Origin of the sequence: Actinoplanes oryzae (genome assembly GCF_030757795.1) — a bacterium.
Classification (GTDB): Bacteria; Actinomycetota; Actinomycetes; order Mycobacteriales; family Micromonosporaceae; genus Actinoplanes.
Genome location: NZ_JAUQWH010000050.1, coordinates 1 through 50962 on the forward strand (window position 1 = coordinate 1; position 50962 = coordinate 50962).

Genomic DNA, 50962 nt, shown 5'->3' on the forward strand with positions numbered 1-50962 from the left:
CGCAGCCACCCGCCGGTCCGGTCCCGTCGCCGTCGGTGCCGGCGTCCCCGAGCCCGAGCCACGCCCCGCAGGTCAGCCCGCAGCCGAAGAGCGGGAGGGCCGGCCCCGGCACCGATGCTCCCGGCGCGACGCCGGACGGGCCCGCCGGGACGAAGGCGGTCACGACCGGCACCGATGATCCGGTACCGCCCTCACCCGCGCCCGGGGGAAACGACCCGGGAGAGACCCCGTCGCCGTCGCCCCGGTGACAGGATGGCCCGGTGAACTGGACACTCGAGGTAGTGGTGGTGCCCGTCGCCGACATCGATCGGGCCAAGGAGTTCTACGCCGGAAAGCTCGGCTTCCACGTCGACCATGACACCGCGTTCGGCGACGACGTCCGCATCGTGCAGCTGACCCCGCCCGGTTCCGGCTGCTCGGTCGTCATCGGCAAGGGCGCGGTGCCCGCCATGCCGCCAGGCTCGATCAAAGGCCTGCAGCTCGTCGTCCCGGACATCACCAAGGCGCACGCCGAGCTGGTCGAGCGCGGGGTCGAGGTCAGCGACGTGCAGGTGCTGGGGGAGAACCCGAAGCCGATGCCGCATCCGCTGGACAACGTCGGCTTCGTGTTCTTCGACGACCCCGACGGGAACAGCTGGGCCGTGCAGCAGATCTCCGCGCGCGCCTGACCGTCCCGGCCGCCCTGCCGGCGAGGCCGGGGCTCAGGTCGGGGCTGCCGTGCCGCGTGGCCGTGCCGCGTGGTCGGGGCTGCCGTGCCGCGTGGCCGTGCCGCGTGGTCGGGGCTGCCGTGCCGCGTGGCCGGGGCTCAGGTCGGGGCTGCCGTGCCGGCGTGGCCGGGGTTCAAATCGGGGCCGCCATGCCGGCGTGGCCGGCGCGCCGCAGGGCGTGGACCTCGTCGTGGCGGCCGGCGACCTCGCAGCGGCCGATCGCCACGGACGTCTCGACCAGCCGGCGGGCCCGCTCGTGGCGGCGCTCGTCGTAGGCGGCGAAGGCCACGGCCAGATCCTCGTGCCGGGTGACCTCCTCGGCCAGCACGACCGCGTCCTCGATCGCCAGGGCGGCACCCGACACGAGCTGCGGCGACGGGGAGTGGGCGGCGTCACCGAGCAGGACGCCGCGGCCCGCGTGCCACGGTCCGTCGACGAGAAGGGCGTGCACGGGGCGGCGTACCACCTGGGCCGGGTCTTTGATCGTGTCCCGCACGGCGGCGAACGGGCCGGTGAAGGGGGCCAGCAGGGCCCGCATGCCGTCCGCGAGCTCCGCGGCCGGCAGCTCCGTCGGCTGGGCGAGGCTCTGCGTCAGGAAGACGTAGGCCTTGGCGGCGGAGATGGGGATCAGCCCGGTGGTGAAGGTCGGCCCGGCGTACGTGTGGATCGCGCTCGCCCACTCCGGCCGGTCGACGAGGGCGCGCCACACCATCTGGCCCGTGTACCAGGGCTTGCCGGGCAGGCCGAGCTGCTCGCGGGTGCGCGACCGGACCCCGTCGGCGCCGGCCACGTAGTCCGGGGTGCGGGTGGTGCCGTCGCTGAGGCGTACGGTGCCGGTGCGGGGGTCGAGCTCGTCCACCGCCAGGCCCGTGCGCAGCACCGTGCCCAGCGCCTCCGCCCGCTCCCGCAGGATCCTGTGCAACGCGGGCCGGCCCATGCCCACCTCGGCCGGCTGCCCGGGACCGAGCACGCTGGGCAGATCCATCGTGGCGCGCACGGTGCCGGCGGCGTCGCAGTGCAGCGTCCGGAAGATCGGGCAGCCGGCCGCCGTGCACTCGTCGGCGAGTTCCACCGCCCGCAGCGCCCGCACCGCCGGGCCGGTGAGGCTGAGCCCCCAGCCGGCCACCGCCCAGTCCGGCCGCACCTCCACGACCTCGACCTCGTGCCCCGCCCGCCGCGCGGCCACCGCGTGCGTGAGCCCCGCGATCCCGCCCCCGACGATGAGCACCGACCGCCCCACGACACCACGCTCCCCGGCTCGTCCCACCGGTCCAGTGTGGACCGCCGGCGCCGGTCGTCACCACCCCGCACGGGTGACTGACACGGTGCCCGCCCGCGTTGTTTGATGACATCTCCGCTGGTGTCCGGACATGGGGGAGAAATCATGGTCGTGTCGCGTGTACTGGCTGCTGCTGTCGTGGCCGCGGGGCTGGGCGTTGCCGCCCCCGCGAGTGCCGCGCCGGGCGGGTGCCGGGTCAACGTCCTCTGCCTGTACGGCACCAGTGGCCGGGTGAGCCAGTACTCCGAGCTGACCGACTACTTCCAGCAGCTGTCCCGGTCCGACGTCACGTACGCCTGGAATCGCACGCCGGGGGCTGTCTACTTCAACTACTCCACCGGCGTGACCAGCTGCATGCTCGGCAATCGGGAGGCGAGCGTGCAGCACGCCGGCTACGGGACGGTGACGGGGGTGCGCCTGGTGGCCGCCAACCGGTGCTACTGAGACGCGCAGCGCCGGCCACCGCGCGGGTGACCGGCGCTGCGCCGTCCTGCCGGCGATCGCGCTGCTGTCAGCGCCAGCGGCGATCGCGGTGCTGTCAGCGTTTGCCGGCGGCCGTGGTGCTGTCAGCGTTTGCCGGCGATCGCGGTGCTGTCAGCGCTTGCTGGCGGCCGCGGTGTCGAGCAGCCAGAGGGTGCGGGACGTGCCGGCGACGCGGGCGGCGGGCAGGGCCTGGTCGCCGCCCAGGGCCGCGGCGACCGACACGGCCTTGTCCGGGCCCGCCGCGACCAGCCACACCTCGGTCGCCGAGCGGATGGCCTCCAGCGTGAGCGAGATGCGGGTGGGCGGCGGCTTCGGGCTGTTGTGGACGGCGATCGCCGTGCCGGTGCCCGTGGCGTCGGGGTGCTCCGGGAAGAGCGACGCGACGTGGCCGTCCTCGCCCACGCCGAGCATGAGCACGTCGAAGGCCGGCACCGCGCCCCCGTCGGCGGCCGCGGCGAGCGCCGAAGCGTACCGGGCCGCGGCGGCGGGGGCGTCGTCGCCGTCCGGGCCGTCGGAGGGCGGCATCGCGTGCACCCGGGCCGGGTCGAGCGGGAGCGCGTCGAGCAGGGCCTCGCGGGCCTGGGTCTCGTTGCGGTCCGGGTCGCCGGCGGGCAGGAAGCGCTCGTCGCCCCACCACAGGTCCACCCGGGCCCAGTCGATGGCGGCCGAGGCGGGCAGCTCCCGGACGGCGCGCAGCACCTTCGCCGCGACGCGGCCGCCGGTCAGCACCACGTGGGCGTGACCCCGCACCGCCTGCGCGTCGATGATCGTGGTGACCAGGCGGGCCGCCACGGACGACGCCAGCACGTCGGCGTCGGGAACCACCACCACAACGGTCTCGCTCATGGGACCCCTCGTCTTCCGCGAAATGGCAACAGGGCCGCCCGCCCGGGCAGGCGGAACGGCCCCGTCGATCTTAATCCGGGCCTGATCAGGCCGCCGAGCCGCCCGGACCGGCCATGGCGCCCTCGCCGCCGGCCTGGCGGGCCAGCGCCGGGTCCTTCCAGACGTGCACCCGCGCGGGCGGCTTGCGGTCCAGGTCCTTGATGCCGGCCATCGCGCCGAGCGCCTCGCCGTAGATCTGGTCCGGGTCGAGGCGGCGCAGCTCCTCGGCCAGCTCGTCGCCGACCGGGCGCTTGGGGAGCGGCATGTAGCGGGGCTCCTGGCCCGTCCGCGAGAACAGCGCCGTGCCCTCCTCGCGGGTGACCGTCACGCAGTCGCCGTTGGCGCACTCCAGCTGCACCGAGTGCATGCGCGGCGCGCGGTCGGTGTGCTCCCAGACCGGATCGATGCCCAGGCGCGACTTGAGCCAGCCGACCATCAGGGCGGCGGTCGGGTCGGTGCGCGGCGCCACCACGGTGGCGCCGGTGACCCGCTCCTCGGTGGAGTCGAACGCGCCCGCGACCAGGGTGCGCCACAGGGTGATGCGGGTCCAGGTCAGGTCGGTGTCGCCGGGGGCGTAGTCGACGGCGCGCTGCTTGAGCGCCGCCACCGGGTCGGCCGCGAGCTTGCTGTCGGTGATGCGCCGGTCGGCGACCACGCCGAGGAAGTCGTTGGCGATCATGTCCGGCGGCGAGCTGTGCCACCAGGTGACCACCGGGACGTCCGGGGCGAGCAGCGGCATGACGACCGACTCGGCGTGCAGGGCCAGGCGGCCGTACATGCGCATGACGACGGCCTCGGCGGGGCCCAGCCGGCCGCCCACGACGATCTCGGCGTCGAGGCGGCTGCGGCCCTCCAGGTCGGAGCGGACCACGATGAGCAGCCGGCACGGGTGCGCCGACGCGGCGATGGTCGCGGCGGCCTCGGCCTCGCGGACCTGCTTCTCCTCGACGACCGCGACCAGCGTCAGGGCGAGGCCGGAGGCCACACCGCCGGCGCTGCGCCGTTCGGCAGCGAGGGCCTTGACGACCTCGTTGCCGGTCGTGTCCCACAGACCGATCATGCCCGCCTCCAAGCACGGCCCTCGCGGGCCAGCATCTCGTCCGCCGCACGCGGACCCCACTCACCCGACCGGTACGGCTCGGGCTTGGTGCCCGCCCACGCCGCCTCCATCGGGTCGATGACCGCCCAGCTCTGCTCGATCTCGGCGGCGTCCGGGAACAGCGTCCGGTCGCCGATGAGCACGTCGAGGATCAGCCGCTCGTACGCCTCGGGGCTGGACTCGGTGAACGCCTCGCCGTACTGGAAGTCCATCGCGATGTCGCGGATCTCCATGGTGGAGCCCGGCACCTTGGACCCGAACTTCAGCACCACGCCCTCGTCCGGCTGGACCCGGATGACCAGCTGGTTGTTGCCCAGCATCTCCACGTCGGCCGGGTCGAACGGCAGGTGCGGCGCGCGCTTGAAGAGGATCGCGATCTCGGTCACGCGCCGCGGCAGGCGCTTGCCCACGCGCACGTAGAACGGCACGCCCGCCCAGCGCCTGTTCTGGATGCCGAGGCGCACCGCCACGTAGGTCTCCGTGGTGGAGTCCTCGGGGATGCCCTTCTCCTCCAGATAGCCCACGGCGCGCTCGCCGGCCACCCAGCCGGGAAGATACTGCCCGCGCACGGTGCCCTCGGCGATGTCCTTGGGCAGGGCGATGGCCTTGAGCACCTTGAGCCGCTCGGCGCGGATGTCGTGCGGGTCGAAGCTGGTGGGCTCCTCCATGCTGACCAGGGCCAGCAGCTGGAGCAGGTGGTTCTGCAGGACGTCGCGGGCCGCGCCGGACGCGTCGTAGAACGCCGCCCGGGTGCCGATGCCGACGTCCTCGGCCATGGTGATCTGCACCGAGTCGACGTACTTGGAGTTCCACACCGGCTCGAACAGGCTGTTCGCGAAGCGCAGGGCCAGGATGTTCTGGACCGTCTCCTTGCCGAGGTAGTGGTCGATGCGGAAGACGTCCGCCGGGTTGAACACCTCGTCGACCAGCTGGTTGAGCTCGACGGCGCTCTGCAGGTCGTTGCCGAAGGGCTTCTCCACGACGACCCGGCGCCAGCCGCCGGACTTGGCGTTGTCCGCCATGCCGGTGCGGTTGAGCTGGTTGAGCACCATCGGGAAGGCGACCGGCGGGATCGAGAAGTAGAACGCGGCGTTGCCGGTGATGCCGTTGCGCTCGCGCAGGTCGTCGAGGGTCTCGGCCAGCGTGTCGAACGCGGCGTCGTCGTCGAACGAGCCGGGCACGAAGTGGAACTGGCTGGCGAGACGCTGCCAGACGTCCTCGCGCCAGGGCGTGCGGGCACCCTTCTTGGCCGCCGCGTAGGCCAGCGCCTCGAAGTCGCCGTCGCCCCAGTCGGCCCGGGCGAAGCCGAGGACCACGAAGCCCGGTGGCAGCAGACCCCGGTTCGCGAGGTCGTACACGGCCGGAATCAGTTTCTTTCGCGACAGGTCACCGGTGACGCCGAAGATCACCAGAGCACACGGCTCCGGGATCCTGGGCAGCCGTCGGTCCTGTGCTGTGCGCAGCGGATTACCCACGTGTCCCATCCTGCCAGCTTTTTGTCGTCCCGAAGGGTTACAGCGAAGGGTCAGGCCCGCAACATCCGGGCAGCCGCGAGCAGACGGGCGACCCCGTCGGCGCGATCGGCGAGGTGCAGCCGCAGCAGCGGACGTCCGTGCCGGGTCACGGCCCGGCGGGCGGCGGCGGCCCGGGCGGCCCGCAGCTCACCCAGCGTGTACGCCGTCCCGGGCACCGCCACGTCCGCGGCGTCCGCCCCGGTGACCTGCAGGAACGAGCCGTTGCGCAGGTCAGCGGCCGTTTCCGGGGCGGTGTCCAGGGTGACCGGACGCCCGGCGGCGGCGGCCAGCAGCGGGCGCAGCCCGGCCAGCTCGGCCTCCGACGCGGGGTCGAGCAGCACCACGACGGACAGATGATCATGGACGCCGGCCGTCAGCTCGCGCAGCGCGCCCGCGGTGTCCCGCACCTTCGCAGTGGTGAAGATCTCTATACCGCCGTCGGTGCATGCGAGTGTCACGTCGTCGCCGGCGTCCCCGGCGGGGTCGTGCGGACGGGCGCCGCGCAGCCGGGCGGCGATCTCGGCGGCCCGGTGCCACACCACGAACTGCGCGCCCAGCGGCCCGTTGACGGCGATGTCGGGCGCCGTGCCCCGGCCGCCCGGCATGGTCCCGGCGGCGAGGCTGCCCCCGTACGCGATGGTGGTGACGTCCTCGCCCCGCGCCCCGGGGCTGTCCGGGCCCTCCGCGGCGACCGGCACGAGGCCGGCGGCGGTGAGCCGGGGCGCGATCCACTCGGCGAGGCCCTCGAGCCCGGTGCCGTCGTTGACGAGCGCCACCGCGTCCGCGCCGGCGAGGGCTAGCCCCAGCGACAGCGCGGGATTGTCCGTCTCCGCCTCGAGCGACGGCACGACGCGATCGGCCTGGTCGAGCAGGTCGGTCACGTCGGCGCCCGCGAGCGAGACGGCGACGACCGCGGCCAGCCCCTCGGCGCCGGTCAGCAGGGGCTCCGGCCCGCTCGTGGCGACGAAGTGCCGGGCGGCCTCGGCCTCGGTCAGGCCGATCTCCAGGTAGCCGGCGAGCAGCACCCGCCGCAGGTCCTCGGAGCCGGCGCCCAGCACCGTGACGGTGCGGCGCAGCAACTCCTCGTCCTCCAGCAGCCCGCAGACCCGGGCCGGGTCGGGCCCGTCGAGGACGGTCAGGTCCAGCCCGAGCGTCCGGGCGACCGCCTCGGCGGCGCGTCCCGGGCCCGTCAGGACCACGTGGTCGAGATCACCGAGCTCGTCGTGCAGCTCCGCGAGCTGGGGGAGCAGCTCGCGGCCGCGCGTCAGGGCGTGCCGGACCGGCTCGGTGCCCAGCCCGGCGAGACGTGCCACGACCGGCTCGCGGCGGGAAGCCGCCGCGGGCGCACCGAAGACGGCGAGCCCGGCGGCGGCCTCCACGGCCGCGAGCAGGTCGGTGGTCACTTCGCGGCGTCGCTCGGGTTGCCGGCGCCCTGCTTGGCCGCCTCGAGGGACTTGCGCACGTCCTCGAGCAGCTCGGCCCAGCTGGCCTCGAACTTCTCGACGCCCTCGTCCTCGAGCACCTTGAACACGTCGGTCAGGTCGACACCGGCCGCGGCCACGTCGTCCATGACCTTCTGCGCGGTGGCGTAGGACCCGGTCACCGTGTCGCCGCGGGTGTCGCCGTGGTCCTCGTACGCCTTGATGACCGACTCCGGCATGGTGTTGACCGTGCCGGGGGCGATGAGCTCCTCGACGTAGATGGTGTCCTTGTAGTCGGGGTTCTTGGTCCCCGTGGACGCCCACAGCGGCCGCTGCGGCTTGGCGCCCGCGGCCTCGAGGGCCTTCCAGCGGTCGGAGGAGAACTTCTCCTCGTACGCCTGGTAGGCGAGCTGCGCGTTCGCGACGGCGGCCTTGCCCTTGAGCGCCTTGGCCTCGTCCGAGCCGATCTTGTCGAGCCGCTTGTCGATCTCGGTGTCCACGCGGGAGACGAAGAACGACGCGACCGAGCCGATCTTGGACAGGTCGTGACCGTTGGCCTTGGCCTGCTCGATGCCCGCGAAGAACGCGTCCATGACGGCCTTGTAGCGCTCGAGCGAGAAGATCAGCGTCACGTTGACGCTGATGCCGTGCGCCAGCGTCTCGGTGATCGCCGGCAGGCCCGCCTCGGTGGCCGGGATCTTGATGTAGAGGTTCTCGCGGTTGACGAGCCACCACAGCGTGCGGGCCTCGGCGGCGGTCTTCGCCGTCAGGTGCGCGCTGCGCGGGTCGACCTCGATGGAGACCCGGCCGTCGACGCCGCCGGTCGCGTCGTACTGCGGCTTGAGGACGTCGGCCGCCCAGCGCACGTCGTACGAGGTCAGGAGGCGGATGGCCTCCTCGACCGTGACGTCCTGCGCGGCGAGGTCCTTGAGCTGCTCGTCGTACGCGGTGGCGTCCGCGAGCGCCTTCGCGAAGATGCTCGGGTTGGTGGTCACGCCGGCCACGTGCTGCTCGTCGAGCATCTTGGCGAGCGAGCCGGTCTGGAGCCGGACGCGAGAGAGGTCGTCGAGCCACACCGCCACACCCTGGGCGGAAAGCTCTGCCAGCCTGTCAGTCATTTCTAACTACTCCCTCTATCGAGGTTACTTGGGCTTGAAGTGCGGCGAAGCCGCCTGGGCGACTCAGTTACCGGTCGTGTGACCGGTGATCTCGCCGACCTTGGCCAGGGCGGCGTTGGCCTTGGCCACCACGTTGTCCGCGGTGAACCCGAACTGCTCGAAGAGGATCTTCGCAGGCGCGCTGGCACCGTAGTGCTCGATGCTGACGGCCTCGCCGGCCTCACCGAGGATGCGGTCCCAGCTCATCCGGATGCCGGCCTCGACCGAGACACGAGCCTTCACGCCGCGGGGGAGGACCGACTGCTGGTACGCGGTGTCCTGCTCGTAGAACCACTCGAGGCACGGCATCGATACCACGCGGGTCGGCGTGCCCTCGGCCTCGAGGCGCTCCTGCGCGGTGAGGGCGATCTGCACCTCGGAACCGGTGGCGATGAGGATCACCTTCGGCTCGCCGCCCTGCGCCTCGGACAGCACGTAACCGCCCTTGAGGGTGCCCTCGGCCGACGCGTACTTGGTGCGGTCGATCGTGGGGAGGTTCTGCCGGGAGAGCGCGAGCGCGGTCGGCCGGTCGTTGTGCTCCAGGGCACCGCGCCAGGCCCAGGCGGTCTCGTTGGCGTCGGCCGGGCGGACCACGTCGAGGCCGACGATCGCGCGCAGCGCGGTCAGCGTCTCGATCGGCTGGTGGGTCGGGCCGTCCTCGCCGAGGCCGATCGAGTCGTGCGTCCACACGTAGACGACCGGGAGCTTCATCAGCGCGGACAGGCGGACGGCGCCGCGCATGTAGTCGCTGAAGACCAGGAAGGTGCCGCCGTACGGCCGGGTGGCGCCGTGGGCCGTGATGCCGTTGAGGATCGAGCCCATGCCGTGCTCGCGGATGCCGAAGTGCAGCGTGCGGCCGTACTCGTGGCCGGGGAAGGCCTTCGTCGCGTACTCGGCCGGGATGAAGGACGGCTCGCCCTTCATCGTGGTGTTGTTGCTCTCCGCGAGGTCGGCGGAGCCGCCCCAGAGCTCGGGGAGCACCGGCGCGAGCGCGTCGAGGACCTTGCCGGAGGCGGCGCGGGTCGCGATGCCCTTGGCGTCGGCCTCGAAGACCGGCAGCGCCTCGGTCCAGCCCTCGGGCAGCTGGTGGGCGGCGAGGCGGTCGTGCAGCTTCTTGCCCTCGGGGTTGGCGGCGGCCCAGGCCTCGAACGCCTTGTCCCACTCGGCGCGGGCGGCGCGGCCCCGGTCGACGACCGTGCGCACGTGGGCGAGCACGTCCTCGTCGACCTGGAAGGTCTTCTCGGTGTCGAAGCCGAGGATCTCCTTGGTGGCCTTGACCTCGTCGGCGCCCAGCGCGGAGCCGTGGATCTTACCGGTGTTCTGCTTGTTGGGGGCCGGGTAGCCGATGATCGTGCGCAGCACGATGAACGACGGCTTGTCGGTGACGGCCTTGGCCTCCTGGATCGCGGTCCAGAGCGCCTCGACGTCCTCGGCGTAGTCGCCCTTCTCCGGGTCGCCCTTGCGCCAGTCGACGGTCTGGACGTGCCAGCCGTACGCCGCGTAGCGCGCGCCGACGTCCTCGTTCTTGGCGATCCGGGTGTCGTCCTCGATGGAGATCTCGTTGTCGTCGTAGATCACCGTGAGGTTGCCGAGCTTCTGCACGCCGGCGACGGCGCTCGACTCGTGGCTGACGCCCTCCTCGATGTCGCCGTCCGAGCAGATCGCGTAGATCTGGTGGTCGAAGATCGACTCGCCCTCGGCCTGCGGGTCGAAGAGGCCACGCTCGCGGCGGGCGGCCATGGCGAAGCCGACCGCGTTGCCGATGCCCTGACCCAGCGGGCCGGTGGTGATCTCCACGCCGGGGGTGTGCCCGTACTCCGGGTGACCGGGGGTCAGCGAGTCCCACTGGCGCAGCGAGGCCAGGTCGTCCAGCTGCAGGCCGAAGCCGTTGAGGTAGAGCTGGATGTAGAGGGTGAGGCTGGAGTGACCCGCGGAGAGCACGAAGCGGTCGCGGCCGGACCACTGCGGGTCGGTCGGGTCATGCCGCATCACCCGGTTGAACAGCAGGTATGCGGCGGGGGCCAGGCTCATCGCGGTGCCGGGGTGGCCGTTGCCGGCCTTCTCCACGGCATCCATGGCGAGGACCCGCACCGTGTCGACCGCCTTGCGGTCGAGGTCGGACCAGTTCAGTTCGTTGGCAGCCACGTCGGTTGTGCTCCTCGGGGCAATCATGTCGGAACCCTTTTGGGTTGACCCTATCCATTCGGCGTAAACCCTCGTCGGGGGATACGTGCAGGCCCATACGCTGAGAGCGGACATGCTGCTGTGCCGCCCCGCACCCCGGCCGGGCCGGTCGAGGGCCTGCTCAGGCTGCGCGTAGTCTGTCCCACTGTGCCGACCGGTGTCTGCCGGCAACGGTTGACGAACCAGGCCCTCGCCGATGCCGGAAGGTGGCTGTCCGTGAGCATGATCACCGAGCGACTCGCCAAGGGGCGGGCGCCGGAGGCGGGGGAGGCGGAGCCGCAGGCCCCGGCGAGCCCCCGTGCCCGGCGCGATCCCCGAGCTGTTCTCGCGGCGTACGTCTCGCTGACCAAGCCGCAGATCGTCGAGCTGCTCCTGGTCACCACGATCCCCGCGATGATGTTCGCGGCCGGCGGGTGGCCCGACCTCGCTCTGATGGCGGTCGTCCTGGTCGGCGGCGCGCTCGCCGCGGGCGCGGCCAGCACCTTCAACTGCTACATCGACCGCGACATCGACAAGATCATGCGGCGCACCAAGCGCCGGCCGCTGGCGACCCACTTCGTCACGCCGCGCGCGGTGCTGATCTTCGGCTCCGTCCTCACGGTGGTGTCCCTGGCGCTCATGGCCGCCTTCACGAACTGGCTGGCCACGGCGCTGACGGCGGCGTCGATCGTCTACTACGACGTGATCTACACCATGTGGCTCAAGCGGCGCACGTCACAGAACACCTTCTGGGGTGGCATCTGCGGCGCGGCGCCGGTGCTCATCGCCTGGGCCGCCGTCACCGGCACCGTGGGGCCGATCGCGTGGGCGCTCTTCGCGGTCGTCTTCTTCTGGCAGATGCCGCACTTCTACCCGCTCGCCATCAAGTACAAGGACGACTACGCCCGGGCCGGCATCCCGATGCTGCCCGTGGTGCGCTCGGCCGCCCGGGTCAACACCGAGATCCTGCTCTTCACCGTCCTCACGGTGGTGTCCTCGCTGGTCGCCTGGCCGCTGGGCCTGGGCTGGATCTACGGCGTCACGGCGGCCGTGGCGGGCGCGCTCTTCCTGCTCGAGGCGGTCCGGCTGGTCGTCCGGTCGCGCCGGGGCGAGCCGCTGAAGGCGATGCGGCTGTTCCACTGGTCCATCACGTACCTGACGGTGCTGTTCATCGCGGTCGCGGTCGACGCGCTGATCTGATCTCCCGCCCGTCCGAGCCCGCCGGCCTTCGCCGGCGGGCCTTTTCGTCATTCGCGAAACAGTTTCGGTGTGCGTCTCGTCATACGGGAAGTGGGCCCCTGGCCCCGTGGGGTCCGTTTCGGATCTTCGCCACGGGGGACCACAGTGGAATGTGACGCGGCGGACGGAGTCGCATTCAGTGACGACATTGTCCGGTCGTCGCACATACTGCCCGTTACCGCACTCGGCAAGGTGACGCAGCGTCATCCTTTCGGCGGAAACCGGGGGCGACGGCCATACCGGGCATATCGGGGTGAACCAATGCTGCCTTCCGGTAAACCCGCTGGTAATTGGCATCACAAAAAGGGCCGGACAGTACTTGCCGTCGGCGAATACGTGCCTACGCTGCCCCTCATGGCAGAAGGTTCCGATACGACACTGACCGCGGAGATCAAGTCTTTCGCCGCGGGGCACGGCGGCGCCAAGGCGGTCATCGAATACGTCGGGAAGCGCGGCGCCCGGATCGTTTTGGTCGGTCAGGACGGCGAGTGGACCGATCAGTTCGCGCCGCAGGGCACCGACGCGGCCCGCAAGGCGTGCGCCACGGCGGGCGTCGAGGTGGAGAACGAGTGGGAGCGCGAGCTCATGGAGCAGATGCGGCCGAGCAACGACCTGTGGCGGTCGATGTCGCGCCGCACGATGGCGCGCTGAGCGTCCGCGGGGCTGTCCGGTCCCGCCTTCGCGGGGTTTTCCCGTCTCCTTGAGCGGTCCCTTTTTCGCGGCGGCCCGGCCTCACCCGGGCCGCTTCTCCTTGTCCGGGGTGGGCTCCTCGTCCGCCGAGGCGGCGTCCGCGCGCTCCGCAGGCCGGCCCCGTGTCCGCTCACCGGGGGGTTTCGGGCCGGCGAACAGCTCAGACGGCGGCGGGCTCGGGGGCCGGGGCCTGCTGGGGCGCCGGGGTGGCCGACATCGGGGCCGGGCGGTCGCGCAGCTTCCACAGGACGTTGAGCGTGCCGACCCAGACCAGGCAGGCGCCGAGCATGTGGAAGCCGACCAGGATCACCGGCAGGTGCGTGAAGTACTGCACGAAGCCGATCAGGCCCTGCGCCAGCTCGATGCCGACGAAGAGCGCGGCCGCGCGGACGGCGGGAGCCGGCGCGCCCACCGCGCGCAGGGCGAACCACAGGGCGACCGACAGGCCGATCAGCAGGAACACCAGGTCGGCGTGGGCCTGGGAGATGGTGGCCGGGTCGAGGCCGTTGCGCTTGGCGTCGGCGTCGCCCGCGTGCGGGCCGCTGCCCGTGACGATCACGCCGACCACGATGACCGCGGCGCTGACCAGGGCGGTGAGGGCGGCCAGGTGGCGCAGGGGCGGGGCGACCAGGTGCCGGACCGGGGCGTCGCCCTCCTTGGTGCGCTGCCAGAGCGCCCAGGTGGCGGTGATCAGGGCCATGGAGAGCAGGAAGTGCAGGCCGACGACCCACGGGTTGAGGTCGGTGAGCACCGTGATGCCGCCGATGACGCCCTGACCCGGGATGCCGAGGCCGGCCAGCAGCGCCAGCACGACCAGCGACCGGCGGCGCGGCTTGTGCAGCAGGGCGGCGACGAAGGCCGACAGCGCGATCAGGCCGAGGACGATGCCGAGCAGCCGGTTGCCGAACTCGATGACGCCGTGGACGCCCATCTCCTGGGTCGTGGTGTAGGACTCGTCGGTGCACTTGGGCCACGTGGGGCACCCCAGGCCCGAGCTGGTCAGGCGGACCGCCGCACCGGTGACGACCAGCGCGATGTTGGCGATCAGGGACGCGAGGGCCAGGGGGCGTACGAGGGTGTTCCTGCTCACCCCGGGGATGCTACGCCCGGTCACCTGCGCGTCTCCTGAGCACTCCGGAGGCCGGTGTCCCGGATCACCGGGGGGTCGGTTTGCAGCCGCGTCATGAAATACGTAACGTTGGCGTAGTGAAAAACCGGGTGACGATCGGGAGCACACGGGCGGCCGCACCGGTCGCCGGTCCCCGCACACCCGCCGCCGAGCCCAAGGGCTCCGACGGGCGCACCCGCGACCGGGTCGCCCACCTGCTGTTCGAGCGGGGCGGCGCGACCGCTGCCGAGCTCGGCGCGGAGCTGGGGCTCAGCCCCGCCGCGATCCGCAAGCACCTCGACGCGATGCTGGCCGACCAGCTCGTCGAGGTGCGCGAGACGCCCCCGCGCGGCCCGCGCGGCCGGGGCCGGCCCGCCAAGGCGTTCGTGCTGACCGCCGCGGCCCGGGAGGGCTTCCCGCACTTCTACGACGGCATCGCCACCGCGGCCCTGCGGTGGATCGCGGAGCACGGCGGCCCGGGTGCCGTCGACGCCTTCGCCACGGCCCAGGTCGCGGCCCTGGAGGAGCGCTGCCGGGCGGCGTTGCTCGAGGCCGGGGCCGACCCGCTGGCCAGGGCGGAGGCGCTCGCCGAGGCGCTCACCGCCGAGGGCTACGCTGCCAACGCGACCACGATCGCGTCCGGCGGGCAGCTGTGCCAGCACCACTGCCCGGTGGCCCACGTGGCCGCCGAGTTCCCGCAGCTGTGCGACGCCGAGACCGCGGTCATCTCGCGGCTCATCGGCACCCACGTGCAGCGACTCGCCACCATCGCGCACGGCGACCGGGTGTGCACCACGCACATCCCGGCACCGCACGCCCCTTTGGAAACCACGGTTAGGACGGACGGATAATGACCGACCAGATCGTCACTCAGGAAGAGCACCTCGCCGCTCTTGGCAAGTACGAGTACGGCTGGGCCGACGCCGACGCCGCGGGCTCGATCGCGCAGCGCGGCCTGTCCGAGGACGTCGTCCGCAACATCTCCGCGCTCAAGAACGAGCCGCAGTGGATGCTCGACCTCCGCCTCAAGGGCCTGCGGCTGTTCGACCGCAAGCCCATGCCCAACTGGGGCGCCGACCTGACCGGCATCGACTTCCAGAACATCAAGTACTTCGTGCGCTCCACCGAGAAGCAGGCCGCCAGCTGGGAGGACCTGCCCTCCGACATCAAGGCGACCTACGACAAGCTGGGCATCCCCGAGGCGGAGAAGCAGCGCCTCGTGGCCGGCGTCGCCGCGCAGTACGAGTCGGAGGTCGTCTACCACAAGATCCGTGAGGACCTCGAGGAGCAGGGCGTCATCTTCCTCGACACCGACACGGCCCTGAAGGAGCACGAGGACATCTTCAAGGAGTACTTCGGCACCGTCATCCCGGTCGGCGACAACAAGTTCGCCGCGCTGAACACGTCGGTGTGGTCGGGTGGCTCCTTCATCTACGTGCCGAAGGGCGTGCACGTCGACATCCCGCTGCAGGCCTACTTCCGGATCAACACCGAGAACATGGGCCAGTTCGAGCGGACGCTGATCATCGCCGACGAGGGCAGCTACGTGCACTACGTCGAGGGCTGCACCGCGCCGATCTACTCGTCGGACTCGCTGCACTCCGCGGTCGTCGAGATCGTCGTGAAGAAGAACGCCCGGGTGCGCTACACGACCATCCAGAACTGGTCGAACAACGTCTACAACCTGGTCACCAAGCGCGCCACCTGCGAGGAGGGCGCGACCATGGAGTGGATCGACGGCAACATCGGCTCCAAGGTGACGATGAAGTACCCGGCGGTCTACATGACCGGCCAGCACGCCAAGGGCGAGGTGCTCTCCATCGCCATGGCCGGCGAGGGCCAGCACCAGGACTCGGGCGCCAAGATGGTGCACGCCGCGCCGCACACCTCCTCGACGATCGTCAGCAAGTCGATCGCCCGGGGCGGCGGCCGCACGTCGTACCGGGGCCTCGTGCAGGTGCTGGAGGGCTCGGCCCACAGCGCCAGCACGGTCAAGTGCGACGCGCTGCTGGTCGACACGATCTCGCGGTCGGACACCTACCCGTACGTCGACATCCGCGAGGACGACGTCAACATGGGCCACGAGGCGACCGTGTCCAAGGTCAGCGAGGACCAGCTCTTCTACCTGATGAGCCGGGGCCTGACCGAGGACGAGGCCATGGCGATGATCGTGCGCGGCTTCATCGAGCCCATCGCCAAGGAGCTCCCGATGGAGTACGCCCTCGAGCTCAACCGCCTCATCGAGCTGCAGATGGAGGGTGCGGTCGGCTGACCGCGCCTCCTCGACCACCGTCAAGCACGCCAAGAATTAGGACGAGATGACTACCGAGGCCATGGCACCGCCCAGCACCAAGTCGCAGGTGCTGCGCTCCTTCGACGTCACCGACTTCCCGGCCGTCACCGGCCGGGAGGAGGAGTGGCGCTTCACCCCGATCAAGCAGCTGGGCTCGCTGATCACGGCCACCTCCCTGACCGGCACGGCGCCCGGGTTCGCCCCCGGTGACCTGCCGGCGGGGGTCTCGGTGACGAGCGTCGACGCGGGCAAGGTCGAGGACGTGCTCACCCCGTTCGACCGGATCAGCGCCCTGGCGTACTCCTCGGCGTCCGCCGTGACCCTGGTCGACGTGGCCGCGGAGACCGTGTCGGACACCCCGGCCGTGATCCGGGTCGTCGGGCAGGGCGGCGAGGCGGCCGCTGCCCGCACGTACGTGAAGGTCGGCAACTTCGCCAAGGTCACGATCGTGCTCGAGCAGGTCGGCACGGCGACGGTGGCGGACAACATCGAGGTCGTGCTCGGCGACAGCGCCCAGCTGACCTTCGTGACGCTCGCCGAGTGGGACGACGCGTCGGTGCAGGCGCAGCACATCAAGTTCCGGGTCGGCCGCGACTCGCGCGTCCAGCACGTGCAGGTCACGCTCGGCGGCGCGGTGGTCCGGCAGTTCACCAGCGTCGAATACGCGGGCCGCGGCGGCGACGCCGAGCTGTGGGGCCTCTACTTCGCGGACGCCGGCCAGCACCAGGAGCACCGCCAGCTGGTCGACCACTCGATCCCCGACTGCCGCAGCTACGTGGGTTACCGCGGGGCGCTGCAGGGGGCGTCGGCGCACACGGTGTGGGTCGGTGACGTGCTCATCCGGGCCGAGGCGACCGGCACGGACACGTACGAGATCAATCGCAACCTGGTCCTGACCGACGGCGCGCGGGCCGACTCGGTGCCCAACCTCGAGATCGAGACCGGCGAGATCGTCGGCGCCGGGCACGCGAGCGCGACCGGCCGCTTCGACGAGGAGCAGCTGTTCTACCTGATGGCCCGCGGCATCCCGGAGCACGAGGCCCGCAAGCTGGTCGTGCGCGGCTTCTTCGCCGAGCTGATCAACAAGGTGCCGGTCGAGGAGCTGCGTGAGCGCCTCGGCGACGCCATCGAGGCCCGGCTCGCGAAGACCGGGGTCTGATCCCATGGACTTCGAGCTCGCCGGCAGCGTCGCCGACGTGGCCAAGGGCACCGCGATCCAGGTCGAGATCGACGGGGTCGAGGTCGCCGTGGTGCACGCCGACGACGACACCTTCTACGCCGTCCGCGACGAGTGCAGCCACGCGTCGGTCGCCCTCTCCGAGGGGGAGGTCGAGGGCTGCATGATCGAGTGCTGGCTGCACGGCTCCCGCTTCGACCTGCGTACCGGGGAGCCCTCCGGCCCGCCCGCCATCGACCCGGTGGCGACCTACCCCGTCGAGATCCGCGACGGCGACATCTACGTTTCGACCCAGCCGAGTAATGGAGTAAACCCGTGAGCACCCTGGAGATCCGCGACCTGCAGGTGTCGGTCAAGCTGCCCGAGGGCGAGCTGAAGCCGATCCTGGCCGGGGTCGACCTCACCGTGAAGTCGGGCGAGACCCACGCGATCATGGGTCCGAACGGTTCCGGCAAGTCCACCCTGGCGTACTCCATCGCCGGCCACCCCAAGTACGAGATCACCGGCGGTTCGGTGCTGCTCGACGGCGAGGACGTCCTCGCGATGACCGTCGACGAGCGGGCCCGCGCCGGCCTGTTCCTCGCCATGCAGTACCCGGTCGAGGTCCCCGGCGTGTCCGTGGCGAACTTCCTGCGCACGGCGAAGACCGCGATCGACGGCGAGGCGCCCAAGCTGCGCACCTGGGCCGGCGAGCTGCGCGGCGCGATGGAGCGGATCCAGATGGACCCGTCGTTCGCCCAGCGCAACGTCAACGAGGGCTTCTCCGGCGGCGAGAAGAAGCGCCACGAGATCATGCAGCTCGAGCTGCTCAAGCCGAAGATGGCGATCCTCGACGAGACCGACTCCGGCCTCGACATCGACGCGCTGCGCATCGTCAGCGAGGGCGTCAACCGCGTCCGCGCCACCGGCGACACCGGCCTGCTGCTGATCACGCACTACACGCGGATCCTGCGCTACATCAAGCCCGACTTCGTGCACGTCTTCGTCGCCGGCAAGATCGTCGAGGAGGGTGGCCCCGAGCTCGCCGAGCAGCTGGAGGCCGAGGGCTACGAGCGCTACGTCGCGGGGGCGAAGGCCTGACATGTCGTTCGACGTGGTCCGCATCCGCGGCGACTTCCCGATCCTGAGCCGGGAGATCAACGGGCACCCGCTGGTCTATCTCGACAGCGCCAACACGTCGCAGAAGCCACGCCAGGTGCTCGAGGCGATGCAGGACCACCTGGAACGGCACAACGGCAACGTGTCGCGCTCGGTGCACACGCTGGGCACCGAGTCGACCGAGGCCTACGAGGGTGCGCGCGCCAAGGTGGCCGCCTTCATCGGCGCCGCGCACCCCGACGAGGTGGTGTTCACCAAGAACTCCACCGAGGCGATCAACCTCGTGGCGTGGACGGCGGGTCAGTTCCTGGCGCTCGGCCCCGGCGACGAGATCGTGGTCTCCGAGATGGAGCACCACTCCAACCTCGTCCCGTGGCAGCTGCTCTGCGAGCGCACCGGCGCGACCCTGCGCTGGTTCGGCGTCACCGACGAGGGCCGGCTGGACGAGTCGGGCATCGACGACCTGATCAACGAGCGCACCAAGCTGGTCTCGGTCGTCCACATGTCGAACATCCTGGGCACGATCAACGACCCGTCGCGGATCGTCGCCCGGGCGCGCGAGGTCGGCGCGCTCGTGATGCTGGACTGCTCGCAGTCGGTGCCGCACTTCTCGGTCGACGTCGCCGCCCTGGGCGTGGACTTCATCGCCTTCACCGGGCACAAGATGCTCGGCCCGACGGGGATCGGCGTGCTCTGGGGCAGGGCCGGCCTGCTGGAGAAGATGCCGCCGTTCCTGGCCGGCGGGTCGACCATCGAGACGGTCACCATGGGCGGGACGACGTTCGCGCCGCCGCCCGCGCGGTTCGAGGGCGGCACCCCGCCGATCACCGCGGCCATCGGGCTCGGCGCGGCGGTCGACTATCTGCGGGCCGTGGGCATGGACGCCGTGCACCGCCACGAGCAGGAGATCACGGCGTACGCGCTGAAGGCTCTGGCGGACGTCGAGGGCGTGCGCATCTACGGGCCGGCGAGCCCCGAGGGGCGCGGTGGCACGGTCTCGTTCGGGGTCGACGGGGTGCATCCGCACGACGTCGGGCAGATTCTCGACGATCTCGGTGTTGAGGTTCGCGTGGGGCACCACTGCGCACGACCGGTGTGCACCCGCTTCGGCGTTCCGGCGATGACCCGGGCGTCGTTCTACCTCTATACGACGACCGACGAGATCGACGCCCTGGCGCGCGGTCTGGAGCAGGTGCGGAAGGTGTTCGCCTGATGATCGACCAGCTCTACCAGGACATCATCCTGGACCACTACAAGCACCCGCACGGGCGCGGGCTGCGGGACTCGTTCGCGGGCGAGGCCCACCACGTCAACCCGACCTGCGGGGACGAGATCACGATCCGGGTCGCCGCCGATCTGTCCGACATCTCGTACGACGGGCAGGGGTGCTCGATCTCGCAGGCCTCCGCCTCGGTGCTGTTCGACCTGCTCCGCGGCAAGTCGGCAAACGAGGTCTCGGCCGTGCACGAGAAGTTCGTCGAGCTGATGCAGAGCCGCGGCACGATCGAGCCGGACGAGGACGTGCTCGGCGACGGCATCGCGTTCGCGGGCGTGGCGAAGTACCCGGCGCGTGTGAAGTGCGCGCTGCTGCCGTGGATGGCTTTCAAGGACGCTGCCGCGCGGGCGGGTGTCAGCGTCAACCCGGAGGTTTCAGCATGACCGACAAGACCATCACCGAGATCGCGTCGGACGCTGCCGACACGGCCGGGCCGGACGACGCGACGTCGCCCGTGTCGACCCTCGACGCCGCCCCCGAGACCGCCGCCGCGGCCGTTCCGGAGGCCGCCGCCGCGGCCGTTCCGGAGACCGCCGCCGCGGCCGCTTCCGGTGGTGAGGCCGCCGCGCCGGCCGCCGGCGGCAAGAAGGCGTCGCTGGCGGATATCGAGGAGGCGATGAAGGACGTCGTCGACCCCGAGCTCGGGATCAACGTGGTCGACCTCGGCCTGGTCTACGACACGTTCGTCGACGACGAGAACGTCGTGACGCTCGACATGACGCTGACCTCGGCGGCCTGCCCGCTGACCGACGTCATCGAGGACCAGACCCGCCAGGCGCTGACCACCGGCCCGGGCGGCGGCCTCGTCAACGACTTCCGCATCAACTGGGTGTGGCTGCCGCCGTGGGGCCCGGACAAGATCACCGACGACGGCCGCGAGCAGCTGCGGGCGCTCGGCTTCAACGTCTGACCTTTTTGCGCGTACGCCGCCGGGTGCCCTCGGGCTCCGGCGGCTTTCGTGTCTCCGCGTCCCTCTGAGGGGTAACCGCAGGTCGCCTTCATGACACGCGGCCTCCCGGCGGCCCCGGCGCGCGCAGACTGGCGGTTTCGGTGCCGGAGGTCGCCATGTCTGTCACGCGTTGCGCCATGACCACGCTCACTGCCTCGATGATCGCCGCGGGTTCCCTGTCGTGCGAAGGCGGCCCCGATGACGATCCCGGTCCGTCGAAGGACAACTACGTCTGCACCCTGCAGAGCGACTCGCTGGAGGAGAAGTACACGGCGCACGGCCTGTCGTTCCGGGCCGGCGGCACGTCCACCCGGACGGCGGCGGTCGCCGTGGATCCCCGGACCAAGCAGCGCGCCTACACGGCCACGCTGATCTACGAGCTGGAAGGTGGCCGGAACGCCGCCGTCAAGCTCACCGGCACGATGAGCAAGTGGGTGGGCTCGCTCGCGCCGTCGGCCGAGGCTGCCATCCTCGGTACGGCCGGCCTGGGCTTTACCTACGACCGGCCCAGCCGCAGGGACGCGGAGAAAATCCTCGGCGAGCGGACGCCACCCGATCGCTGGAACCGGATGATCGTGGTGCTCGGCCTCCGCGGCGCCGGCGAGGCCAAGGCGCTCAAGGGCGACCTGGCCTCCAAGCTGACCGTCGACGCCCAGGCCAAGGGCTATCTGACGGTGTTCCCCGACGGCCGCTTCAGCGTCGCGCGCTCGCTGGGCGCCCAGCTCCACACCAAGGGACCGAGTTGGCTGCTCAAGCGGCTCGGCGTCCGGGGCCAGGGCGTGTCCACCACGTGGACCGGCCGGCTCGCGATCGCGTACGAGCTGCTCTTCGACCCCGGCGGCCGTCCGGTGCGGCTCACCGCCTCGGCGGACGTGCAGCACGGCAAGCGGCTCGACCACACCAGCCGCGTGCTGAACCTGCGCAAGGAGCGGAACCGCGCCGACGTGAGCGGCCGGCTGAGCAAGGTGCTGGCCGACCCCTTCCAGGCGCTGACGCCGGACGAGATCTTCTTCCCGCGGCGGGGCGGCAAGCTCTGGTCGCGGCTGAACAAGGCGGAGACGACGGTCGGCGCCACCTACGAGGTCACGGCGGCGACCAAGGACTATCCGCTGGATGTCGGCCCGTTCGGGCTCGGCTATCGCTCCGAGCAGAGCACCCGCAAGCTGGTCGCCTCGCACGTCCGCATGGGCGGGCGGGAGCAGGCGTTCACCTGTGGCGGGGAGGCCAATCTGCCCGAGCCGCCGAAGAAGGCCCGCAAGTATCGGAGCCTCCCGCCGGACGAGGTGCCGCCGCCCTCGCCCGTCGTGACCACGGCACCGACCCCGTCCCCGTCCGTGTCGTTCTCGGAGCCGCCGCCGGCGACCACCGATCCCACCGCGCCGCCGACCGCCGGGCCGGACGACCCCGGCGACCCGGTTCCGGAGCCGACCGAGGCGCCGCTGCCGCCCGAGCCGGCGGAAGTGGGCTTCTGAGCTGCGGTTACCGCGTTCTGTCGGGGGGTCCTGATAGAACTTCTCCATGACGCAGACACCGCCGTTCGAGGACCTGCTCGCGCTGATCGAGGACCGGTCGGCCGCCTTCCGCGCCGCCGTCGCCGGCGCGGACCTGGCCGCCGGCGTGCCGGGCTGCCCCGGCTGGACCGTCCGCGACCTGGTCACGCATCTCGGCAATGTGCACCGCTTCTGGGCCGCGGCCGTCGCCGCCGGGCCCGCCGGGGATCCGCCGTCCGAGGAGGCCGTCGGGCCCCGCGAGCCGTCCGGCGACCTGCTGGAGTGGTCGGCGGAGTCGACCCGGATGCTGGTCGGGGCGTTGCGGGCGGCCGGGCCCGGCACGGGCTGCTGGACCTGGTGGGAGGCCTCCGGCGCGCCGATGACCGCCGGGGCCGTGGCCCGCCATCAGGTGCAGGAGGCGGCGGTGCACGCGTGGGACGCCCAGGCAGCGGCGGGCAAGCCCGAGCCGATCCCGGCGGCCGCCGCCGTCGATGCCGTGCCCGAGTTCCTCGAGGTGGGGCTGGGGTCGCTCGGGCCGTGGCCGCACCGGCCCGCGCGCCTCACGTTGTCGGCCACGGACGGTCCGGCCTGGGTCGTCGACCTGACCCCCGCCGGCGCCGAGGCGCATCCGGCCGCCGCCGGGGAACCGGTCACGACCGTGCAGGCCCCGGCGAGTGACCTGCTGCTCTTCCTCTTCAACCGCATTCCGGCCGACGCGGTGACCGTCACCGGCGACGCGAGCGTGCTGGGGGAGCTGGGCGCCTGGACGGCGAACAACTGACTTGGCGCGTGGTCAGAGGTGCTTGGCGGCCTCGCGGACGGAGAGGGGGGACAGCTCGGAGCGGTGCTCGGCGAGGTAGGCGCGGACGGCGTCCGGGTCGGTGCGGGCGTAGTGGCGCAGGGCCCAGCCGATGGCCTTGCGGACGAAGAAGTCGGGGTGTCCCGCCTGCCGGGTGCAATAGCCGAAGAGGCGGCCGGTGTCCGTGGCGGCGCCGTGGTGCAGCTGGTGCAGGATCGCCGTCCGCACGAGCCAGAGGTTGTCGTCCCCGGCCCAGGCGTCCAGCTCGGTGCGCAGGGCGGGATGGCGGGTGACCAGGGCGCCGACGACGCGGGTGGCGAGCGGGTCGACGGTGTCCCACCAGGACTTCGTCGTGACCAGGGCGCGGATCGTCGCGAGGAAGCCGGGCCCGGGCACCGCCGCGTGGGCGCGCAGATAGTCGCAGGCGAAATACTGGTACTCGCGCTCGGGCAGCCGCCAGCAGCCGAGCACCACCTGCCGCAGCTGCTCCTCCGAGGGCGCGGCGAGACCGGCGACCACGGACCTGGCGAGGGAGCGCTGGGCCGGGGCCGCCAGCCCGAGGAAGGGAAATTGATCCCGCATGTAGGCGGCGGCCGGTCCCGCTCGCTCCGGGTTCCGCGCCTCGCCGAAGACGCTGGTCAGCCGGTCGAGCAGTGCCTGGGGGTCCATCGCCTCGGGGCGTGACCGCTGCCGCGCCCGGCTGCGTGAGCGGGTGGCCATGTCGTTACCGGTGGGGTCGCTCATGCGGCCGATCGTGCCAGGGCCGACGGCCGTAGGGTGAGGGGATGAGCGCGCGGCCCGCGGCGGGCGGGGGACGGTGGGTCGACGTGGCCCCGGAGCGGCTGCCCCGGTGGCTGGAGAATTTCGGCGCCCGCCACGGCGGCTACGCGGCCGATGGGCTGGTGGTCACGGGTGCGGACGGCGCCACCGCCGAGCTCTTCCCGCCGCCCGGCTGCGGTGCGCACGCGGGCGGCCCCGGTGATCTGGCCGCCTTCGCCGCCGAGGCCGCGAAGCCGCGGCGGATCGGATTGCTGCTCGCGCGCAAGGGAGCCGTGGCGGTCGGCGTCGCGGACGGCACGCGGCTGGTGACGTCCAAGGTCGACACGCACTACGTCCAGGGGCGGACGGCGGCCGGCGGGTGGTCGCAGCAGCGGTTCGCCCGGCGGCGGGACAACCAGGCCAAGGCGGCGGCCGCGGACGGGGCGGCGATCGCGGGACGGCTGTTGCTGCCCGAGACGACGAGCCTGTGCGCCGTGGTCACCGGCGGGGACCGGGCCGCCGTGGACGCGATCCTGGCCGCGCCGGCGCTCGCCCCGGTGCTGGCAATGCGGGACGAGCGGTTCCTCGACGTGCCCGAGCCCCGGCACGCGGTGCTGGAGGAGGCGGTTGCTCTGGCGCGTACGGTCAGGGTGCTGGTCCGGGATCCCGCAGCCGGCGCCTGATCGCGGGGCTGCGCTCGCCGGGCCGGGGCGGATAGGGTCTGGATCATGGGTGTGGTTGCCGAGCTGATCCTGATCCGTCACGGCCAGAGCGCCTCGAATGTCGCCTTTCCCGAGGCCGACGCCGCCGGGCGGGTCGATTCGGGGCTGACCGGGCGGGACAGCGAGGTGGAGCTGACCGAGCTGGGCGAGCGGCAGGCCGCGGCGGTCGGCCACTGGCTGGCCACGCTGCCGGCGGAGCTGCTGCCCGAGGTGGCGATCACGTCGCCCTACCTGCGGGCGCGCGAGACCTGGCGCCTCGCCGTCGCGGCCTCCGGGCTCGACCTGCCGCCGGCCACCACCGACCCGCGGCTGGTGGACCGCCTGCTGGGCGACTTGGAGATGCTGACCCGGGCGGCCGTCGCTGAGCGCTTCCCCGACGAGCCGGGGCGGCTCGAGGCGGCCGGCGAATACCGCTACCGGCCGCCGAACGGCGAGGCCTTCGAGGACATCGCGGTGCGGCTGACCTCGTTCCTGGAGGACCTCAACCGCGACCACGCCGGCAAGCGCGTCGTGGTCACCGCGCACGATGCCGTCGTGCTGATGATGCGGTACGTCATCGAGGGCCTCGACTGGGACCGCCTGGCCGACGTGGTGGCCGCCGCCGGCTTCGTGCGCAACGCGTCGATCACCCGTTTCGACGGGAGCTCGGGCCGCCTCGTCCTCGACCGCTACAACACGGTCGACCACCTGCCGGCCTAGAGAACCAGACCCACCGCCAGTACGGCGATCAGCGCGCCCGACACGAGGGCGGTGACCCGGCGTGCCCGGGGCGTGGTGAGGAAGCGTCCCGCCGCGGCGCCGGTGCCCGCGATCAGCAGTTGCCAGCTGGCCGACGCCACGAACGCACCCGCCACGAACCACGCGCCGCCCCCGCTTCCGCCGCGGCCGAGCACCAGGGCTGTGAAGTACACCACTGTCGCCGGGTTGAGGACCGTCAGCCCGAGCACGGCCAGATAGGCGGTCCCCGGCCCGGCCCGGTCGAGCCGGGACATCTCGGCGGCGGGGCGTGGGGGAGTCAGGGCGGCGCGGACGGTCCAGCCGGCCAGGACCAGAAGGGTCGCGGCGGAGAGCCAGCGCAGGGGAGTGGCGACGGGGGCGACGGCCGAGGCGAGGGCCGCCCCGCCGAGCACGGCGGCGGCTGCGTAGATGCCGTCGGCCGTGGCAGCTCCGAGTCCGGCGGCGGCGCCCACGGTCAGGGAGGTGCGGGCGCTCAGGCCCGCGATCAGGACGCCGATGGCGCCGACCGGGATGGCCACGCCGTAGCCGGCGACCACCCCGGCCAGGAACGGGCCGCTCATGACACGGCCGTGGACACCGCCCGGTCAGGGGACGTGCGCTGCTGTCGCCCGGCGGGGGAGGCGGCGGGGCGAGCGACGACACGATGCGTACGCAGGGAGATCACGCCGTCATCGTGCAGGTGCCGCCCCCGCCGGGCAACGGAATTAGATGTCGAGCGACGAGGCCTGGAACGTGTCGCACTGCTTGGGGTCGCCGCCCTCGTAGCCCCGGCTGAACCAGCCCATGCGCTGCTTGCTCGTGCCGTGCGTGAACTCCGCGGGGTTGACCGTGCCGCCGCCCTGCTGCTGCAGCGTGTCGTCGCCGATCTTGGAGGCGGTGTCGAGGCCCTGCTGGATGTCGTCCTGCGTGATGTTCGTGATGAGGACGTCGCCATCGGCGTCCTTGGTCTCGGTGGCGTGCTTGGCCCAGACCCCGGCGTAGCAGTCGGCCTGCAGTTCGAGCTTCACCGACAGCGCGTTGGCCTGGTCGGGGTCGCGCTCCTGCTGGCGGCGCATGGCGGCCTCGGTGCCGAGCAGGTCCTGGACGTGGTGGCCGTACTCGTGGGCGAGGACATAGGGCTGCGCGAACTCGCCCGGGGCGCCCAGCTGCTGCGCGAGCACCTGGTAGAAGGTCAGGTCGATGTAGACCTTGTCGTCGGCCGGGCAGTAGAACGGGCCGACGCCGGAGTCCGCGGCGCCGCAGCCGGTGCTGACGCGCTGCGAGAAGAACTTGGTGTTGGCGGGCTTGTACTGCTCGTTGAAGGCCTGGGGCAGCTCGTCCGCCCAGAAGTCCTGGATCGAGTTGACGTAGAGCGCGTTGCGGCAGTCGAGCTGGTCGAGCTTCTGCTCCGACGAGCACTTGGCCTTGAGGGTGGCGTTGTCGCCGCTCTGCTGCGTGCCGCCGTCGCTGCCGCCGAGGCTGTTGATGCCGAAGTAGCCGCCGACCACGGCGACCAGCACGGTGACGATGATGCCGACGAGGCCCCCGCCGCCGCCCGGGATGGGCAGGCCGCCGAGGCCACCTCCGCCACCGCCGCTCGATCGGTCGTCCTCGATCTGGCTGGTGTCGATGTCGGCGCGGTCGTTGAGTTCCATCCAGTCCTCCCGGGCGTTATGTCGCCGCGATTACCCGATGATCTTGCCCTCTAATCGGGTGGGAGGTCGCGCGGGGCGCCCGGTACAATCGTCGGGTGCTGCTCTGCGAAGGCTGACCTGCCCCGCGCCGCCCGGCTCCGACGCCGGACGGCGCTTCCGTGTGCCTGAGCCAGCCTTTCTCCCGAGAGCGAGAGTTTCCCATGATTACCGCCACCGGACTCGAGTTGCGTGCCGGCGCCCGGATCCTGATCTCCCCGACCACGCTGCGCGTGCAGCCCGGCGACCGCATCGGCCTGGTCGGCCGCAACGGCGCCGGCAAGACCACGACGCTCAAGGTGCTGGCCGGCGAGGGCACCCCCTACGCGGGCACGGTCGAGGCGACCAGCGAGATCGGCTACCTGTCGCAGGACCCGCGTACGGGTGATCTGAACGTCACCGGTCGCGACCGCGTCCTCTCCGCCCGGGGCCTCGACGCGATCATCAGCGAGATGCAGAAGCTCGAGATCGAGCTGGAGGAGAGCGGCGACGACAAGCTCGTGCGCCGCTACGGCCAGCTCGAGGACCAGTTCTCGGCGCTGGGCGGCTACGCGGCCGAGGCCGAGGCCGCCCGCATCTGTGCCAACCTGGGCCTGCCCGACCGCGCCCTGGCCCAGACCATCGGCACGCTCTCCGGTGGCCAGCGCCGCCGCATTGAGCTGGCCCGCATCCTCTTCGCCAACTCGGGGCAGAACGGCAAGGGCATCCTGCTGCTCGACGAGCCCACCAACCACCTCGACCACGACTCGATCGCCTGGCTGCGCGGCTACATGGCCCAGCACAAGGGCGGTCTCGTGGTGATCAGCCACGACGTCGAGCTGCTCGACGCCGCGGTCAACAAGGTGTGGTACCTGGACGCCAACCGCTCGGTCGTCGACATCTACAACATGGGGTGGAAGACGTACCAGGAGGCGCGCGAGACCGACGAGCGCCGCCGCAAGCGGGAGCGGGCCAACGCGGAGAAGAAGGCCGGCGCCCTCATGGCCCAGGCCGACAAGATGCGCGCCAAGGCCACCAAGACGGTCGCCGCGCAGAACATGGCGAAGCGCGCGGAGAAGCTGCTCGGCGGGCTGGAGGAGGTGCGCACCTCCGACAGGGTCGCCAAGGTGCGCTTCCCCACGCCGGCCCCGTGCGGCAAGACGCCGCTGACGGCGAGCGGGCTGTCGAAGTCGTACGGGTCGCTGGAGATCTTCACCGACGTCGACGTCGCGGTCGACCGGGGCTCGCGCGTGGCGATCCTGGGTCTGAACGGCGCGGGCAAGACCACGCTGCTGCGCATGCTGGGCGGCCTGCTCGAGCCCGACACCGGCGAGGTGCGCCCCGGTCACGGCCTGCGGCTGGGCTACTACGCGCAGGAGCACGAGACCCTCGACGTCGACCGGACGATCCTCGAGCACATGCGCAGCGCCGCCCCGGACCAGACCGACACGGAGCTGCGCAAGATCCTGGGCGCCTTCCTCTTCTCCGGCGACGACGTGGACAAGCCGGCCGGGGTGCTGTCCGGCGGCGAGAAGACCCGGCTGGCGCTCGCCACGCTGGTCTGCTCGGGCGCCAACGTGCTGCTGCTCGACGAGCCGACGAACAACCTGGACCCGGTCAGCCGCGAGCAGGTGCTCGACGCGGTGGCCAACTACCCGGGCGCGATCGTCATGGTGACCCACGACGCCGGGGCCGTGCAGGCGCTCAAGCCTGACCGGGCGATCCTCCTGCCCGACGGCGACGAGGACGCGTGGAGCGACGACCTGCTGGAGCTCGTCGAGCTGGCGTGACGCCGTCCAGCCCGGTGGCCCCCGTGGCCGCCGGGCTGTTTGCTGTCCGGGCCAGTCCTCGCGGACGTCGTTCCTCCCGGCGCCCCCGCTCCGCCTTGTGGCCCGGCGCCCCCGCTCCGCCTTGTGGCCCGGCGATCCGCCCTTCCTCCGCCTCGCCGCCGCCCGCGTCGGCCCTCGCCGCCGCCCGCATCGACCCGCGCCGCCGCCCGCATCGACCACAGCGCCGGAGATCCAGGATCATCGGCATCGTCAGTTGTCAACTGGTGCCCACACAGACAGTGCGACACGTGCCCGGCGCTGGTCATGCCCGACACTCAAGTGGGCAGCCCTTCCGCGCTGCATCGTGCCCGTTCGGTCATGGAGCCTGCCCGGAGACGGCCTTCTCGGGCACGCTCGGTGACAGCGTTGTCGCGTCCGCGGGCGGATCATGTTTGCGCAGGTCATCCGGCCTTGATCGGGTTGCCGGGCGGATACCGGGAACGGGTCCCCGGCGGTTCCGGAAAACGTTCTCGGTCCGCCATTCGACGCCCGAACGGTCTTGGGCCCCAACTGTCTGACATTGATGAACGTGGCCATCGTCGGGTTCCTGACACCGGTAAATGGGCACGTTCGTCAACCCGAGATACCTAGCGCATGATCGTTGGAGGCGGTCTAATAGGTGGGACCGTATCGAACCGCACAGTCTGGGGACGTGAGGAATCAACATGGCAGCCACGGGCACAGCCACCAGCACTGAGAAGGGTCGTCGAATCGTCGGCAGCGAGCGGCAGACGCTCGCCAAGGACCTCGTCAAGCGTTACACCTCCGGAGAGAGCATTCGGGCCCTCGCCGCATCCACCGGGCGGTCCTACGGATTCGTGCACCGCGTGCTCACCGAGTCCGGGGTCCAGCTGCGGCAGCGCGGCGGCGCGCGCCGGCGCAAGAAGGCGTGACGACCAGCGAGGCTTCCACCTCCACCGCGGGCGTCCGATACGCACAGGACGGGCCGGTCGCGACGGTGACGTTGTGCCGGCCCGACGTGCTCAATGCACAGACGCCGGCCATGTGGGCCGAGCTAGCCGATATTTCGCGCGCATTACCGGGGGACGTGCGAGTCCTCATTGTCCGGGGCGAGGGGCGCGCTTTTTCGGCGGGACTCGACTTGTCGGTCGCGCGCGGCGACGGCGATTCCTCCCTCGCCCGACTCGCCCGGCTGTCCTCCGAAGAGTGCGCCGCGCGTATTGCCGGCTTCCAGGAAGCGTTCACCTGGTTACGACGGCCGTCCCTCGTTACTGTCGCCGCGGTGCGGGGACATGCCATCGGCGCCGGTTTCCAACTGGCGCTGAACTGCGACCTGCGGGTGCTGGCGGAGGACGCGCAATTCTCCATGGCCGAGGTGACGCTCGGGCTCGTACCGGATCTGGGTGGCACCAAGCGGCTCACCGAGCTGGTCGGTCCCTCCCGGGCGCTGGAGATCTGCCTCACCGGGCGCCGGCTGCCGGCCGAGGAGGCCGATCGCCTCGGCCTCGCGACCGCCGTCGTGCCGGTCGACGACCTGGACGCCGCCGTCGCGGACCTGACCGCCGCCGTGCTCGCCGCCCCCGCGGGCGCAACGGCGGAGATCAAGGCTCTGCTGGCCGGTGCGCCCGGCCGGTCCTACGAGGATCAGGACCGCGCCGAGCGGGAGGCACAGACGCGCCGGCTCCGCGACCTGGCGGGGCTGGAGTAGGAACAACCGGCACCCCCGGAAAGTTGTCGTACCCGGCGGGCACACTATGTCCGCCGTGGTTCGACGACCCTGGAGGTGACGCCATGGGACCCATGTCCTCCGGGTCCAGCTGGATGATGCTGCGCTCGATGCAGAATGCCGAACGCGTCACCCAGCACCAGCTCAAGCGGGGCACCGCGCGCCGCATCCTCACCTACGCGCGCCCCTACCGGCGCGACATCGCGATCTTCCTGGTCACCGTCGTGATCTCGGCCGCCATCGGGGTGGCCACCCCGGTGCTCGCCGGCCACGTGGTCAACGCCATCACCGCCGGCGGGTCCGGCGCGGCGAGCACGATCATCAAGCTGGCCCTCACGATCGCCGGCCTGGCCGTCGGCGACGCCCTGCTGTCGCTGGCCCAGCGGTGGTACTCGGCCCGCATCGGCGAGGGCATCATCCTCGACCTGCGCACCCGCGTGTTCGACCACGTCCAGCGCATGCCGCTGCAGTTCTTCACGCGCACGCAGACCGGCGCGCTGGTCAGCCGGCTCAACAACGACGTCACCGGGGCGCAGCGCGCCTTCACGTCCACGCTCTCCGGCGTGGTGAGCAACGTCATCCAGCTGGTGCTGACCGCCGCCGTCATGTTCAGCCTGTCGTGGCAGATCACGGTCCTGTCGCTGGTGCTCCTGCCGCTCTTCATCATCCCCGCGCGCCGGGTCGGCAAGCGGCTCGCGGAGATCACCCGCGAGTCCTACAACCTCGACGCCAAGATGAACGCGACGATGACCGAGCGGTTCAACGTCTCCGGCGCCCTGCTGGTCAAGCTCTTCGGCCGCCCCGGCGTGGAGGCCGAGCGGTTCGGCGAGCGCGCCCGCCGGGTCCGCGACATCGGCGTGCAGCAGGCCATGTTCTCCCGCACGTTCTTCGTCGCCATGCTGCTGGTCGCCTCGCTCGCGCAGGCCCTGACCTACGGCCTGGGCGGCTGGCTGGCCGTCACCGGCAGCGTCACCGCGGGCACCGTCGTCACGCTCGCCCTGCTGCTGACCCGGCTCTACGGGCCGCTGACCGCGCTCAGCAACGTCCGGGTCGACGTGATGAGCGCGCTCGTGTCCTTCGACCGCGTCTTCGAGGTGCTCGACCTGCGCCCCGGCATCGAGGAGAAGCCGGACGCGACGCCGATCCCGGCGGGTGCCGGGCGCCTGGAGTTCCGCGACGTGCACTTCCGCTACCCGAGCGCCGCCGAGGTCTCGCTCGCCACGCTCGAGGACGTGGCGACGCTCGACCGCCAGGAGAGCGCGCCGGTGCTGCGCGGCGTCGACTTCACGGTCGAGCCGGGGCAGCTGGTCGCGCTGGTCGGCCCGTCCGGCGCCGGCAAGTCGACGACGTCCATGCTGGTCTCCCGGGTCTACGACGTGACCGAGGGCGCCGTGCGGGTCGGCGGCGTCGACGTGCGCGACGCCACCCTCGACTCGCTGCGCGACACCATCGGGGTGGTCACCCAGGACTCGCACCTCTTCCACGAGACCATCGCGGAGAATCTGCGCTACGCCCGGCCGGACGCGACCGAGGACCAGATGTGGGAGGCCCTGCGCGGCGCCCAGGTCGAGCAGCTCGTCAAGGCGCTGCCCGACGGCCTCGACACCGTGGTCGGCGAGCGGGGCTACCGCTTCTCGGGCGGCGAGAAGCAGCGCATCGCCATCGCCCGCCTGCTCCTCAAGCACCCGTCGATCGTCATCCTCGACGAGGCCACGGCCCACCTTGACAGCGAGTCCGAGGCCGCGGTCCAGCGCGCGCTGTCGGTGGCCCTCGAGGGGCGCACGGCGCTGGTCATCGCGCACCGGCTGTCCACCGTCCGCGAGGCCGACCTGATCCTCGTCATGGACGGCGGCCGCATCGTCGAGCGCGGCACCCACGAGCAGCTGGTCGCGATCGGCGGGCTGTATGCGGAGCTCTACCGGACGCAGTTCGCGGACAGCCGGCCGCTGATCCCCTCCGACGTGGAGCCGGTGGTGATCCCGGTCCCCACCCCGATCGAGCCCTGACCGCGACGAGGGGTGCTGCGCCGCCCGCCCCGGCCCGGCGAACCCTCGCCACGATCCGACGCCGCCGCGCCGGCGTCCGCGGGGGGCTTTCGCGTGGCGTCCGACCGAGGCTTTCCCGCCGTGGTCGTCGGGGACGAGCAGCTGGGCCGTCGGCCAACACCTGACGCCGTTGCGCCGGCGGCCGCCGGGACCGATGTCGCGGGCTCGGGTGACGACGTCGCGGTGATCGACAGCCTGGAGTGCCTCGCGAGCCCCGCAGCGACGGTGAGGTCTGGCGGGGATGACCTACGATCGGCGGCCATCTCCGTGGGAAGGGTCATGAGCCGTGGCGGTCCGCAAGGCGAAGCAAGACATCTCCGAAGTGCTGCACGCGTGCGCCGCCGCGGTGGACGCGTCCGATGCCGACGCGTGGGCGGACTGCTTCACCCGGGAGGGCGTGCTGCGGGACGACTCCGGGGAGTTCGTGGCGCGGAAGGAGCGCGGCCGCTTCCGCGACGGGCTGCCGGAAGGGGTGCGGCGGCACTTCCTGTCCGGAGCCACCATCGAGGTGGACGGTGACACCGCTGTCAGCCGATGCTCGTTCCAGGTTGTCGTGACGCCGCCGGGCGGTCCGGGCGCGCTCGCCCGGGTGGGGGAGTTCCGCGACAGGCTGCGCCGGGCCGGGCGCCGGTGGCTGATCGAGGAGCGGGTCGTCGGGATCGACTTCACGGAGGAGCCGCGGGCGGGTGCCGGGGACTTCGCGGCGTCCGCGCTGACGTCCATGGCGCCCGGGAGCACCGGCACGTTCAAGGTGACCGTGCCCGCCGGGCCGCTGTGGAACAACGACCACGCCCAGCGGATCGGCCCGATGGTCGCCGCGGCGCGGTTCGGGCGGTTCACCGGGCAGTGGCGGACCATGGTGCCGGGTCGGATGAGCGTGGTGGAGGTCGAGCTGCCCGCGGTCCCCGCCGGGGACACCGAGTTCACCATGGACGTGCCGGCGGGACCGATCTGGAACCACGACGACGCCAAGGAGAAGTGCCCGGCCGTCTGCGCGAGCTACGGCGGCACGTGGAACGGGCACTGGACCACCATCGTCCCGGGCCGGTTCAGCGTGGCCGGCTGCACCTTCACGATCTGAGCCGCCGGCGGCGTGCGGCCGGCGGGCGGTGGGGCGCGGGGTCCGGCGGCGGACGGTCGGTCATGGGGTGAGGGCGGCCGCGCGGAGTTCGGCGAAGGCGGCGGCCAGGGTGTCGGCGGTGTAGTGGGCGTTGAGGCCGCTCGGGTTGGGGAGGACCCAGACGCGGGCGCCGCCGAGGGTGGCGGTCTGCGGGCCGGTGCGGGCCTTGGGGTGGCCGAAGGCGGTCCGGTACGCCGTCACGCCCAGCACGGCGAGGAAGCGCGGCTGCCACGCGGCGACCAGGGCGGTGAGGCGCTCGCCGCCGGTGACGAGTTCGTCCGGGGACAGTTCGTCGGCGCGGGCCGTGGCGCGGGCGACCACGTTGGTGATGCCGAGGCCGAGCGCCGGGAGCTGGGACTGTTCCGACGGGTGCAACTGCCGGTCGGTGAAGCCGGACCGGTGCAGGGCGGGCCAGAAGCGGTTGCCCGGGCGGGCGAAGTGGTGGCCGGTCGCCGCGGAGTAGAGGCTCGGGTTGATGCCGGAGAAGAGCACCCGCAGACCCGGGCCGCCCAGGTCGGGGATCGTGCGGCCGGCCGCGGCGGCGACCTCGGCGGGGGCCGGCCGGGGCCGGGCGGAGGCGGCGTCCATGCCCCGAGCCTAGAGAGCCGGGCCGCCCGGCTCGCAGCGCCCGGAGTCATCACCGACGGTAATCGCGTTTTCCTTTTACAGAAGCGTGGAGAAAGGCATCCGGGGAAACATCCGGCAAATTGTCTTCCAGGGGCTCTGATCTGGGGTGGGCGGTGCAATGACGGCCGGATCGATGGCTATTCTCTCGGCCATGATCCGCATGACGCTCGCCGAGGTGGCGGCGGTCGTCGGGGGCACGGTCCGTGACGGTGACCCCCGGACCGCGGTGACCGGGGCGTCGCACGACGCGGGCCGGCTGCGCCCCGGCGACCTGTACGTGTGCCTGACCGGCGACCCCGCCGAGGCGCGCGCGGCCGGCGCCGTGGCCGTGCTCACCGACCGGCCCGGGGGCGGGCCGGCAGTCGTCGTGGGTGCGGTGCTGCCGGCGTACCGGAGGCTGGCCTCGGCGGTGACCACCCGGCTGCCGGAGGCGTACCGGATCATGGTGATCGGAGGGGGTGGCCGGGCCGCCGCGGCCAGGCTGCTCGGGCACGTGCTCGCGCGGCTCGGGCCGGCCGTGCCGCCGCGCGGGGGGCCCACGCCGGCCGGGGTGTGCGAGACCCTGCTCGCCGCGGACGACGCGACCCGCTTCGTGGTCACCGAGCTGGACGCCGGCCGGGGCGGCGACATCGCGGCCCTGCTCGCCGCGCGACCGGCCGCCGCCGTGATCCTCGGCACGCACCACATCCCCGAGGGCCGGCCGTCCGCCGGGCTCGGCCGGGGCGGCACCGCGGCCGCCGGGAGCGGATGGGACGGGTCCGCGCCGGCCACGGGCGGGCTGGTGGAGGGGCTGCCGGCCGGGGCGGTGGCCGTGCTCGACGCGGACGATCCGGCGACCGCGGCGCTGGCCGGGCGCACGGAGGCGCGGGTGGTGACCTTCGGCCGGCATCGCCCGGCGCGGGTGCGTGCCGAACGGATCGTGCTCGACGGCCGCGCGCGGGCCCGCTTCGTGCTGCACACGCCGGTCGGGTCCGCCGAGGTCGCGCTGCGGCTGCACGGCGAGGCCCCGGTGGCGGCGGCGCTGGCCGCGGCGGCGGTCGCGCTCGATCACACCCATGACGTCTGGCTCATCGCGGACGCGCTCGGCACCGTGGACCCGGGGCCGCGCGGGGCGGGCGGGCTCACCGTCGTCGAGGAGCGCCCCGACGGGGTGACGGTGCTGGACGCGACCGGGGACGGTACCCCGGAAGTGGTGCTGGCTGCCTTGCGCACCGCGCTGTCCGTGGCCGCGGGCCGGCGCCGCACGGTGGCGGTTCTGACCGGTCTCGGCGACGAGGACCGGATCAGGGAGGCCGCGCTGCGCATGGGCATCGACGAGGTGATCGCGGCCGGGGCGCAGGCGCGCCCGGGCGACGTGGTGCTCCTGGCGGGGGAGAGCGTCAGAGCATCCGGGTGAGGCCGCCGTCCACGGGGATCTGGACACCGGTCACGTAGCTCGCGGCCGGCGACAGGACGAACGCGGCGACCCGGCCGAACTCGGCGGGCTCGCCCAGACGGCGCAGCGGGATCTCGGCGGCCTGCCGCACGGCGGCCGCCTCCGCGTCGCCGGTGGCTTCCTGCAGGCGGCGCGTACGGCCGGTCAGGATCCGCCCCGGCAGCAGGCTCACCACCCGGATGCCGCGCGGGCCGAACTCGTCGGCCATGTCCTTGGCCACCCCGGCCAGCCCGGGGCGCAGCCCGTTGGAGATGCCGAGCCCGGTGAGCGGCGCCCGGGTCGACGTGGACAGCACGAAGGCGATCGCCCCGCCCGCCGTCAGCGCCGCCGCCACCGTCCGGGCGCAGCGCACCGAGCCCAGGAACACGGTCTCGAAGGCCGACCGCCACTGCTCGTCGCTCTGCTGCGCCGCCGTGCCGCTGCCGGGACCGCCGACCGAGATCAGCGCGCCGTCGAGCCGGCCGAAGCGCTCGGTCGCCGTCCGGACGAGCAGGCCGGGGGTGTCCGGGTCGGCCAGGTCCGCGGCCACCCCGGCGGCGCCGGGCCCGAGCCGCGCCACAGCGGCGTCGACCGGCTCGCGCGTGCGGGCCGAGACGACCACGCGGGCGCCCTCCGCCACGAGCGCCTCGGCGGTCGCGAGACCCAGCCCCTGGGAAGCGCCGGTCAGCACGAAAACGCGGTCAGCCAGTCCGAGATCCATGCGCCGATCCTGCCATTCACGCGGCCGGGCGGCGCAGCACGTGCACCCGGCCGGCGGCCTGCACGACCCATGCGCCGGCGACCACGCGGAGCGCGGGACGGCGGCGGGGGCGCGGGGCCGAGGTGCCGTCGTAGGTCAGGGCCGCCTCGCGTACGGCGAGTTCGGCGCCCGCCGCGGCCGGGAGCTCGCCGCGGGAGCGCAGGTCGCGGGCCAGGTCCCAGCCGTCGCGCAGCGAGCCGCGCGTCGGGCGGGTCGCGGCCCACGCGGACCAGACCCCGATCCAGGTACGCCCGAAGGCGCCCGCCAGCTCCGGCCAGTGCCGAGCCACCTCGCCCGCGCGCTTGCGGAGCAACGCCACACGGGCGGCCTCCACCAGGCGCGGGTCGAAGCCGCCGGGCAGCGGCGCCCCGGACGTCAGGGCGGCGACCAGGGCGGCCTGCCGATCGGCGAGCGACCCCGTCATGGCGTGACGCGCGGGTAGCCCGAGGCCGCGGCGATCGCGTCGAGCTCGGCGGTGAGCGCGGCGGCCGGGGGATAGTCGCCGTCGCGTTCGAGCATGAGCGCGGGCGGGCGGTGCCGGGCGCACAGGTCCGCGACCAGCTCCAGCACCTCCCGCGGCACGGCGTCGGTGTGCGTGTCGTGGTAGATGCCGTCCGGCGTCGCCGAGCCGCCCGCGACGTGGCAGTAGGCGATGCGCTCCAGCGGCAGCCGGTCGAACAGCGCAGCCGGGTCAGTGCCCCGGTTGAGCGCGTTGGCGTACACGTTGGCGACGTCGAGCAGCAGCAGCGCGTCGGTCCGCTCGAGGATCTCGGTCAGGAACGCACCCTCGTCCAGCTCGTCGTCGGGCCAGTCGAAGAGCGCCGCGATCGGCTCCAGCGCGATCGGCACGTCCAGCTCTTCCCGCGTACGCCGGACATTGGCGGCCACCGCGTCCACGGCGTCCCGGGTGCGGGGCAGCGGCAGCAGGTGACCCGCCTCGACGCCGCCCGCCCGCACGAACGCGATGTGCTCGCTGACCAGGGGCGCCTCGAGCCGGCGCGCCACGGCGGCGAAGTGCGCCACGCGCTCGGGGTCGACCGGCTCCGCCCCGCCGAGCGACAACCGGGTGCCGTGCGGGATCACGGTCACCCCGCGCTCCCGGAGCCGGGTGAGCCCGTCGGGCAGCGGGCCGTCGGCGGGCACCGCCTCGGCGACCACCTCGGCGAAGCGGAGCCCGGGCAGCTGGTTCACGTACCCGGAGATCTCGGGCCGCCACCCGATCCCCACGCCGTACCCGGTCATCCGCCGCAGCCTCCGCCGCCGCAGCCACCGCCACCGCAGGAACTGCCGCCGGAGTCCCCGCCGCCGTAGCTGCCGGAGTCGCCGCCGGTGCCGGACGCCGTCGCGTTGCGCTGGATCTCGGCCTCCGCGGCGAACGCGGGGTCCATGGCGTAGAGCGACGCGGCGCCGAACAGGGCCACGCCCATGGCGGCACCGCTCGCGCCGTAGGTGGCGTACGAGGGGGAGTGGCTCGGGGCGAGATAGTCGTGCTGGCGGCGGACCGCGGTCATGCCCCGGGTGGCCGCTCCCGTTGCGCGGCCGGTGCGGCGCCCCAGGAAGACCGTCGCGCAGGCCGCGATCACGAGAGCGGTGACGAGGAAGCCGACCGGCTTGCCGTTCGCGACCCCGGCGGCGAACCGGGCGATGCCGATGACGAGCAGGGCGAGCATGGGCAGGGCCCAGAGCCGGGCCGTGCGGATCGTGTCGGCGGACACGGCCAGCCCCTGCCGCTCCAGGCCGGCGCGGAGCTGGTCGAGCGCCGAGCGTACGTGCTGGTCGGTGAGCAGGTCGCGGGCCCGCTCGTGGTTGCCGGCCGCGTGGTGGATCGCGGTGTCGAGCGGCGTGACGCCGGCCGGCAGCGGTCCGCTCTGCGCGAGTCGCCGGCCGGAGACGGCGGTCACGGCGCCGGCGCTGCGCAGGCCGCTGAGCGCCGCGTAGACGGCGAGGCGGTCGCCGCCGTTGAGATAGGCGATCTGCTGCGGGCCGAGGCTGCCGATGCTGGTGCTCCGGTCGCCGCGGAAGAGGATGCGGCGATGCACGGCGGCCGCGACGAGGACCGCCACGACGGCGGCGAAGAAGAGGGCGAGGAAGGCAGGACCCGAGATGCCCCAGGTGTCGGTCATGTGCACACCTCCATGCCGGCTTGAGCCTTCATTGTGCAGGCGCGCGCAAGGGCTGGTCAGGACCGCCGCACGGCGCCTTCCACGACGTCGAGGACGCGGCTGAGCTCCCCGGCCGGGCGGCCGGTCGCGAGGTGCAGGACCAGGCCGTCGTACGCCAGCTCGAGGAACTGGGTCAGCACCTCCACCGGCACGTCGTCGCGCAGCACGCCGGCCTCCCGCTGCCGCTCGAGGCGCTCGCGGGTCGCGGAGGCGATCGCGGCCGAGCGCTCGGCCCAGCGCTTGGCGAACTCGGGGTCCGTGCGCAGCCGCCGGGACACCTCGAGCTGGCTGCCGAGCCAGCCGGCGGTGTCGTTGCTCGCCCCGGCCCGGTCGAGCAGGTCGCGCATCACCTGAACGAGGCCGTGGCGGCCCACCGTCTCGACCATCGCGGCGGCGTCGTCCTCGGCCACCGCCAGGAACAACGACTCCTTGTCCCGGAAGTGATGGAAGATCGCACCGCGGGACAGGCCCGTGGCCTCCTCGAGGCGGCGTACCGTGGCACCCTCGTAGCCGTAACGTGCGAAACAGCCGCGAGCCGCCCCGAGGATCTCGTGGCGGCGGGCTTCAAGCTGGTCCTGGCTCACCCTGGGCACGCAGCGATGGTGTCACGCCGGTTCCGGCGGCTGCAATCCGTACGTACGGCTTGCGATACGCGCCATACGGCGCGCGGACCCGGCACTGTTAACACTCTTGGGCTGTTCGGCCCGGTATTCACTCACGTAGAGTGCCCCGCGTGCCCCTCGTCTTCCTCGCCTTGGACGACACCCTGCTCGACCGCAGCGGGGCGTTCAAGCTGTGGGCGAAGAGCTTCCTCGACGAGATCGGCGCCCCGCACGAGGATCTGGACTGGCTGCTCTCCGTCGACGCGGACGGCCTGACCTCCCGCTGGGACCTGGGCGACGCCATCCGCGAGCGCTACCAGCTGCCGTTCACCTCGATCGACATGGTCGAGGAGCTGCACGAGGGCCCGCTGGCCTACGAGCGCCTCGACCCGCTGGTCGCCTGCGCCCTGCAGATCGCCGGCGACGCGGGCTGGGTGCCGGTCGTGGTCACCAACGGCCCGCACGAGCAGCAGGAGAGCCGCATCCGCCGCACCGGCCTCGACCGCTACGTCGCCGACTGGGTGATCTCCGGGCAGGCCGGCGTGAGCAAGCCCAACCCGCGCATCTTCGCCCTGGCCGCCCAGCGCGTCCGCATGCGCCTGGGCGGCGCGTGGATCGTCGGCGACAGCCCCGAGGCCGACATCGGCGGCGCCGCGGCCATGGGCCTGCCCAGCGTGTGGCTGCACCGCGGCCGCGACTGGATCGATCAGCGCTTCGCCCCGACCCGCGTGGTCGGCAACGTGATCCAGGGGCTCTCCGCCGTCATGGCGTCCCCGTCGCGCTGAACCAGCGGTCCAGCTCGCCGAGGACGTTCTCGACCGGGGGGCGCAGGGCCCCGGCGATCGCGGCCGGGGTCGCGCCCTCGCGGGTCAGCCGGCCCGTCTCGCCGATGATGATCCGGAAGACGCCGGCCAGTGCGATGCCGTGCAGGCGGGCCAGCTCCGGGGCGATGGCGCCGCTCTCGGCGACGGCCGCCGCCAGCGCGGTGGCCTGGCGGTCGCTCACCTCGAGGGCGAGCCGGTTGACCGTCGGGCTGACCGCCGCCAGATAGCCGAGGCTGCCGCGGGCGTTCTCCGCGGGCTGGTCGCGGATCGCCTCGATCATCGCCAGGACCGGGCCACGGATCGCGGCGGCGGGGCTCGTGCCGGCCGGCCGGGTGCGGATCAGCTCGGTCAGCTGCTCGTTGAGCTCCTGCTCGCGATCGGCGACCAGCTGCTCCTTGGCCGGGAAGTAGTTGTAGAGCGTCTGCTCCGCCACCTCGGCCGCGCGGGCGATCTCGCTGACGGTCACGTGCTCGTAGCCCCGCTCGGCGAACAGGCGTGCCGCCGTGTCCGCGATCAGCCGGCGGGTGCGTGCCTTCTTGCGCTCACGAAGTCCTGGTTCAGCCACGGCGGAAGTGTATCAAGCCACAAAACTAGGGTGCGCTCTAAAAATGGCGTACGGTCTAATCATGTTCACGACGAAGACGCGGATCGCCCTCGCCGGCCTGTCCGCGGTGTTCCTGTTCGAGATGCTCGACAACTCGATCCTCAACGTGGCGCTCCCCACGATCGGCCGGGAGCTGCACGCCTCGACGCTGGCGCTGCAGTGGGTGACCGGCGCCTACGCGGTGGTGTTCGGCGGGCTGATGCTCGTCTTCGGCGCCGTCGCGGACCGGTACGGCCGGCGCCGCGTCATGCTCGCCGGGCTGACCCTGCTCGGCGCCGCGAGCCTCGCCACGGCGTTCGTGACGACCGCGGAGCAGCTGATCGCCGTCCGGGCGGTGACGGGCGTGGCGGCGGCCATGACGACCCCCGGCTCGATCGCGCTGGCCTTCCGCCTCTTCACCGACGACGGTCCCCGGGTCCGCGCGATGACCCTCATCACCACCGTGGGCCTGGTCGGGCTCGCCATCGGCCCGACGGCCGGCGGCCTCGTCCTCGCCGTCGCCCCGTGGCAGGTCCTGCTGCTGGTCAACGTGCCGATCGCCGTCCTCGCCCTCCTCGGCATCCGCGCCGGCATCGCCCCCGACGAGGCCGGCGAGCTGCACCGCGACCCGGTGGACGTCCCGGGCGCGGTGCTCGGCACGGCGACGATCGTGCTCGCGCTCGTCGCGCCCACGCTCTTCGTCGACGAGGGCGCCGGCTCCTGGCAGCCCTGGGCGGCCACCGCCGCGGCCGTCGCGGCGGCCGCGCTCTTCGTGCTGCGCGAGCGCGCGGCGGCGTACCCCCTGCTCGATCTGAGGCTTCTCGCCCGCCCGCTGGTCTCCGCGGGCCTGGCCTACAAGGCCGCGACCGGCCTGGCCGTCGCCGGCCTGGGCTACCTGGTGACCCTGCAGCTGCAACTGGAGTGGGGCTGGTCACCGGCCCTGGCCTCCGCCGGCCTGCTGCCGCAGGTGCTCGTGCTGATCGCCGCCGGGCCGTTCGTCAACCGGTTCGTGGAGCGCGCCGGTCTCGGGCGGGCCGCCTGGACGAGCTCGTTCGCGGTCGTGGCCGGGCTCGCCGTCTACGCCGTGGCGGGCCGCTTCGGCTACGTCTGGATCGCACTCTCCCTCTCCCTGGTCGCCGTCGCGATCCGCGTGGTCGGCGTGGTCGCGGGCGTCAACGTGATGCGCGGCCTGCCGGAGAACAGGACCTCGATCGGCGCCGCCCTCGTCGACACCGCCTCCGAGGTCTCCTCCGGCGCCGGCGTGGCGGTCGGGGGCACCATCCTCGCAGCGATGTTCACCGGCGCGATCACCGCGCCGCAGTGGAGCGATCGGCAGACGGCGGAGTTCGAGCACGCGGTCACGCTCGCGGGTCTCGTCCTCACCGCCGTGGCCGCCCTCCTCGTGGGATGGGCCATGCGGCGGACCAGCCGGGGTGGTGCCGTCGCTCCCCAGGCCGCCGGCCACCCCAGCGCAGCTGACAGTCGTGCATAGCGGTCCGGCCACCGCGCTGTGCCCGCGGTGGCGAAATGCGCCTGCCGAAGATCTAAGCTTCCGGCATGGATGACAAAGAGGTGCTGGGCCGGATCCACGGCCTGGTCGACGAAGAGCACAAGCTGCGCGAGCAGCTGAGCCAGGGCAAGCTCAGCGCCGACGAGGAGCACGCCCGGCTGAAGGAGGTCGAGGAGGCGCTCGACCAGTGCTGGGACCTGCTCCGCCGGCGCCGTGCCGCCCGGGAGTTCGGCAACAACCCCGACACCGAGCAGGCGCACAGCACCGGCGAGGTCGAGGGCTACCTCCAGTGAGGTGCCGCGGCCGCCGGGGCCTCCGGCGGCCGCGCCTCACAGCAGCCCGGCCTCGTACTGCAGGCGCTCGACCAGCTCCTGCTGGTCGACCACGAGCCCGCGCGCGGTGAACCAGCTCGCGACGTTCTTCACGTCGCGGGCCAGGAAGTCGCCGCCGGCCGGGTTGGCGATCACGTCGACCACCTGCGGGAAGTCGATGACCACCAGCCGCCCGTCGTGCACCAGGATGTTGTAGGGCGACAGGTCGCCGTGCGCCACCTGCGCCCGGGCCAGCACGCTGAAGGCGTCGACCGCCTGGCGCCAGAGGTCCGCCAGCTCGTCCGGGTCCGGGCGCAGCTGCGCGAGCCGCGGCGCGGCCTCACCCGTCTCCCAGTCGCCGATGAACTCCAGCATCAACTCGGTGCCGATGATCTGCACCGGGTAGGGCACCGCGATCGTCCCGCCCTCGGCGGCCACCTGCCACAGGTGTGACAGCGCCCCGAACTCGGCCTGCGCCCACTGCCCGGCGATCATCTGCTTGCCGAAGCTGGTGCGGTTGGTCATGGCCCGCATCTCGCGCGAGCGCCGGACGCGCCGGCCCTCGAGATAGCCCGCGTCCCGGTGGAACAGCCGGTGATCGCCGTCCCGGTAGCGCTTCGCGGCCAGCATGCTGGTCCTGTCGGTGTCGGGCACGGCCCGCCGGACCAGGAAGACGTCCGCTTCCTTGCCGGTCTTGAGCATGCCCAGCTCGGTGTCCACCGCGCCGTACTCGGTGCGCACCCACTCGGGGCGCGGCTGCGGGCCGTGCAGGGCCCCGTCCCACGTGGACCAGCGGTCGCCGGTCGCGGGCAGGTCGGGCTCCTCGCTCAGCTGCGGCTCGAGCCGCCCCCGCGGGACGAAGTCGGGTTCGTCGTCGTCGAACTTGCGACGGCCGCGGCGCATGGTCGCCGGGCCGAGAGAATCGTGCTCTCGCACTGGAGGGTCTCCTCGGAGAAGAAGGAAGTCTGGTGAACCTGGGCAGGGGTCATCACAAAGACAGCCATGGGTTCACCCCCTTCATCCGGGACCTTCTCGGTCGTGCGGGAAGGACTCTGCCGCGCGCCGGGCGACCGCGCAACCTATTTATCGGGTACGCCGGTCGCGGTGTACAGCACCCGGCAAAGCTCGGCACCGTCCGGAGCTCGCCGTGCCCGCGCGTCCTTCCCGGTCGCGCAAGGCATTGGTTTACATCTATGTAAAGCATAGTGTGGGAGCGCTCCCGTGCGTCTATGGAAGGAGCTTCGCATGAGAAAGCTCTGGACCGCCCTGTGTGCCGCGGTCGTCGCCCTCGCTGTCGCCGTCGTGCTGCCGGCGGCGCCCGCCTCCGCCGCTGCGCTGACCGAGGTGACGAACTTCGGTGCCAACCCCACCGGCCTGCGCATGCACCTCTACGTGCCCGACCAGCGGCCCGCCGCGCCGGCCCTGCTCGTCGCCGTGCACTACTGCACCGGCTCGGGCCCGGCGTTCTACTCGGGTACGGAGTTCAAGTCGCTCGCCGACCAGTACGGCTTCATCGTCATCTACCCGTCGGCCACGCGCTCGGGCAACTGCTTCGACGTGTCCAGCCCCGGCGCCCTGACCCACAACAGCACCAGCGACCCGGCCGGCATCGTGTCCATGGTCCGGTACGTGCAGCAGCAGTACCGCACCGACGTCGACCGCACTTTCGTCACCGGCGCCTCGTCCGGCGGGATGATGACCAATGTGCTGCTCGGCGACTATCCCGACGTGTTCGCGGCCGGCTCGGCGTTCATGGGTGTGCCGTTCGGGTGCTTCGCGGCCTCGGCCGGCGATCCCACCAATCCCGCCAATCAGGCCGGCTGGAACAGCACCTGCTCGTCCGGGCAGCTCATCAAGACGCCGGCGGCGTGGGGCGACCTCGTCCGGGCCGCGTATCCGGGCTACACCGGCAGGCGGCCGCGGATGCAGGTGTTCCACGGCGCCACGGACACGACGCTCGCGTACCCGAACTTCGGGGAAGAGATCAAGCAGTGGACCAATGTGCTCGGTGTGAGCCAGACGCCAGTGGCCACGGACACGCCGCAGTCCGGCTGGACCCGCACCCGCTACGGCGCGAACACGGTCCAGGCGCCCGTCGAGGGCATCAGCGTCGCCAACGTGGGCCACTCGCTGCCGCTGAGCGGCATGGCCCGGATGGCGATCGCCTTCTTCGGCCTGGACACGACGACCCCGCCGACGGATCCGACGACCCCGCCACCGTCCGGCGCGTGCACCGCGACCGTGTCGCTCAACTCGTGGACCGGGGGCTATGTCGCCACCGTCCGCGTGACCGCCGGCGCGGCCGCGCTCAGCGGCTGGACGGTGAGCGTGACACTGCCGTCGGGCGGCGCCGTGACCAGCACCTGGAACGCCGGCGCGACGGGCAGCTCGGGGACCGTCAGCTTCCGCAACGTCACCTGGAACGGGCAGGTCGCGGCGGGCGGCAGCACCGAGTTCGGCTTCCAGGGCACGGGTGCCGGCCCCACCGCGGCCCCGGTCTGCCAGGCGGCCTGACGCGGCGGTGGCACGCTTGGGGGCATGGATTTCCGCTGGGCCTACAAGTCGGCCGTCGCCGTGTTCACCGATCTCGTCTACCGCGTGCCGGAGGAGCGGTGGGACGGTCCCGGGCTCGGGGAGTGGACGCTGCGGGAGCTGACCGGGCACGTGGTCGGGTCCGCCCTGCGGGAGGTGTCGTCGGCGCTGGGCGGGCCCGCGGCCACGGTCGACGTGGCATCGCCGGAGGGCTACTGGGCCTTCGCGAGGGCGGCGCCGGCCGACGTGGTGGCGGCCGTCCGGGCGGCGGCCACCGAGGACGCCCGCAAGACGGCGGCGGAGCTCGGGCCGGAGCCGGCGGCCGGCGTGGCCGAGTACGCGAGGGCGGCGGCCCAGTCGCTGTCGGCGGCCGGGGACGCCGATGTGGTGCTGACCGCGGTGGGCGGGATGCGGGTGCGGGAGTGGATCCCCACCCGCACGTTCGAGCTGGTCGTGCACGGGCTCGACGTCGCCGCGGCCGCCGGGGTCGAGGCGGAGTTCGCCGAGGAGGTGCTGGCCGTGGTCACCCTGCAGGCCGCCCGGGTGGCCGCGACCGGCAAGGACAAGACGCTCGTGCTGCGCGCCCTGACCGGCCGGGCCACGCTGCCGGCGGACTTCTCGGTGGTCTGAGATACGCCTCCGCCACGTCCCTGCGGCGACATGTCCAGCGAGGGCGGGCAATGTCTCACGTTGTTGCGAACGAGGAAACTCCGCACAGCGGATCTGCGCCGAATTTGCTTGTCGATCAGTCCGCCAGGTGGCGCAGGACCGCGATCACGGCCGCGGCGAGGCCGGCGGCGGGCACGATGCGACTTGCCGCGCCGATCCATTGGTCGAGAGCGGGAAAACGCGACGCGTCGGGATCGTCCTCTCCCCGGGCGACCGCGCTCGCTCGCCTGACGAAATCCGGTGATCCACCGTTGCGGGCGATCAGATCGACGAAGCCGGGAGAGATGGGGCCGCCGTCACGAATGTCTTGATCTCCGGTCATGGTTCACCTCCCTAGCGAAGTCTATATGTCCACCACGTCTGCGGTGGATCCCCCGCAAGCTCAATCATCCTGGCCACATCGCGCAAGATTTGTGCCATGGCGGGGTCGTTGGCTTGCGCCGATGTCAGCGGGGCGTCGATGGCGACGCACCCCATGCGTTTGCCGCTGCGGCCGCGCTGACAATAAATGGGGCTGGCCACAATCGTTCGGTAATCGGATGTCAATTGGAACTCGCCCCAGGTGAGACCGTATCTGTCCTTCGGATCCAGACTCTTCCATCGGGTCTTCCCCGCGGAGTTGTGGGTCCTGAAGAAGGTGTTCCAATTGACCGCCACGATGCGGTCGTCGTCCCACGAAACGCCGATCACCCCTTTGCCCGGCCGCCATACCGGCGCGGTCATCGAGGGTTTGGCTCCCAGGCGGATCCCGCCCACGTTGACGAGACGGCGAAAACGGGGAAGGCCGCGGATGAGAAAGGCGTGGACCCCGACCTCCTCCCAGGGAACGCCGAACTTGTTGACCACCTCGCACAGCCCCGCGCTGAGCGTGGCCCGGATGTTCTGCTCGTACTCGCGTACCGCCTTCGCCTGTAAGGAGGGCAATGCCGCGACGAGCAGATCGTGAACGGTCACATAGGCGACCACCGCAATGGCCGCCCATAAGGCCTTGTGATCCCAGAAATCTTTTCTTGGTAGATTCAATTGCGCGGATGTCAGCATCGCAGCGCCTGCGGCGAAAGCCAATGCGCGCGCCAGTCGTGACCATCGCACCGGGCAACAGTACACATGCCGACGGGCCGGCAAAAATCAGGAATCCCTCAATCGGGTGACCGTTGACAATGGTCCGGGTGACGTCCTGAACGGTGAAAGATCAAGAAATGCGAACGCCCCGCCGGGAAACGGCGGGGCGTCCACGGTACGGACTCAGCTGTTGAGCATCTTGCGCAGGACGTACTGCAGGATGCCGCCGTGGCGGTAGTAGTCCGCCTCGCCGGGGGTGTCGATGCGCACGTCCGCGTCGAACTCGACGCCCGTGTCGGTGCGGACCTTGACCGTCGACGGGATCTTGCCGTCGTTGAGCTCCGTCACGCCGGTGATCGTGAAGGTCTCGGTGCCGGTCAGGCCGAGCGACTCGGCGTTGGTCTTGGGCGGGAACTGCAGCGGCAGCACGCCCATGCCGATGAGGTTCGAGCGGTGGATGCGCTCGTAGGACTCGGCGATGACCGCGCGCACGCCGAGCAGCATCGTGCCCTTGGCGGCCCAGTCGCGGGAGGAGCCGGAGCCGTACTCCTTGCCGGCCAGGATGACCAGCGGGATGCCGGCCTCCTTGTACGCGACGGATGCGTCGTAGATCGTCGTCCGGTCGCCGGTCAGGTGGTTGACCGTGAAGCCGCCCTCGACGCCCGGCACCAGCTGGTTGCGGAGCCGGATGTTGGCGAACGTGCCGCGGATCATGACCTCGTGGTTGCCGCGCCGGGAGCCGTACGAGTTGAACTCGTGCCGCGGGACGCCGTGCTCGGCGAGGTACTTGCCGGCGGGGGAGTCGGGCTTGATCGAGCTGGCCGGCGAGATGTGGTCGGTGGTGACCGAGTCGCCGAGCTTCGCCAGCACCCGCGCGCCCGAGATGTCCGAGACGGCCGACGGCTCCGGCTGCATGCCCTCGAAGTACGGGGGCTTCCGCACGTACGTGGACTCGCCGTCCCACGCGAAGGTCGAGCCCTCCGGGGTCGGGAGCGACTGCCACTGCTCGTCGCCGGCGAAGACGTCGGCGTAGGCGGAGCTGAAGCCGCTCGCGCCGATCGCCGCGGCGATGGTGTCGTCGATCTCCTGGGCGCTGGGCCAGATGTCCGACAGGTACACCGGCTTGCCGTCCGAGCCCGTGCCGAGCGGCTCCGACGTGATGTCCAGGTCCATCGTGCCCGCGAGGGCGTACGCGACGACCAGCGGCGGCGACGCGAGGTAGTTCATCTTGATGTCGGGGTTGATCCGGCCCTCGAAGTTGCGGTTGCCGGAGAGCACCGACACGGCGGTGAGGTCGGCCTCGTTGACCGCCGCGGAGATCTCCTCGGGCAGCGGGCCGGAGTTGCCGATGCAGGTCGTGCAGCCGTAGCCGACCAGGTTGAAACCGAGCTTGTCCAGGTACGGCGTGAGGCCGGCCCGGTCGTAGTAGTCCATGACCACCTTGGAGCCCGGGGCGAGCGTGGTCTTGACCCACGGCTTGCGGGACAGGCCCTTCTCGACGGCGTTGCGGGCCAGCAGGGCCGCGCCGATCATGACCTGCGGGTTCGAGGTGTTCGTGCAGGACGTGATGGCCGCGATGCCGACGAAGCCGTGGTCGAGCTCGAACTCGGTGCCGTCGGCGAGCGTGACCCGGGTCGGCTTGGACGGCCGCCCGTCGGCGCCGTCGGCGGCGGAGAAGACGTGCGGCTTGTCGGCCTCGGACTCCCGGCCGTTGGCGATCGGGTCGGAGGCGGGGAAGGTCTCCTCGGCGGCCTCGTCGGCCGGACCCTCCTCCTGCACGTAGTTGGAGAGGGCGTCGCGGAACATCGGCTTGGCGGCGTTCAGCGGGACGCGGTCCTGCGGGCGCTTCGGGCCGGCGAGCGACGGGACGATCGTCGACAGGTCCAGCTCGAGCCGCTCCGAGTAGGACGGCTCGGCGGCCGGGTCGAGCCAGAGGCCCTGCCGCTTCGCGTACGCCTCGACCAGCGCGACCTGCTGCTCGGTGCGGCCAGTGAGCTTGAGGTACTTGATGGTCTCGTCGTCGATCGGGAAGATCGCGACCGTCGAGCCGTACTCCGGGCTCATGTTGCCGATGGTCGCGCGGTTGGCCAGCGGAACGGCGCTGACGCCGGGGCCGTAGAACTCGACGAACTTGCTGACCACGCCGTGCTCGCGGAGCATCTCGGTGATCGTGAGCACCAGGTCGGTGGCGGTGGTGCCGGCGGGCATCTCGCCGGAGAGCTTGAAGCCGACCACGCGCGGGATGAGCATGGAGACCGGCTGGCCCAGCATGGCGGCCTCGGCCTCGATGCCGCCGACGCCCCAGCCCAGCACGCCGAGGCCGTTGACCATCGTGGTGTGCGAGTCGGTGCCGACGACCGTGTCGGGGTAGGCCTGGCCGTTGCGCTCCATGATCGTGCGGGCCAGGTACTCGATGTTGACCTGGTGCACGATGCCCGTGCCGGGCGGGACGACCTTGAACTCGTTGAAGGCGGTCTGGCCCCAGCGCAGGAACTGGTAGCGCTCGCGGTTGCGCTGGTACTCCAGCTCGACGTTGCGGGCGAAGGCGTCCTCGCGGCCGAACAGGTCGGCGATGACCGAGTGGTCGATGACCAGCTCGGCGGGGGCGAGGGGGTTGACCTTCGTGGGGTCGCCGCCGAGGTCGCCGACCGCCTCGCGCATGGTGGCCAGGTCGACCACGCACGGCACGCCGGTGAAGTCCTGCATCAGCACCCGGGCGGGCGTGAACTGGATCTCCACGCTCGGGTCGGCGGTGGGGTCCCAGCCGCCGAGCGCGCGGATGTGGTCGGCGGTGATGTTCGCGCCGTCCTCCGTGCGCAGCAGGTTCTCCAGCAGGATCTTCAGGGAGTAGGGCAGGCGCTCATGGCCCTCCACCTTGTCGATCGTGAAAATCTCGTAGCTCGCGTCATCGACGCGCAGCTCGCTCTTCGCACCAAAGGTGTCCAGGCTGGCCACGTCATCTCCTTCACACCCAGCGACCGTGAGTAGTCCTCAGCAGTCTCGCGCACCGGTCGGCGCCGCGTAGCGGTTAGGCACACCTAACTCAACGTCGATGTGTTCGCCTAAACCGTACGTCCGTCTTGTTAAAACGCGCAAGTTTGACGCCATGATCACGGGGGTACGTCGTGTTCCGTGAAGTCACCCGTTGATCTGGACCACCTCACGGACTTCTTCGACCGGTACGGCTCGGCGCTCACGCGAGGCGACGTGTCCGCGATCGCGGGGTGCTACGCCCTGCCCGGGATGGTGGTCGCGGACTCGTACAGCTTCACCTTCACGTCCCCGGCGGCGGTCGCGTTGTCCTTCCTGGGCGCTGCTCCCGCGTACCAGGAGCAGCAGATCGTGGCGGCACACGCGCAACTTCGCGACGTGCGCCGGCTCAGCACGGCGCTGGCGATGGTCGACGTCGAGTGGGAGTACCTCGACAGCTTCGGCAACGCGGTCCCCGGCGAGAGCTTCAGCTATCTGCTGCGCTCCGACGCCGAGGGACCCCGCATCACCACGGTCATCGCGACTCGCTGACCACCTCCGACAGCAGGGCGCGCACGGAGATCGCGGGGCGGCCGAGCAGCTTCTCCAGGTCGGGCGCGGTGACGCCGAACTCGCCGCGGCGCGACGCCTGGAACATGCCCAGCGCGATGCGGGCGCGGAACTCGGGCACGCCGTTCGCGATCAGGCCGGCGGCGAACTCCTCGTCGCCGATGACGACGTGCCGGACCGGGCGGCCGGTGAGCTCGCTGAGGATCGCTGCCACGCCGGCCATGTCGACGGTCTGCGGGGCGGTCAGCGGCGGCGTCGGCCCCTCGAAGCGGCCGGGCTCGGTGAGCACGACGGCGGCCGCCTCGGCGAGGTCGTCGTGCGCGGTCCAGGACACGGGTCCGTCGGCCGGGGTGAGCAGCTCGCCGCTCTCCAGGCTCCGGCCCAGCTGCCACCGGATCGTCTCGGCATAGAAGCCGTTGCGCAGGGCCGTCCACGGCTGGCCCGTGGCGGCCAGGTGCTGCTCGGACGCGGCGTGCGCGTGCATCGGGGAGAAAACGGAATCGGCCCCGGCGCCCTGGTGGCTGGTGTAGACCACGCGCTCCGCGCTGGCGGCGACGGCCGCGTCGATCGCGGCACTGTTCGCGGCGACGGCCTCGGCGCCGGTCAGGTTCGCCGAGACGACGAGCACCTGCCGCGCGCCCTCGAAGGCGTGCGGGAGCGACGCCGGGTCGGTGAAGTCGCCGCGGCGCACCCGCACGCCACGGTCGGCGAGACCGGCGGCCTGCTCGGGGTCGCGGACGCTCACCGCGACCTGGTCGGCGGGAACGCGGGCGAGCAGTCGCTCGACGATGCGGGAGCCGAGCTTGCCGGTCGCTCCGGTAATGACGAACATATCGTGCCTCCTGGTATCGGTGGAACCGCGTCAACGTTAGCGCTGGAATCGCCGGTGTTGTCAAGGCGGTGTTATCGTTGGCACCATGACGGCGGGTCGGGAGAGCACGCGACTGCGGATCATCAACGTGGCTGCCCGGCTGCTCGCCGAGAGCGGGC

51 protein-coding genes are annotated in these 50962 nt (G+C 72.1%); 28 read left to right on the forward strand and 23 right to left on the reverse strand.

Annotated features, from left to right (window positions below; all coding sequences use genetic code 11):
- The first annotated feature begins 260 nt into the window (after positions 1-260).
- Positions 261-668, forward strand: a complete 408-nt coding sequence (locus RBH18_RS18185; RefSeq protein ID WP_306209264.1) for a VOC family protein — start codon at positions 261-263, stop codon at positions 666-668.
- A gap of 172 nt (positions 669-840) precedes the next feature.
- Here the strand turns inward: RBH18_RS18185 and RBH18_RS18190 are convergent, their stop codons facing one another.
- The gene (locus RBH18_RS18190; RefSeq protein WP_306209266.1) at positions 841-1974 is read right to left on the reverse strand and encodes an FAD-dependent monooxygenase; all 1134 of its coding nucleotides are present in this window, start codon (positions 1972-1974) and stop codon (positions 841-843) included.
- 117 nt (positions 1975-2091) lie between these two features.
- Here RBH18_RS18190 and RBH18_RS18195 point away from each other — a divergent pair, with 117 nt between their 5' ends.
- Positions 2092-2430, forward strand: coding sequence for a hypothetical protein (locus RBH18_RS18195; protein WP_306209268.1), 339 nt, complete (start codon positions 2092-2094; stop codon positions 2428-2430).
- Positions 2431-2580: 150 nt separating this feature from the next.
- Here RBH18_RS18195 and pgl read toward each other — a convergent pair whose 3' ends face one another.
- From pgl to tkt, 6 genes are all read right to left on the reverse strand, one after another.
- On the reverse strand, positions 2581-3315 hold the full coding sequence (pgl, locus tag RBH18_RS18200) for a 6-phosphogluconolactonase (RefSeq protein ID WP_306209270.1): 735 nt from the start codon (positions 3313-3315) through the stop codon (positions 2581-2583).
- An 85-nt stretch (positions 3316-3400) separates the two neighbouring features.
- A complete protein-coding gene (locus tag RBH18_RS18205) occupies positions 3401-4414 on the reverse strand; it encodes a glucose-6-phosphate dehydrogenase assembly protein OpcA (protein ID WP_306209271.1) in 1014 nt (337 codons plus the stop codon).
- On the reverse strand, positions 4411-5928 hold the full coding sequence (gene zwf, locus RBH18_RS18210; protein WP_372338934.1) for a glucose-6-phosphate dehydrogenase: 1518 nt from the start codon (positions 5926-5928) through the stop codon (positions 4411-4413). The genes RBH18_RS18205 and zwf overlap by 4 nt, the downstream gene beginning before the upstream one ends.
- 50 nt (positions 5929-5978) lie before the next feature.
- Positions 5979-7370: a glucose-6-phosphate isomerase gene (locus tag RBH18_RS18215; protein ID WP_306209275.1), complete on the reverse strand. Its 1392-nt coding sequence runs from the start codon at positions 7368-7370 to the stop codon at positions 5979-5981.
- The gene (tal, locus tag RBH18_RS18220; RefSeq protein ID WP_306209277.1) at positions 7367-8506 is read right to left on the reverse strand and encodes a transaldolase; all 1140 of its coding nucleotides are present in this window, start codon (positions 8504-8506) and stop codon (positions 7367-7369) included. Before tal ends, RBH18_RS18215 begins: the two co-directional genes overlap by 4 nt.
- A gap of 63 nt (positions 8507-8569) precedes the next feature.
- Positions 8570-10717 (reverse strand): transketolase, encoded by a 2148-nt coding sequence (tkt, locus tag RBH18_RS18225; RefSeq protein ID WP_306209279.1) that lies wholly within the window; start codon positions 10715-10717, stop codon positions 8570-8572.
- Positions 10718-10951: 234 nt separating this feature from the next.
- Between tkt and RBH18_RS18230 the strand changes: the two genes are divergently transcribed.
- Both RBH18_RS18230 and RBH18_RS18235 read left to right on the forward strand, forming a co-directional pair.
- Positions 10952-11908 (forward strand): heme o synthase, encoded by a 957-nt coding sequence (locus RBH18_RS18230; protein WP_306209362.1) that lies wholly within the window; start codon positions 10952-10954, stop codon positions 11906-11908.
- Positions 11909-12301: 393 nt separating this feature from the next.
- Positions 12302-12598: a hypothetical protein gene (locus tag RBH18_RS18235; protein WP_305786453.1), complete on the forward strand. Its 297-nt coding sequence runs from the start codon at positions 12302-12304 to the stop codon at positions 12596-12598.
- A 199-nt stretch (positions 12599-12797) separates the two neighbouring features.
- Here RBH18_RS18235 and RBH18_RS18240 read toward each other — a convergent pair whose 3' ends face one another.
- Positions 12798-13727, reverse strand: coding sequence for a COX15/CtaA family protein (locus RBH18_RS18240; protein WP_306209281.1), 930 nt, complete (start codon positions 13725-13727; stop codon positions 12798-12800).
- Positions 13728-13843: 116 nt separating this feature from the next.
- On the opposite strand from RBH18_RS18240, the gene RBH18_RS18245 reads away from it, so the two are divergent.
- The 10 genes from RBH18_RS18245 (at position 13844) to RBH18_RS18290 (ending at position 22809) form a co-directional block, all read left to right on the forward strand.
- Entirely contained in the window at positions 13844-14596 is a 753-nt protein-coding gene (locus RBH18_RS18245) for a helix-turn-helix transcriptional regulator (RefSeq protein WP_372338935.1), read from the forward strand.
- Positions 14596-16017 (forward strand): Fe-S cluster assembly protein SufB, encoded by a 1422-nt coding sequence (gene sufB / locus RBH18_RS18250; RefSeq protein ID WP_306209282.1) that lies wholly within the window; start codon positions 14596-14598, stop codon positions 16015-16017. The genes RBH18_RS18245 and sufB overlap by 1 nt, the downstream gene beginning before the upstream one ends.
- A 46-nt stretch (positions 16018-16063) precedes the next feature.
- A complete protein-coding gene (gene sufD / locus RBH18_RS18255; protein WP_306209284.1) occupies positions 16064-17197 on the forward strand; it encodes a Fe-S cluster assembly protein SufD in 1134 nt (377 codons plus the stop codon).
- Between the two features lie 4 nt (positions 17198-17201).
- Positions 17202-17534 (forward strand): non-heme iron oxygenase ferredoxin subunit, encoded by a 333-nt coding sequence (locus RBH18_RS18260; protein WP_306209286.1) that lies wholly within the window; start codon positions 17202-17204, stop codon positions 17532-17534.
- Positions 17531-18295 (forward strand): Fe-S cluster assembly ATPase SufC, encoded by a 765-nt coding sequence (gene sufC / locus RBH18_RS18265; protein ID WP_305786458.1) that lies wholly within the window; start codon positions 17531-17533, stop codon positions 18293-18295. The genes RBH18_RS18260 and sufC overlap by 4 nt, the downstream gene beginning before the upstream one ends.
- A 1-nt stretch (position 18296) precedes the next feature.
- Positions 18297-19526, forward strand: a complete 1230-nt coding sequence (locus RBH18_RS18270; protein ID WP_306209288.1) for a cysteine desulfurase — start codon at positions 18297-18299, stop codon at positions 19524-19526.
- Positions 19523-19972: a Fe-S cluster assembly sulfur transfer protein SufU gene (gene sufU / locus RBH18_RS18275; RefSeq protein ID WP_306209366.1), complete on the forward strand. Its 450-nt coding sequence runs from the start codon at positions 19523-19525 to the stop codon at positions 19970-19972. Before RBH18_RS18270 ends, sufU begins: the two co-directional genes overlap by 4 nt.
- Entirely contained in the window at positions 19969-20499 is a 531-nt protein-coding gene (locus tag RBH18_RS18280; protein WP_306209289.1) for a metal-sulfur cluster assembly factor, read from the forward strand. The genes sufU and RBH18_RS18280 overlap by 4 nt, the downstream gene beginning before the upstream one ends.
- Positions 20500-20675: 176 nt before the next feature.
- Positions 20676-22010, forward strand: a complete 1335-nt coding sequence (locus RBH18_RS18285) for a hypothetical protein (protein ID WP_306209291.1) — start codon at positions 20676-20678, stop codon at positions 22008-22010.
- A 46-nt stretch (positions 22011-22056) separates the two neighbouring features.
- The gene (locus RBH18_RS18290; protein ID WP_306209293.1) at positions 22057-22809 is read left to right on the forward strand and encodes a maleylpyruvate isomerase family mycothiol-dependent enzyme; all 753 of its coding nucleotides are present in this window, start codon (positions 22057-22059) and stop codon (positions 22807-22809) included.
- 12 nt (positions 22810-22821) lie between these two features.
- On the opposite strand, the gene RBH18_RS18295 is transcribed toward RBH18_RS18290, so the two are convergent.
- The gene (locus RBH18_RS18295; protein WP_306209295.1) at positions 22822-23571 is read right to left on the reverse strand and encodes a DNA alkylation repair protein; all 750 of its coding nucleotides are present in this window, start codon (positions 23569-23571) and stop codon (positions 22822-22824) included.
- A gap of 41 nt (positions 23572-23612) precedes the next feature.
- On the opposite strand from RBH18_RS18295, the gene RBH18_RS18300 reads away from it, so the two are divergent.
- Positions 23613-24269 (forward strand): acVLRF1 family peptidyl-tRNA hydrolase, encoded by a 657-nt coding sequence (locus tag RBH18_RS18300; protein ID WP_306209296.1) that lies wholly within the window; start codon positions 23613-23615, stop codon positions 24267-24269.
- A gap of 45 nt (positions 24270-24314) precedes the next feature.
- Positions 24315-25007: a histidine phosphatase family protein gene (locus RBH18_RS18305; protein ID WP_306209298.1), complete on the forward strand. Its 693-nt coding sequence runs from the start codon at positions 24315-24317 to the stop codon at positions 25005-25007.
- On the opposite strand, the gene RBH18_RS18310 is transcribed toward RBH18_RS18305, so the two are convergent.
- Positions 25004-25606 (reverse strand): LysE family transporter, encoded by a 603-nt coding sequence (locus tag RBH18_RS18310; protein WP_306209300.1) that lies wholly within the window; start codon positions 25604-25606, stop codon positions 25004-25006. The two genes, RBH18_RS18305 and RBH18_RS18310, sit on opposite strands and share 4 nt — an antisense overlap.
- A 144-nt stretch (positions 25607-25750) precedes the next feature.
- The gene (ypfJ, locus tag RBH18_RS18315; RefSeq protein WP_306209302.1) at positions 25751-26680 is read right to left on the reverse strand and encodes a KPN_02809 family neutral zinc metallopeptidase; all 930 of its coding nucleotides are present in this window, start codon (positions 26678-26680) and stop codon (positions 25751-25753) included.
- A gap of 200 nt (positions 26681-26880) precedes the next feature.
- On the opposite strand from ypfJ, the gene RBH18_RS18320 reads away from it, so the two are divergent.
- The 5 genes from RBH18_RS18320 to RBH18_RS18340 all read left to right on the forward strand — a co-directional run bounded on the left by RBH18_RS18320 (position 26881) and on the right by RBH18_RS18340 (position 33337).
- Positions 26881-28485, forward strand: a complete 1605-nt coding sequence (locus tag RBH18_RS18320; protein ID WP_306209304.1) for an ABC-F family ATP-binding cassette domain-containing protein — start codon at positions 26881-26883, stop codon at positions 28483-28485.
- Positions 28486-29189: 704 nt separating this feature from the next.
- Complete coding sequence (locus tag RBH18_RS18325) at positions 29190-29417, forward strand: helix-turn-helix domain-containing protein (RefSeq protein ID WP_015620263.1); 228 nt, start codon at positions 29190-29192, stop codon at positions 29415-29417.
- The gene (locus RBH18_RS18330) at positions 29414-30193 is read left to right on the forward strand and encodes an enoyl-CoA hydratase/isomerase family protein (RefSeq protein ID WP_306209324.1); all 780 of its coding nucleotides are present in this window, start codon (positions 29414-29416) and stop codon (positions 30191-30193) included. Before RBH18_RS18325 ends, RBH18_RS18330 begins: the two co-directional genes overlap by 4 nt.
- 83 nt (positions 30194-30276) lie before the next feature.
- Entirely contained in the window at positions 30277-32217 is a 1941-nt protein-coding gene (locus RBH18_RS18335) for an ABC transporter ATP-binding protein (RefSeq protein ID WP_372338936.1), read from the forward strand.
- Positions 32218-32542: 325 nt separating this feature from the next.
- Positions 32543-33337: a mannan-binding protein gene (locus RBH18_RS18340; protein WP_306209326.1), complete on the forward strand. Its 795-nt coding sequence runs from the start codon at positions 32543-32545 to the stop codon at positions 33335-33337.
- Positions 33338-33397: 60 nt separating this feature from the next.
- On the opposite strand, the gene mug is transcribed toward RBH18_RS18340, so the two are convergent.
- On the reverse strand, positions 33398-33964 hold the full coding sequence (gene mug, locus RBH18_RS18345) for a G/U mismatch-specific DNA glycosylase (RefSeq protein WP_306209328.1): 567 nt from the start codon (positions 33962-33964) through the stop codon (positions 33398-33400).
- Between the two features lie 190 nt (positions 33965-34154).
- Between mug and RBH18_RS18350 the strand changes: the two genes are divergently transcribed.
- Entirely contained in the window at positions 34155-35399 is a 1245-nt protein-coding gene (locus RBH18_RS18350; protein ID WP_306209330.1) for a Mur ligase family protein, read from the forward strand.
- Here RBH18_RS18350 and RBH18_RS18355 read toward each other — a convergent pair.
- Genes RBH18_RS18355 through RBH18_RS18375 form a run of 5 tightly spaced genes read right to left on the reverse strand, consistent with a single transcriptional unit; the run spans position 35383 to position 38932 of the window.
- Positions 35383-36138, reverse strand: coding sequence for an SDR family NAD(P)-dependent oxidoreductase (locus tag RBH18_RS18355; RefSeq protein ID WP_306209332.1), 756 nt, complete (start codon positions 36136-36138; stop codon positions 35383-35385). The two genes, RBH18_RS18350 and RBH18_RS18355, sit on opposite strands and share 17 nt — an antisense overlap.
- Positions 36139-36154: 16 nt before the next feature.
- Positions 36155-36601 (reverse strand): hypothetical protein, encoded by a 447-nt coding sequence (locus RBH18_RS18360; RefSeq protein WP_306209334.1) that lies wholly within the window; start codon positions 36599-36601, stop codon positions 36155-36157.
- A complete protein-coding gene (locus RBH18_RS18365) occupies positions 36598-37419 on the reverse strand; it encodes a DUF692 domain-containing protein (RefSeq protein WP_306209336.1) in 822 nt (273 codons plus the stop codon). Before RBH18_RS18365 ends, RBH18_RS18360 begins: the two co-directional genes overlap by 4 nt.
- The gene (locus tag RBH18_RS18370; protein ID WP_306209338.1) at positions 37416-38300 is read right to left on the reverse strand and encodes a TIGR04222 domain-containing membrane protein; all 885 of its coding nucleotides are present in this window, start codon (positions 38298-38300) and stop codon (positions 37416-37418) included. The genes RBH18_RS18365 and RBH18_RS18370 overlap by 4 nt, the downstream gene beginning before the upstream one ends.
- 56 nt (positions 38301-38356) lie before the next feature.
- A complete protein-coding gene (locus RBH18_RS18375; RefSeq protein WP_306209340.1) occupies positions 38357-38932 on the reverse strand; it encodes a TetR/AcrR family transcriptional regulator in 576 nt (191 codons plus the stop codon).
- A 140-nt stretch (positions 38933-39072) separates the two neighbouring features.
- Between RBH18_RS18375 and RBH18_RS18380 the strand changes: the two genes are divergently transcribed.
- A complete protein-coding gene (locus RBH18_RS18380; protein ID WP_306209342.1) occupies positions 39073-39726 on the forward strand; it encodes an HAD family hydrolase in 654 nt (217 codons plus the stop codon).
- On the opposite strand, the gene RBH18_RS18385 is transcribed toward RBH18_RS18380, so the two are convergent.
- Positions 39704-40330 (reverse strand): TetR/AcrR family transcriptional regulator, encoded by a 627-nt coding sequence (locus RBH18_RS18385; protein WP_306209344.1) that lies wholly within the window; start codon positions 40328-40330, stop codon positions 39704-39706. The genes RBH18_RS18380 and RBH18_RS18385 overlap by 23 nt on opposite strands.
- Positions 40331-40391: 61 nt before the next feature.
- Between RBH18_RS18385 and RBH18_RS18390 the strand changes: the two genes are divergently transcribed.
- Positions 40392-41840 carry an MFS transporter gene (locus RBH18_RS18390; RefSeq protein ID WP_306209346.1) on the forward strand — a complete coding sequence of 483 codons (1449 nt, stop codon included), beginning with the start codon at positions 40392-40394 and terminating at the stop codon, positions 41838-41840.
- A gap of 65 nt (positions 41841-41905) precedes the next feature.
- Positions 41906-42151: a DUF2630 family protein gene (locus RBH18_RS18395; RefSeq protein ID WP_305786481.1), complete on the forward strand. Its 246-nt coding sequence runs from the start codon at positions 41906-41908 to the stop codon at positions 42149-42151.
- 36 nt (positions 42152-42187) lie between these two features.
- Here RBH18_RS18395 and RBH18_RS18400 read toward each other — a convergent pair whose 3' ends face one another.
- Positions 42188-43105, reverse strand: coding sequence for a serine protein kinase RIO (locus RBH18_RS18400; RefSeq protein WP_372338937.1), 918 nt, complete (start codon positions 43103-43105; stop codon positions 42188-42190).
- A gap of 309 nt (positions 43106-43414) precedes the next feature.
- Between RBH18_RS18400 and RBH18_RS18405 the strand changes: the two genes are divergently transcribed.
- Together RBH18_RS18405 and RBH18_RS18410 are read left to right on the forward strand one after the other, a co-directional pair.
- Entirely contained in the window at positions 43415-44683 is a 1269-nt protein-coding gene (locus RBH18_RS18405; protein WP_306209349.1) for an extracellular catalytic domain type 1 short-chain-length polyhydroxyalkanoate depolymerase, read from the forward strand.
- A 24-nt stretch (positions 44684-44707) separates the two neighbouring features.
- Positions 44708-45331 carry a maleylpyruvate isomerase N-terminal domain-containing protein gene (locus RBH18_RS18410; RefSeq protein WP_306209351.1) on the forward strand — a complete coding sequence of 208 codons (624 nt, stop codon included), beginning with the start codon at positions 44708-44710 and terminating at the stop codon, positions 45329-45331.
- 115 nt (positions 45332-45446) lie between these two features.
- Here RBH18_RS18410 and RBH18_RS18415 read toward each other — a convergent pair whose 3' ends face one another.
- From RBH18_RS18415 to acnA, 3 genes are all read right to left on the reverse strand, one after another.
- A complete protein-coding gene (locus RBH18_RS18415; RefSeq protein ID WP_306209353.1) occupies positions 45447-45692 on the reverse strand; it encodes a hypothetical protein in 246 nt (81 codons plus the stop codon).
- A gap of 11 nt (positions 45693-45703) precedes the next feature.
- Positions 45704-46462 carry a hypothetical protein gene (locus RBH18_RS18420; RefSeq protein WP_306209355.1) on the reverse strand — a complete coding sequence of 253 codons (759 nt, stop codon included), beginning with the start codon at positions 46460-46462 and terminating at the stop codon, positions 45704-45706.
- Positions 46463-46615: 153 nt separating this feature from the next.
- The gene (gene acnA / locus RBH18_RS18425; RefSeq protein ID WP_306209357.1) at positions 46616-49387 is read right to left on the reverse strand and encodes an aconitate hydratase AcnA; all 2772 of its coding nucleotides are present in this window, start codon (positions 49385-49387) and stop codon (positions 46616-46618) included.
- Between the two features lie 177 nt (positions 49388-49564).
- Between acnA and RBH18_RS18430 the strand changes: the two genes are divergently transcribed.
- Complete coding sequence (locus RBH18_RS18430; protein WP_306209359.1) at positions 49565-49954, forward strand: hypothetical protein; 390 nt, start codon at positions 49565-49567, stop codon at positions 49952-49954.
- On the opposite strand, the gene RBH18_RS18435 is transcribed toward RBH18_RS18430, so the two are convergent.
- The gene (locus RBH18_RS18435) at positions 49938-50804 is read right to left on the reverse strand and encodes an SDR family oxidoreductase (RefSeq protein WP_306209361.1); all 867 of its coding nucleotides are present in this window, start codon (positions 50802-50804) and stop codon (positions 49938-49940) included. The genes RBH18_RS18430 and RBH18_RS18435 overlap by 17 nt on opposite strands.
- Positions 50805-50962 lie beyond the last annotated feature (158 nt).

Bases quoted from the DNA above. Each gene is read 5' to 3' on its own strand.
- RBH18_RS18195 (WP_306209268.1), top strand. From the start codon at position 2,092: ATGGTCGTGTCGCGTGTACTGGCTGCTGCTGTCGTGGCCGCGGGGCTG.
- pgl (WP_306209270.1), bottom strand. From the start codon at position 3,315: ATGAGCGAGACCGTTGTGGTGGTGGTTCCCGACGCCGACGTGCTGGCG.
- RBH18_RS18205 (WP_306209271.1), bottom strand. From the start codon at position 4,414: ATGATCGGTCTGTGGGACACGACCGGCAACGAGGTCGTCAAGGCCCTC.
- tal (WP_306209277.1), bottom strand. From the start codon at position 8,506: ATGACTGACAGGCTGGCAGAGCTTTCCGCCCAGGGTGTGGCGGTGTGG.
- tkt (WP_306209279.1), bottom strand. From the start codon at position 10,717: ATGATTGCCCCGAGGAGCACAACCGACGTGGCTGCCAACGAACTGAAC.
- RBH18_RS18230 (WP_306209362.1), top strand. From the start codon at position 10,952: ATGATCACCGAGCGACTCGCCAAGGGGCGGGCGCCGGAGGCGGGGGAG.
- RBH18_RS18235 (WP_305786453.1), top strand. From the start codon at position 12,302: ATGGCAGAAGGTTCCGATACGACACTGACCGCGGAGATCAAGTCTTTC.
- sufB (WP_306209282.1), top strand. From the start codon at position 14,596: ATGACCGACCAGATCGTCACTCAGGAAGAGCACCTCGCCGCTCTTGGC.
- sufD (WP_306209284.1), top strand. From the start codon at position 16,064: ATGACTACCGAGGCCATGGCACCGCCCAGCACCAAGTCGCAGGTGCTG.
- RBH18_RS18260 (WP_306209286.1), top strand. From the start codon at position 17,202: ATGGACTTCGAGCTCGCCGGCAGCGTCGCCGACGTGGCCAAGGGCACC.
- RBH18_RS18270 (WP_306209288.1), top strand. From the start codon at position 18,297: ATGTCGTTCGACGTGGTCCGCATCCGCGGCGACTTCCCGATCCTGAGC.
- RBH18_RS18280 (WP_306209289.1), top strand. From the start codon at position 19,969: ATGACCGACAAGACCATCACCGAGATCGCGTCGGACGCTGCCGACACG.
- RBH18_RS18285 (WP_306209291.1), top strand. From the start codon at position 20,676: ATGACCACGCTCACTGCCTCGATGATCGCCGCGGGTTCCCTGTCGTGC.
- RBH18_RS18290 (WP_306209293.1), top strand. From the start codon at position 22,057: ATGACGCAGACACCGCCGTTCGAGGACCTGCTCGCGCTGATCGAGGAC.
- RBH18_RS18295 (WP_306209295.1), bottom strand. From the start codon at position 23,571: ATGAGCGACCCCACCGGTAACGACATGGCCACCCGCTCACGCAGCCGG.
- RBH18_RS18300 (WP_306209296.1), top strand. From the start codon at position 23,613: ATGAGCGCGCGGCCCGCGGCGGGCGGGGGACGGTGGGTCGACGTGGCC.
- RBH18_RS18305 (WP_306209298.1), top strand. From the start codon at position 24,315: ATGGGTGTGGTTGCCGAGCTGATCCTGATCCGTCACGGCCAGAGCGCC.
- RBH18_RS18310 (WP_306209300.1), bottom strand. From the start codon at position 25,606: ATGAGCGGCCCGTTCCTGGCCGGGGTGGTCGCCGGCTACGGCGTGGCC.
- ypfJ (WP_306209302.1), bottom strand. From the start codon at position 26,680: ATGGAACTCAACGACCGCGCCGACATCGACACCAGCCAGATCGAGGAC.
- RBH18_RS18320 (WP_306209304.1), top strand. From the start codon at position 26,881: ATGATTACCGCCACCGGACTCGAGTTGCGTGCCGGCGCCCGGATCCTG.
- RBH18_RS18325 (WP_015620263.1), top strand. From the start codon at position 29,190: ATGGCAGCCACGGGCACAGCCACCAGCACTGAGAAGGGTCGTCGAATC.
- RBH18_RS18335 (WP_372338936.1), top strand. From the start codon at position 30,277: ATGGGACCCATGTCCTCCGGGTCCAGCTGGATGATGCTGCGCTCGATG.
- mug (WP_306209328.1), bottom strand. From the start codon at position 33,964: ATGGACGCCGCCTCCGCCCGGCCCCGGCCGGCCCCCGCCGAGGTCGCC.
- RBH18_RS18350 (WP_306209330.1), top strand. From the start codon at position 34,155: ATGATCCGCATGACGCTCGCCGAGGTGGCGGCGGTCGTCGGGGGCACG.
- RBH18_RS18355 (WP_306209332.1), bottom strand. From the start codon at position 36,138: ATGGATCTCGGACTGGCTGACCGCGTTTTCGTGCTGACCGGCGCTTCC.
- RBH18_RS18360 (WP_306209334.1), bottom strand. From the start codon at position 36,601: ATGACGGGGTCGCTCGCCGATCGGCAGGCCGCCCTGGTCGCCGCCCTG.
- RBH18_RS18365 (WP_306209336.1), bottom strand. From the start codon at position 37,419: ATGACCGGGTACGGCGTGGGGATCGGGTGGCGGCCCGAGATCTCCGGG.
- RBH18_RS18370 (WP_306209338.1), bottom strand. From the start codon at position 38,300: ATGACCGACACCTGGGGCATCTCGGGTCCTGCCTTCCTCGCCCTCTTC.
- RBH18_RS18390 (WP_306209346.1), top strand. From the start codon at position 40,392: ATGTTCACGACGAAGACGCGGATCGCCCTCGCCGGCCTGTCCGCGGTG.
- RBH18_RS18395 (WP_305786481.1), top strand. From the start codon at position 41,906: ATGGATGACAAAGAGGTGCTGGGCCGGATCCACGGCCTGGTCGACGAA.
- RBH18_RS18405 (WP_306209349.1), top strand. From the start codon at position 43,415: ATGAGAAAGCTCTGGACCGCCCTGTGTGCCGCGGTCGTCGCCCTCGCT.
- RBH18_RS18410 (WP_306209351.1), top strand. From the start codon at position 44,708: ATGGATTTCCGCTGGGCCTACAAGTCGGCCGTCGCCGTGTTCACCGAT.
- RBH18_RS18415 (WP_306209353.1), bottom strand. From the start codon at position 45,692: ATGACCGGAGATCAAGACATTCGTGACGGCGGCCCCATCTCTCCCGGC.
- RBH18_RS18435 (WP_306209361.1), bottom strand. From the start codon at position 50,804: ATGTTCGTCATTACCGGAGCGACCGGCAAGCTCGGCTCCCGCATCGTC.